General features: G+C 57.1%; 53 protein-coding genes (2 of these 53 cut by a window edge). 32 read left to right on the top strand and 21 right to left on the bottom strand.

Going from position 1 to position 57,671, the window contains the following annotated elements:
• On the bottom strand, positions 1-572 hold the 5' portion of the coding sequence (locus EO133_RS19295) for an SDR family oxidoreductase (RefSeq protein ID WP_127074281.1). The gene continues 205 nt to the left of window position 1, outside the view; 572 of the gene's 777 nt are visible here — the first part of the coding sequence; its start codon is at positions 570-572; the stop codon falls past the left edge of the window.
• A 193-nt stretch (positions 573-765) separates the two neighbouring features.
• On the opposite strand from EO133_RS19295, the gene EO133_RS19290 reads away from it, so the two are divergent.
• From EO133_RS19290 to EO133_RS19280, 3 genes are all read left to right on the top strand, one after another.
• Complete coding sequence (locus EO133_RS19290; protein ID WP_127074280.1) at positions 766-1,998, top strand: extracellular solute-binding protein; 1,233 nt, start codon at positions 766-768, stop codon at positions 1,996-1,998.
• A gap of 84 nt (positions 1,999-2,082) precedes the next feature.
• Positions 2,083-2,958 (top strand): carbohydrate ABC transporter permease, encoded by an 876-nt coding sequence (locus tag EO133_RS19285; RefSeq protein WP_127074279.1) that lies wholly within the window; start codon positions 2,083-2,085, stop codon positions 2,956-2,958.
• Positions 2,955-3,791, top strand: a complete 837-nt coding sequence (locus EO133_RS19280) for a carbohydrate ABC transporter permease (RefSeq protein WP_127074278.1) — start codon at positions 2,955-2,957, stop codon at positions 3,789-3,791. The genes EO133_RS19285 and EO133_RS19280 overlap by 4 nt, the downstream gene beginning before the upstream one ends.
• Before the next feature lie 48 nt (positions 3,792-3,839).
• Here the strand turns inward: EO133_RS19280 and EO133_RS19275 are convergent, their stop codons facing one another.
• From EO133_RS19275 to EO133_RS19265, 3 genes are read right to left on the bottom strand one after another with little or no spacing between them, the layout of a single operon-like run.
• The gene (locus EO133_RS19275; RefSeq protein WP_127074277.1) at positions 3,840-5,027 is read right to left on the bottom strand and encodes a hypothetical protein; all 1,188 of its coding nucleotides are present in this window, start codon (positions 5,025-5,027) and stop codon (positions 3,840-3,842) included.
• Positions 5,028-5,045: 18 nt separating this feature from the next.
• On the bottom strand, positions 5,046-6,542 hold the full coding sequence (locus EO133_RS19270) for a M81 family metallopeptidase (RefSeq protein WP_127074276.1): 1,497 nt from the start codon (positions 6,540-6,542) through the stop codon (positions 5,046-5,048).
• 18 nt (positions 6,543-6,560) lie between these two features.
• The gene (locus EO133_RS19265; RefSeq protein ID WP_127074275.1) at positions 6,561-6,929 is read right to left on the bottom strand and encodes a RidA family protein; all 369 of its coding nucleotides are present in this window, start codon (positions 6,927-6,929) and stop codon (positions 6,561-6,563) included.
• Positions 6,930-7,140: 211 nt separating this feature from the next.
• Between EO133_RS19265 and EO133_RS19260 the strand changes: the two genes are divergently transcribed.
• Positions 7,141-8,199, top strand: a complete 1,059-nt coding sequence (locus EO133_RS19260; RefSeq protein WP_127074274.1) for a D-TA family PLP-dependent enzyme — start codon at positions 7,141-7,143, stop codon at positions 8,197-8,199.
• A gap of 353 nt (positions 8,200-8,552) precedes the next feature.
• Here the strand turns inward: EO133_RS19260 and ctaD are convergent, their stop codons facing one another.
• Together ctaD and coxB are read right to left on the bottom strand one after the other, a co-directional pair.
• Positions 8,553-11,078: a cytochrome c oxidase subunit I gene (ctaD, locus tag EO133_RS19255; protein ID WP_127074273.1), complete on the bottom strand. Its 2,526-nt coding sequence runs from the start codon at positions 11,076-11,078 to the stop codon at positions 8,553-8,555.
• Positions 11,075-11,737, bottom strand: coding sequence for a cytochrome c oxidase subunit II (gene coxB, locus EO133_RS19250; RefSeq protein ID WP_244640744.1), 663 nt, complete (start codon positions 11,735-11,737; stop codon positions 11,075-11,077). The genes ctaD and coxB overlap by 4 nt, the downstream gene beginning before the upstream one ends.
• A 54-nt stretch (positions 11,738-11,791) precedes the next feature.
• Here coxB and EO133_RS19245 point away from each other — a divergent pair, with 54 nt between their 5' ends.
• Entirely contained in the window at positions 11,792-12,292 is a 501-nt protein-coding gene (locus tag EO133_RS19245; RefSeq protein ID WP_127074271.1) for a DUF2231 domain-containing protein, read from the top strand.
• Here EO133_RS19245 and EO133_RS19240 read toward each other — a convergent pair.
• The 3 genes from EO133_RS19240 to EO133_RS19230 all read right to left on the bottom strand — a co-directional run bounded on the left by EO133_RS19240 (position 12,270) and on the right by EO133_RS19230 (position 14,126).
• Positions 12,270-12,788, bottom strand: coding sequence for a CopD family protein (locus EO133_RS19240; RefSeq protein WP_127074270.1), 519 nt, complete (start codon positions 12,786-12,788; stop codon positions 12,270-12,272). The two genes, EO133_RS19245 and EO133_RS19240, sit on opposite strands and share 23 nt — an antisense overlap.
• A complete protein-coding gene (locus EO133_RS19235) occupies positions 12,785-13,528 on the bottom strand; it encodes a cytochrome c oxidase assembly protein (RefSeq protein ID WP_127074269.1) in 744 nt (247 codons plus the stop codon). Before EO133_RS19235 ends, EO133_RS19240 begins: the two co-directional genes overlap by 4 nt.
• Positions 13,529-13,778: 250 nt before the next feature.
• Entirely contained in the window at positions 13,779-14,126 is a 348-nt protein-coding gene (locus tag EO133_RS19230) for a winged helix-turn-helix transcriptional regulator (protein WP_127074268.1), read from the bottom strand.
• Positions 14,127-14,207: 81 nt separating this feature from the next.
• On the opposite strand from EO133_RS19230, the gene EO133_RS19225 reads away from it, so the two are divergent.
• Positions 14,208-14,804 (top strand): NAD(P)-dependent oxidoreductase, encoded by a 597-nt coding sequence (locus EO133_RS19225; RefSeq protein ID WP_164735106.1) that lies wholly within the window; start codon positions 14,208-14,210, stop codon positions 14,802-14,804.
• A gap of 109 nt (positions 14,805-14,913) precedes the next feature.
• Here the strand turns inward: EO133_RS19225 and EO133_RS19220 are convergent, their stop codons facing one another.
• Positions 14,914-16,050 (bottom strand): CaiB/BaiF CoA transferase family protein, encoded by a 1,137-nt coding sequence (locus EO133_RS19220; RefSeq protein ID WP_127074266.1) that lies wholly within the window; start codon positions 16,048-16,050, stop codon positions 14,914-14,916.
• Positions 16,050-17,228 carry an acyl-CoA dehydrogenase gene (locus EO133_RS19215; RefSeq protein WP_206513556.1) on the bottom strand — a complete coding sequence of 393 codons (1,179 nt, stop codon included), beginning with the start codon at positions 17,226-17,228 and terminating at the stop codon, positions 16,050-16,052. Before EO133_RS19215 ends, EO133_RS19220 begins: the two co-directional genes overlap by 1 nt.
• A gap of 134 nt (positions 17,229-17,362) precedes the next feature.
• Between EO133_RS19215 and EO133_RS19210 the strand changes: the two genes are divergently transcribed.
• The gene (locus EO133_RS19210) at positions 17,363-18,265 is read left to right on the top strand and encodes a LysR substrate-binding domain-containing protein (protein ID WP_127074264.1); all 903 of its coding nucleotides are present in this window, start codon (positions 17,363-17,365) and stop codon (positions 18,263-18,265) included.
• Positions 18,266-18,362: 97 nt separating this feature from the next.
• On the top strand, positions 18,363-20,096 hold the full coding sequence (gene ggt, locus EO133_RS19205; RefSeq protein WP_127074263.1) for a gamma-glutamyltransferase: 1,734 nt from the start codon (positions 18,363-18,365) through the stop codon (positions 20,094-20,096).
• Between the two features lie 77 nt (positions 20,097-20,173).
• On the opposite strand, the gene EO133_RS19200 is transcribed toward ggt, so the two are convergent.
• The 4 genes from EO133_RS19200 to EO133_RS19185 form a co-directional block, all read right to left on the bottom strand.
• Positions 20,174-21,463 (bottom strand): saccharopine dehydrogenase family protein, encoded by a 1,290-nt coding sequence (locus tag EO133_RS19200; protein WP_127074262.1) that lies wholly within the window; start codon positions 21,461-21,463, stop codon positions 20,174-20,176.
• A gap of 52 nt (positions 21,464-21,515) precedes the next feature.
• Positions 21,516-22,622 (bottom strand): carboxynorspermidine decarboxylase, encoded by a 1,107-nt coding sequence (gene nspC / locus EO133_RS19195; RefSeq protein ID WP_127074261.1) that lies wholly within the window; start codon positions 22,620-22,622, stop codon positions 21,516-21,518.
• Between the two features lie 166 nt (positions 22,623-22,788).
• The gene (locus tag EO133_RS19190; protein WP_127074260.1) at positions 22,789-23,286 is read right to left on the bottom strand and encodes a copper chaperone PCu(A)C; all 498 of its coding nucleotides are present in this window, start codon (positions 23,284-23,286) and stop codon (positions 22,789-22,791) included.
• A 45-nt stretch (positions 23,287-23,331) separates the two neighbouring features.
• Positions 23,332-23,715 (bottom strand): hypothetical protein, encoded by a 384-nt coding sequence (locus tag EO133_RS19185; protein ID WP_127074259.1) that lies wholly within the window; start codon positions 23,713-23,715, stop codon positions 23,332-23,334.
• Positions 23,716-23,795: 80 nt separating this feature from the next.
• Here EO133_RS19185 and cobF point away from each other — a divergent pair, with 80 nt between their 5' ends.
• The 8 genes from cobF to EO133_RS19145 all read left to right on the top strand — a co-directional run bounded on the left by cobF (position 23,796) and on the right by EO133_RS19145 (position 30,612).
• A complete protein-coding gene (gene cobF / locus EO133_RS19180; protein ID WP_127074258.1) occupies positions 23,796-24,551 on the top strand; it encodes a precorrin-6A synthase (deacetylating) in 756 nt (251 codons plus the stop codon).
• 40 nt (positions 24,552-24,591) lie between these two features.
• Positions 24,592-25,869, top strand: coding sequence for a hypothetical protein (locus EO133_RS19175; protein ID WP_164735105.1), 1,278 nt, complete (start codon positions 24,592-24,594; stop codon positions 25,867-25,869).
• Positions 25,866-26,498, top strand: a complete 633-nt coding sequence (locus EO133_RS19170; protein WP_127074256.1) for a precorrin-8X methylmutase — start codon at positions 25,866-25,868, stop codon at positions 26,496-26,498. Before EO133_RS19175 ends, EO133_RS19170 begins: the two co-directional genes overlap by 4 nt.
• Positions 26,495-27,232: a precorrin-2 C(20)-methyltransferase gene (locus EO133_RS19165; RefSeq protein ID WP_127074255.1), complete on the top strand. Its 738-nt coding sequence runs from the start codon at positions 26,495-26,497 to the stop codon at positions 27,230-27,232. Before EO133_RS19170 ends, EO133_RS19165 begins: the two co-directional genes overlap by 4 nt.
• A complete protein-coding gene (locus EO133_RS19160; RefSeq protein ID WP_127074254.1) occupies positions 27,229-27,996 on the top strand; it encodes a precorrin-3B C(17)-methyltransferase in 768 nt (255 codons plus the stop codon). Before EO133_RS19165 ends, EO133_RS19160 begins: the two co-directional genes overlap by 4 nt.
• Positions 27,989-29,215, top strand: coding sequence for a precorrin-6y C5,15-methyltransferase (decarboxylating) subunit CbiE (gene cbiE / locus EO133_RS19155; protein ID WP_127074253.1), 1,227 nt, complete (start codon positions 27,989-27,991; stop codon positions 29,213-29,215). Before EO133_RS19160 ends, cbiE begins: the two co-directional genes overlap by 8 nt.
• Complete coding sequence (gene cobM, locus EO133_RS19150; RefSeq protein ID WP_127074252.1) at positions 29,212-29,970, top strand: precorrin-4 C(11)-methyltransferase; 759 nt, start codon at positions 29,212-29,214, stop codon at positions 29,968-29,970. The genes cbiE and cobM overlap by 4 nt, the downstream gene beginning before the upstream one ends.
• 87 nt (positions 29,971-30,057) lie before the next feature.
• Positions 30,058-30,612 (top strand): thioredoxin family protein, encoded by a 555-nt coding sequence (locus EO133_RS19145; protein WP_127074251.1) that lies wholly within the window; start codon positions 30,058-30,060, stop codon positions 30,610-30,612.
• Between the two features lie 17 nt (positions 30,613-30,629).
• On the opposite strand, the gene phnE (EO133_RS19140) is transcribed toward EO133_RS19145, so the two are convergent.
• The 4 genes from phnE (EO133_RS19140) to phnD all read right to left on the bottom strand — a co-directional run bounded on the left by phnE (EO133_RS19140) (position 30,630) and on the right by phnD (position 34,129).
• Positions 30,630-31,445 (bottom strand): phosphonate ABC transporter, permease protein PhnE, encoded by an 816-nt coding sequence (gene phnE, locus EO133_RS19140; protein ID WP_127074250.1) that lies wholly within the window; start codon positions 31,443-31,445, stop codon positions 30,630-30,632.
• Positions 31,445-32,257, bottom strand: coding sequence for a phosphonate ABC transporter, permease protein PhnE (gene phnE, locus EO133_RS19135; RefSeq protein ID WP_127074249.1), 813 nt, complete (start codon positions 32,255-32,257; stop codon positions 31,445-31,447). The genes phnE (EO133_RS19140) and phnE (EO133_RS19135) overlap by 1 nt, the downstream gene beginning before the upstream one ends.
• A complete protein-coding gene (gene phnC, locus EO133_RS19130; protein ID WP_127074248.1) occupies positions 32,254-33,096 on the bottom strand; it encodes a phosphonate ABC transporter ATP-binding protein in 843 nt (280 codons plus the stop codon). The genes phnE (EO133_RS19135) and phnC overlap by 4 nt, the downstream gene beginning before the upstream one ends.
• A 73-nt stretch (positions 33,097-33,169) precedes the next feature.
• Positions 33,170-34,129, bottom strand: coding sequence for a phosphate/phosphite/phosphonate ABC transporter substrate-binding protein (gene phnD, locus EO133_RS19125; protein ID WP_127074247.1), 960 nt, complete (start codon positions 34,127-34,129; stop codon positions 33,170-33,172).
• 264 nt (positions 34,130-34,393) lie between these two features.
• Here phnD and EO133_RS19120 point away from each other — a divergent pair, with 264 nt between their 5' ends.
• The 3 genes from EO133_RS19120 to EO133_RS19110 all read left to right on the top strand — a co-directional run bounded on the left by EO133_RS19120 (position 34,394) and on the right by EO133_RS19110 (position 37,562).
• A complete protein-coding gene (locus EO133_RS19120; protein WP_127074246.1) occupies positions 34,394-34,951 on the top strand; it encodes a TRAP transporter small permease subunit in 558 nt (185 codons plus the stop codon).
• Between the two features lie 6 nt (positions 34,952-34,957).
• Positions 34,958-36,349: a TRAP transporter large permease gene (locus EO133_RS19115; protein WP_127074245.1), complete on the top strand. Its 1,392-nt coding sequence runs from the start codon at positions 34,958-34,960 to the stop codon at positions 36,347-36,349.
• Positions 36,350-36,419: 70 nt separating this feature from the next.
• A complete protein-coding gene (locus EO133_RS19110; RefSeq protein WP_127074244.1) occupies positions 36,420-37,562 on the top strand; it encodes a GGDEF domain-containing protein in 1,143 nt (380 codons plus the stop codon).
• 57 nt (positions 37,563-37,619) lie between these two features.
• Here EO133_RS19110 and EO133_RS19105 read toward each other — a convergent pair whose 3' ends face one another.
• Positions 37,620-38,720 carry a TRAP transporter substrate-binding protein gene (locus EO133_RS19105; protein ID WP_127074243.1) on the bottom strand — a complete coding sequence of 367 codons (1,101 nt, stop codon included), beginning with the start codon at positions 38,718-38,720 and terminating at the stop codon, positions 37,620-37,622.
• Between the two features lie 249 nt (positions 38,721-38,969).
• Here EO133_RS19105 and mctS point away from each other — a divergent pair, with 249 nt between their 5' ends.
• The 7 genes from mctS (at position 38,970) to EO133_RS19070 (ending at position 48,316) form a co-directional block, all read left to right on the top strand.
• Positions 38,970-40,361: a two-component system sensor histidine kinase MctS gene (gene mctS / locus EO133_RS19100; RefSeq protein WP_127074242.1), complete on the top strand. Its 1,392-nt coding sequence runs from the start codon at positions 38,970-38,972 to the stop codon at positions 40,359-40,361.
• Positions 40,358-41,005, top strand: a complete 648-nt coding sequence (gene mctR, locus EO133_RS19095) for a two-component system response regulator MctR (protein WP_127074241.1) — start codon at positions 40,358-40,360, stop codon at positions 41,003-41,005. Before mctS ends, mctR begins: the two co-directional genes overlap by 4 nt.
• Positions 41,006-41,122: 117 nt before the next feature.
• Entirely contained in the window at positions 41,123-42,235 is a 1,113-nt protein-coding gene (locus EO133_RS19090; RefSeq protein ID WP_127074240.1) for a microcin C ABC transporter permease YejB, read from the top strand.
• A gap of 4 nt (positions 42,236-42,239) precedes the next feature.
• Positions 42,240-43,334 carry an ABC transporter permease gene (locus EO133_RS19085; protein ID WP_188681883.1) on the top strand — a complete coding sequence of 365 codons (1,095 nt, stop codon included), beginning with the start codon at positions 42,240-42,242 and terminating at the stop codon, positions 43,332-43,334.
• A gap of 5 nt (positions 43,335-43,339) precedes the next feature.
• Positions 43,340-44,944 (top strand): ABC transporter ATP-binding protein, encoded by a 1,605-nt coding sequence (locus EO133_RS19080; protein WP_127074238.1) that lies wholly within the window; start codon positions 43,340-43,342, stop codon positions 44,942-44,944.
• Positions 44,945-45,023: 79 nt separating this feature from the next.
• Positions 45,024-46,883: an extracellular solute-binding protein gene (locus tag EO133_RS19075; RefSeq protein WP_127074237.1), complete on the top strand. Its 1,860-nt coding sequence runs from the start codon at positions 45,024-45,026 to the stop codon at positions 46,881-46,883.
• A gap of 170 nt (positions 46,884-47,053) precedes the next feature.
• Positions 47,054-48,316, top strand: a complete 1,263-nt coding sequence (locus EO133_RS19070; RefSeq protein ID WP_127074236.1) for an NAD(P)/FAD-dependent oxidoreductase — start codon at positions 47,054-47,056, stop codon at positions 48,314-48,316.
• Here the strand turns inward: EO133_RS19070 and EO133_RS19065 are convergent.
• The gene (locus EO133_RS19065) at positions 48,313-50,457 is read right to left on the bottom strand and encodes an EAL domain-containing protein (RefSeq protein WP_127074235.1); all 2,145 of its coding nucleotides are present in this window, start codon (positions 50,455-50,457) and stop codon (positions 48,313-48,315) included. The two genes, EO133_RS19070 and EO133_RS19065, sit on opposite strands and share 4 nt — an antisense overlap.
• Before the next feature lie 185 nt (positions 50,458-50,642).
• On the opposite strand from EO133_RS19065, the gene EO133_RS20365 reads away from it, so the two are divergent.
• The 6 genes from EO133_RS20365 to EO133_RS19040 form a co-directional block, all read left to right on the top strand.
• Positions 50,643-50,789, top strand: a complete 147-nt coding sequence (locus EO133_RS20365) for a hypothetical protein (protein WP_164735103.1) — start codon at positions 50,643-50,645, stop codon at positions 50,787-50,789.
• 93 nt (positions 50,790-50,882) lie between these two features.
• Complete coding sequence (locus EO133_RS19060) at positions 50,883-52,034, top strand: alpha-hydroxy acid oxidase (protein ID WP_127074234.1); 1,152 nt, start codon at positions 50,883-50,885, stop codon at positions 52,032-52,034.
• An 11-nt stretch (positions 52,035-52,045) separates the two neighbouring features.
• A complete protein-coding gene (nadC, locus tag EO133_RS19055; RefSeq protein WP_164735115.1) occupies positions 52,046-52,909 on the top strand; it encodes a carboxylating nicotinate-nucleotide diphosphorylase in 864 nt (287 codons plus the stop codon).
• Between the two features lie 209 nt (positions 52,910-53,118).
• A complete protein-coding gene (locus EO133_RS19050) occupies positions 53,119-53,685 on the top strand; it encodes a PadR family transcriptional regulator (protein ID WP_127074232.1) in 567 nt (188 codons plus the stop codon).
• Positions 53,686-53,810: 125 nt separating this feature from the next.
• Positions 53,811-54,998 (top strand): efflux RND transporter periplasmic adaptor subunit, encoded by a 1,188-nt coding sequence (locus tag EO133_RS19045; RefSeq protein ID WP_127074231.1) that lies wholly within the window; start codon positions 53,811-53,813, stop codon positions 54,996-54,998.
• A 2-nt stretch (positions 54,999-55,000) separates the two neighbouring features.
• Positions 55,001-57,671: the 5' portion of an efflux RND transporter permease subunit gene (locus EO133_RS19040; protein ID WP_127074230.1), read on the top strand. 695 nt of this gene lie beyond the right edge of the window; 2,671 of the gene's 3,366 nt are visible here — the first part of the coding sequence; it begins with the start codon at positions 55,001-55,003; its stop codon lies off the right edge, out of view.

Here is a 57,671-nt window from a genome sequence, read left to right as displayed (position 1 = left end):
TCAAACCGATGATCCCAGGCCTTTGTGCGGATTGAGGCCGGGGCTATCGCATTGGCACGGATGCCATACCTTCCCTCTTCCGTCGCAATGGCGCGCATCCACGCCTCCAGCCCGCCTTTTGCAGCGCTATAGGCAGGATTGCCGAAATGAGCATGGGCATTGACCGACGAGATAAAGACAAAGGACGCCCCGTTTCTTCCGGCCCGCTCTCGCATTGCCGGAAGTAGGGCGCGTGAGAGCAAAGCCGAACTCGTGAGATTGAGATGCAGTTCATGAGCAAAATTTTCGTCGTCGACGTCGGCAAGTGTTTCTGCCCGCGTCCAGCCCAGATTGCTGATCACAGCCTGCGGCACGCCGCCCGCAAGCGTATCGTTCACCGCATGGCGCAACGCTTCCTTGTCGGTCAAATCGACAACGACAGCTTCATGCGCGCCCAGTTGAGCGAGCGCGTCGCCATCGATATCGTAGGCAATCACAGTTGCGCCCAGTGCCGAAAACACCTTTATCAACGCGCGCCCGACGCCGCCCGCAGCACCTGTCACAAGCACCCTCTTGCCAGAGTAATCCAACATCTATGCGCGTCTCACACCAAGTCTGTTTCCTTGTCTTGAAGTGTGTCAGCCTCAATGTAAAAAATCAACATGGTTCAGTGAAATCACTTGCAAATTACGCTATTATGAAAAAAACTAACATTCTCCATGAGGGGCGTTTGCGCGCTTTGGAAACGCCCGAACGCAATGGAAATGAACAAAGAGAGGATGCATCATGTCATTGAATTGGATAAAGAGCGCCGCGCTAGCAGGTGCCGCTGTCGCGGTGCTGGCCAGTGCCGCGCAAGCCCAGAACATTCGTGTAACCGTGGCGGAATACAGCTCGCTCACCGGCCCATACTTCCAGGACGCCGCAGCAGCCTTTGAAGAAGCAAATCCGGGCACTTCGGTCGATATCGAAGTTGTGCCGTGGGACGTTCTCCTGCAAAAGCTGACCACCGACATTTCCGGTGGCGTCAATGCCGACCTTTCGATCATCGGCACGCGCTGGCTTATCGATTTTGTCTCCGAGGGCATCGCAGCGCCGCTCGACGAATTCATGGATGACGAGTTGACCAGCCGGTTCATCCCCGCCTTCCTTGAGCCCTCGATCATGGACGGGCAAACCTATGGCCTGCCCATCGCCGCTTCGGCGCGCGCAATGTACTACAATACCGAACTGTTCGAGCAGGCCGGAATCACCGAAGTCCCCGATACATGGGAAGAGTTGAAGGCGGCGGCTGAAGCTATCGGCGCATTGGGCGACGACATTTACGGCTTTGGCATGCAAGGCAATGAGATCGAAACGGACGTCTATTTCTATTATGCATTCTGGTCGCAGGGGGGCGAGCTCCTCAATGAGGACGGCACATCGGGCCTCGATTCCGAAGCGGGTTATGCAGCGGCAGCGCTATATAAATCGCTGATCGATGAAGGCCTGACCCAGCCGGGTGTAACGTCTTATTCGCGCGAAGATGTGCAGAATCTCTTCAAGCAGGGCCGCGTGGGCATGATGATTACCGCGCCGTTCCTGTCCAACCAGATTCGCGATGAAGTGCCCGATCTGGGCTATGGCGTTGCCGCAATTCCGGCCGGCCCCAATGGCGACCGTGGCACTTATGGCGTCACGGACTCCATCATCATGTTCGAGAATTCACAGAACAAGGAAACGGCTGCGGAATTCCTCGATTTTATCTTCACCCACGACTGGCGCGTACGCTTCACTGACGGCGAAGGCTTCCTGCCGGTGCTTGCATCGGTTGCCGAAGACTCGGCCTTTGCGGACGATCCGGACCTGAGCGCCTTTACAGCGCTCCTGCCCGATGCCCGTTTTGCTCCCGTCATTCCGGGCTGGGAAGAAATTGCCTCGATCACTTCCGATGCGCTGCAGAACATTTATCTCGGCGAAGTGGAAATCGAACCGGCCCTCAATCAGGCTGCCGAACGGATCAACGCGATCCTCGACTAATCAGCCTAGGTCTCTCCGGGGCATGTCCTCCTGCCCCGGAGAGCATTCCGCAATCTTGTTGCTCATCATGTGGTATAGGGTCGTATGAACCGGTCAGTGCTCACCAATCCATATGTTCTGATTGCGCCAGGCTTCTTCCTCGCTGCGTTCATTATCCTCTGGCCACTTTACGAGCTTGGCACAATCGCAATGAGCGATGTCAATCGCTTCGGCCAGATTCGCGGCTATGCCGGGTTCGACAACTTCTTGTCAGTCTTCCGCGATCCTGAGTTTCTGGGCGCGCTGGCGCGAACGGGAGTATGGACTCTCGGCATTGTCTTCGGCGCCATACTTATTGGACTGCCGGTCGCAATGATCCTCAATGAAGATTTCTATGGCCGCTCTGTTGCGCGCGTGATTGTCATGCTGCCGTGGGCAATATCGCTGACCATGACGGCGATCGTCTGGCGCTGGGCACTCAACGGCGAAAGCGGATTGCTCAATTCCGGCTTGCGCACAATCGGTGTGATCGACACCAATGTTCAATGGCTGGCGCAAGCTGCGACGGCCTTCCCCATGCAGATCATGATCGGGATACTCGTCACGATCCCCTTCACGATCACCATTTTCCTTGGCGGCCTGTCCTCGATTCCCGACGACCTATATGAAGCGGCTAAGTTGGAAGGCGCAAATGGATGGCAGATTTTCCGCGAGATCACGCTGCCGCTCCTAAAGCCGTTTATCAATATCGCTGTGGTGATGAATACGATTTACGTGTTCAACTCGTTCCCGATCATATGGGCGACCACCCAGGGCGGACCGGCAAATAGTACCGATATTCTCGTTACTTATCTCTATAAGCTCGGATTTAGATTCGGGCGACTGGGCGATGCTTCGGCGCTGTCGATAATGATGTTCGCCCTGCTGCTCGTTTTCACAATCATCTATGTCCGGCTTGCGATGCGGGGAGATGACAAATGAGTTTCAAACTGTCGCGCAAATGGCGCCGCACCATCATCTCATGGTTGCTTTTATCGCCGCTCATCATCCTCGTCCTGTTTCCTTTCGCGGTGATGCTAATAACTGCGCTCAAGCCGCCGGGAGAAGTGCTGCGGCCTAACTGGTGGCCCAGTGAGTTCCGATGGTCGAACTTCATTACCATGTGGGATGCGACCAATTTCGGTCGCGCATTGTGGAATTCGATCTATGTAGCATTTCTTTCGACCGCGATTGCTTTGGTCGTTTCGATCCCTGCTGCCTATGCGATGAGCCGCTTCCGCTTTGCCGCCAAGGGCTTTTTCAGGCAGTTCCTTCTGATTTCCCAGATGCTCAGCCCCATCGTTCTGGTGATTGGGTTGTTCCGGCTGGTTGTGTGGCTCGGATTGCTCGACAACGTCAATTCCGTGGTATTTGTGTATGCTGCCTTTGCCATCGCTTTCACCGTCTGGATGCTGCAGAGCTATTTCGCAACCATTCCGAAAGACCTTGAAGAAGCCGCGTGGATCGAAGGCGCCTCGCCCTGGCAGGCCCTAATTACGGTCTTTTTGCCACTCGCGCTGCCAGCTATTACCGTTACCGCAATCTTTGCCTTCATCAATGCGTGGAACGAGTTCGTCATTGCGCTGACGATGCTGCGCAGCCAAGACAGCTATACGCTGCCCATTCAGGTCTTCTCGCTGGTCGCTGGACGCTACACGATCGAGTGGCATCACGTCATGGCTGCAGCCTTTGTCGCGACCCTGCCGGTGGCTATCGTCTTTGCATGGTTGCAGCGCTATCTCGTGCGTGGACTGGCTCTCGGCGCAGTAAAATAAAAAGGAGGGGCACTGCCCCTCCTCCACGATCCTTAATTTTCCGGCTGGTCAGTTGCGGACTGCTGCGGTCGCGGCGCCGATCCAATCCAGCCGTGGCGCCGGAATAAGCCCGTAATTGTAGAAGTTAAGTCCGTCGCATCCCGCTGCCTTAGCTACAATGGCCCTGCTGGCGAGATCGTCGCTTGAAACGATCTCTGGATAAAAGACACGCAATCCGCCAATGAGCCACTTGTCCGGCCCAATAAGTGCGCGCACTTCGCTCACCATAGCCGTAATGGCCGAAGGTTTCTGATCATAAAGGGAAAGCAGCAGACCGTCACAGGCCTTAGCGATTTCGGCGTTATCCATGCCCTCCCGCCAGTCCTCCACGCCGGTGATTGCGACGATTTCGCTGTCGGGATGTGCATTTGCCTTGATTTCAGCCACAAGGCTGGTCACGGGCGTCGTGCGCCAGATCAGATAGGCGCGAAGCGCCGGATAGCGTGCGAAAGCCTCTATCCCCTTGGTGGGAAAATCCGGGAATTGCACCTGCGGGACTGCCCGATTACAGGCCGCCGCGATCAGCGTCTTGACGGTCTCACGCGCTGCTTTCGCATCAATACCAGCAGCGCTGGCCGCTGCCATGCAATGATCGCAAAAGCAGATCGAAAGCAGGAACTCGTCCTCGGGATTGAGCCCCAGCCCGTCTTTTTCGTGATGATAGCCATGGTCGAACCCCATGAACCCCGGCGTTTCCAGTTCTACGACCTTTGGTCGGTAACGCTTTGTCATGTCGGCCACCAGCGTCACCGCATAGTCGCGGACCGCCGGGCTTGAGGGGCACAGGCTGAAATAATTGGGATCGCCAAAGGCACTGCGCGTCACGTGACCGGGATGCTTCATCCCAAGCCGGGTGTTGTGCAGGCACACAGTCCAGGCGGAAGGCGCCACGCCGCTATTCTCGCGCTGACCATCGAGCCTGGCCAGCATATCCTCTTCTTCGTTCACATGGTCGGCAACGAGAGGAACGATCTCCTTGCCTTCCCACAGGCTGTCATCGGATTGGAAATAGATGGTGCCGTCCTGCGGAAAATAGGACTTGCGCCTGGGGCTACGCGGCTGGAGGAAATGTCCGGCATGATAGGATGCAGAAAGGCTGACCGAGTTAACGCCTGTGCGTTCTTTCGCCTCAGCCAAAAAATTCTCGAACCCGACATCGGCAATATCCCATGGATAGGTCCAGAGCGAGAGATGCACAGTGTCCTCCTTGGTATGCTATTGCGCAGCCTTTGGCGCCCCTAATCCCAACGGGTCGGAAACACGCGGCCAGATATTGCGCTGCATTTTTTTGTAATCGGTCTTGGTCGGGTCGACCGGATAGGTCGACGGCGCTTCGATATAGATAATTTCGCTCGAAACAGGATCGAACCCGGCAAAGAAATGGTTTGTGGATTTGATCAGCAGAATGTCTTTTTCTGCGAAATTCACGCCCATGTTGGTGAAAATATCGGGCTCATAGGTCTGCGTTCTCGTCGAAATCAGAACAATATCGATGTCCGTTCCGACGATGCGAACCGTCGCCGCGCGGCCCAGCGTCACCCGCGAGGCGCGGAAACTTTGCCAGCCGGGATCGGCCAGGTGCAGTACTTCGATTTCAACGTCAACCGGCTCTCCAGCCTCTTTGCTAACCTTGCCGCCAAGCCGCATTTTCAGCCGCGCGCCCTGCCCTGCTGCATGGCAGAACATCACCGCGACGGGGTCCCAAATGGTGCCGACGCCAACCTTGTTTGCCCCGCGCTCGATGAGCGCCTTGAGGATATGCGTACCATCGCCTGCACAACCGCCGCCCGGATTGTCCCATATATCGGAGATCGTTACGGGTTTTCCTGGGGTTGAACCGATCTTGGAAAGAACAAGGTCGAGGCCGTCGTCGAGATTGTGCAACGGCATGGAGGTTGAGCCGCGCATGCGATAGAGCGCCTCGCCAAGTTCACGCGCAAGCGCATCGCCCTTTTCCTTGTCATTATCGGTGACAACGAGAATCCGTGTTCCCATTTCCGGCACGTCACCGGCCATAAAGCCGTGGATGACCGAAACCGACAGCACGCCATCCTTGCCTTCGAGTTCGTGTATCTGGTCGACAAATCCGCGCATCGGCTGCTGGCTTGTGGGATAAATGCCGATCATCTCGCAGTCATAAACCGACATCACCGGCTCGATTTCCCCGCGCATGGCACGCAGCGAAAGCTCAACCACATGCTCACCGCGTTCGTAAAAATCGGTATGGGGAAATTCGAGAAAGGCCGCTGCAAGATCCAGCGCATCGACACGCTTGGCCGTCAAATGGCTATGTGGGTCGAACTCGGCGCCCACGAATATATCAGGGCCGACGATTTCGCGCACCCGTGCCAGCAGATCGCCTTCGCAATCGTCATAGCCTTGCGCCACCATTGCTCCATGCAAGCCAAGCACAACGCCATCGACCGGCAAGGCTGCACGAAGCTGCGCCAGTATCTCATCGCGCAGGGACTCATAGGCGTCTTTCTTGATCAACCCGGCCGGTTCCGCCCAACTTGAAGAGCCTTCAATGACCACCAACCCTTCCCTCTCGGCCAGTCGGCGCAGAATAAGCACCGGAGAGGAACAAAGAGTCGGTGTATCGGGGTGTTTGCCCGGCCCGGCATAAAAGGCGGCCTCAAAGGCCGCACGATCTGTCGGCACCGGTGAAAACGTGTTGGTCTCGGTTGCCAGTGAGGCCGTGAATATACGCATGGGTCAAAATGCCCCTGTTCAGCCAAGTGGCTTATAGGCAACGGCTTCAATTTCAACCTTGATGTCGACCATCAGCCGACCTTCCGCCGTCGTCCGCGCGGGTGGCTCCTTGGAGAAGTATTCGGCGTAAACCTTGTTGAAGCCGCCAAAATCGCGCGCATCCTCTAGCCAAGCAGTCGTCTTGACCACATCGGATATTTCGGCCCCGGCCATTGCGAGCACGGCCTTGATGTTTTCGAGAACCTGGCGTGTCTGATTCTCGATCGTGCCGCCAACCATATTGCCGTCCTTGCCAACCGGTACCTGCCCGGAAACAAAGATGAAGTCGCCAGCCCGAACCGCTGGTGAAAGCGGTACATGCGAGGTTCCAAAGGTTTGCTTGGTCATGGATTTTCTCCTTGGGGCTGGTCAAATTTCTTGCTTACCCCATGTAATATATCTACATGACGCACCCTACAAGGCCAGAAACTCGCGCAATGTGTATATTTTTTACATTTGATGACGGGCATATTACAGCCATTGCATTATGGTGACCGCTATCGCATCAAACGCGGAGCGCTCCACCAGACGTACATTTTCTCAGACCACGGGACTGACCATGCTACGAATTGAAGATATCCAAACCCCGGCCGTGCTGATCGATCTCGACAAGGTAGAAGCCAATCTCAAGCGCGCCCAGGATTATGCCGATAGCCACAGCCTGCCGCTCAGGCCGCATATCAAGACACACAAGCTGCCGCGCTTTGCCAAACGGCAGATTGAATTGGGTGCCCAAGGCATCACCTGCCAGAAGATTTCAGAAGCCGAAGTGATGGCCGATCACGGCATCACTGACATTTTCCTGCCGTACAACATTCTCGGGCAAGCCAAACTCGAACGCCTTGTCGCGCTGGCGCGACGCACACAATTGCGGGTTACAGCGGACAGCGTGCAAACGATCGACGGCCTGAGCGAGGCCTTTGAGAAGGCTGGTTTGGCGCTGGAGGTTCTTGTCGAATGCGATACGGGCATGGGCCGCTGCGGGGTGCCTGACCACGAAACGCTCGTCACGCTGGCCAGGCATATCGATGCCTCACCTGCCCTCACCTTTTCAGGCATCATGACCTACCCTGCAGCGGGACAACTCGACAAATGTGCGCAATGGCTGGAGCGCGCCGTAAATGTGCTGACTGAATCTGGCCTGCCGCCGAAAATCGTTTCCAATGGCGGCACCCCCGATTTCTGGTCGGCCCATGTGGTCGAGGCAGCAACGGAGCATCGGCCCGGCACTTATATCTATCTTGACCGCTATCAGGTCGCCGCGGGTGTGGGTACACTCGAAGATTGCGCGCTTACAGTGCTTGCAACGGTGGTCTCGCATCCGACACCCGATCGCGCGGTTATCGATGCGGGCTCAAAGGCGCTTACCAGCGACACACTCGGAATGGACGGTTTCGGTCATGTCGTTGGCATCGAAGGTGCAGCAGTCAAAAGCCTTTCGGAAGAGCATGGCGTGCTCACCCTATCCGGTTCCGCCGCACTTGAGATCGGCCAGCGCATCGAAATTATCCCCAATCATGCCTGCGTCGTCTCGAACCTGTTCGATAGTGTCTACCTGGTCTCAAACGGCGAAATCGTTGCCAAAGAGCCTGTGGCAGCGCGCGGCAAGGTCGAATAGGAAGCGCTCTTAAACGCACATGGTTATGAAAAAGGTCGGGGCAAGGACAAATAACGTGGAAGCCAAAGCTGCAACTGTCAGCCCATAACCGACATATTCGATCATTGGAACTGGCTCGTTGGCTGCGGCCATTCGTTTCCAGCGCTTTCGGCACCAAAACGTCAACCAGATCAATGCTGCGCTATGCATAGCGAAGAGGAATAGCAATATCCCTCTTTGCAAAAGTTCGGGCCAGCCGAACGCGCATCCAATGGCGTTAAGCCCATAGAGCACCACAAAAGCGATACTCCAGATTACAAAACCTGCAACCAGGAGTAACAGCCGGTGTGGCGGAACCGATGTCGTTGTCCGGTTCATGGGGTGCGCTCCAGAAGTCCGATCAGGTAGGGCATCAAAAGCACCATTGCGACCGCGACGATGCCCGTAACAGCGGTATAGACGTGCCAGAGTTGAGCAATGCGCAATTCAAGCAGAGCGCCATGCACGATATAGCCACGCGCAATCTTAATTGCTGCGTTGAGTAGGAACACAAGCCCGATGAAGCAATGCAAGGCCCCGTAGCCCAGCAGCATCAATGTCGTTGCCAGATGGGCGTGGCCGCGCGGGTCTGGCATGGCGGCAAGGGCAATGCCCAAAAGCGCAAGCGTGACAAGATAGACGATTGCCAACACCGCCATAGGCACGATGAAAGGCCCTCCGTTTCTGTTCACTCTCACGATCAGCGGACCGATTGCGCCAGCCAGCACGAACCCTGCTGTGGCACCCAATTCCAGCCATCCAGGCGTATAAATTTCCTGCGGGGGCCAGTTCGGCGCCACAAGCCAATTGTAGATCGTGCCAAACAGTAATGACGCGAAAAGCGTGCCATTGGCCAGAAGGGCAAACACATTCGCCCACCAGGAAACCGGGCCATCGACTTCGGTATGCGGTGGCAGTTTCTCGCCCCGCCCCACGTCCAGCAGTCCGATATTTGGCTTTATGACATTGGTTTGCGACCAGACAACAAAGCTCCCAACGACGCAGAACGCCAATATCAGCGCGAGCCAATATAAGCTGAAAAGCATAGAGAGCACCGCGCCCCCGGTCAGGATCGCAGAGATCAGCGGCAAATACGAGGAATTGGGCAGCAGCGCTACATGCTCGAGTTTTCCGGTTGTCATGTCCACGCCAATCGTCTCCATGCGCCCTTCGCGCACGAAGCCGAGATAGCCTTTGCCTGCAGCCAGTTCCGGCGCGATCCGGCCCACATCGAGATTGTCCGCACGCCGGTCGATTTCTGGCAAGGACGCGAAGTTGTATGAGGTGGGCTTTGTGGGCATCGCCCATTCCAGCGAACCCGCTTTCCAGGGATTGCGACCGAACTGACGGCCGAAATTGAACTGCAGGATCATGTCGGTTGCAACAAGTGCGAAGCCCATTGTGAGCAGGAAGCCGCCGACGCTCGACAGAAGGTTGAGCCAATCCCAACCGAAGGCCGAAGGATAGGTATAGATGCGCCTTGGCATCCCCATCAGCCCGGTCAGGTGCATCAAAAAGAACGTAAGGTTGAAGCCGATAAAAATCAGCCAGAATGCCGGTACAGAAATTCGATGCACGCATTGGCGCCCGGTGACATGTGGCATCCAGTAGTAGATTGCCGCCAGCATGGGAAACACAAAGCCACCAACCAGAACGTAATGGAGATGGGCCACGACGAAATAGCTATCATGGGCCTGCCAGTTGAACGGCACCATGGCCAGCATGACCCCGGTCAGCCCGCCCAGCACAAAGACGATGAAGAACCCCACGATATAGAGCATAGGTACATCGAACCGCGGTTTGCCGTGAGCCAATGTCGCCAGCCAGGCAAATATCTGTACCGCCGTCGGAATGGCGACAATCGCGCTCGCCGCCGAGAAAAAGGCCAATGCCAGATGGGGAATGCCCACTGTGAACATGTGGTGTACCCATAAGCCAAACGATAGGAATGCCAGCGCCACGATTGCTATGATAATCGCCCGATATCCGATCAACGGTCTTTGGGCAAAAACCGGAATGATCGTTGAGAGCGCACCGGCGGCAGGCAGGAAGATGATATAGACCTCCGGGTGCCCGAACAGCCAGAACAGATGCTGCCAAAGCAGCGGATCACCGCCACGCGTGGGATCGAAAAATGGCAGATCGAAAGCACGTTCAACCTCCAGAAGAATCGACCCGAGGATCAGTGGCGGAAAGCCCACGATCATCATCAAGGCCGTAACCAGCATATACCAGCCGAAAATCGGCATACGGTTGAGTGACATGCCTGGTGCCCGGAACTTCAGGATCGATACCGTGATTTCGACGGCTGCCGTTATTGCTGAAATCTCGACAAAGGTTACGCCAAGCAGCCAGACGTCGGCATTAATGCCAGGAGTGTAAACGTTGGATGAGAGCGGCGTGTACATGAACCAGCCGCTATCGGGCGCAACACCAAACACCATGGACAGCACGATGATCGTTCCGCCGAAAAGATAGCACCAATATCCAAACGCCGTTATGCGGGGAAAGGCCAGGTCGCGCGCGCCGAGCATCTTGGGCAGTAGATAGATGCCCAGTCCTTCCAGCATGGGAATGGCAAAGAGGAACATCATCACCGTGCCGTGCATGGTGAAAATCTGGTTGTAGATTTCAGGGCCCACAAAGGCGGTGCCAGATGTCGCCAATTGTGCGCGGATCAGCATGGCAAGCACGCCGCCGATGGCAAAGAAAATCAGCGCTGTGACCATGAAGCGCTTGCCGATAACCGTATGGTTTACGGCTGAAAATCGCTGCCAACCCTTTCCGCTCCCCCAAACCTTATCAAGGGCTTTGTGCAGTGCGATGGGCGATTTGGGCAGTGATGTTTCCGGCAAACTCATTGGGCCGCCTCCAGCAACGCTGCAGGGTAATCTTCAGGTTCATGGGCAACCACGGCAAAGCGCATTTCGGTATGGCCCGCGCCACAGAATTCGGCACAGACACCGTTATAAACCCCTACCCTGTCTGCCTCGATCCGCACGACATTTTCGTGCCCTGGTATCGCATCTATCTTTCCGGCCAGTCTTGGCACCCAGAAGGAATGAATCACGTCCTCGGCTGTGACGATGACATCGATGGGCTGGCCAACAGGAATGTGCAGCACGTCCGTTTCACCGATCTCCGGATAATCGGGATACGTGAAGGTCCAGTGCCACATCTGACCGTGCGCGCCGACGCGCGTTTCAGCCGTGCCTGGATGGGCAAGTATCCGCTCACCCACCACCAGCGCATATCCAACCAGCGCGGTCAGCACGATAACCGGCATCACCAGCCCGCCATAGAGAACCCATTTCATTGCCGGTACGTTCGAGCCAAAGCCGGGCCGTAGATAGGCCATGGTCAGCAGCGCCATGACGAGAAGAAACAGAACAGCCGAGCCAGCCAGCATGACCCACCATAAGGTGGCAATCAGGCTCGCCGAGGGTCCGGCGGGCTCAAGCGTCGAAAGCGGCCCTGTGCATGCTGTAAGCGCAAGCAAGACAAAGGGCGTAAGGAACAATCTCAACCTTTTCAGCGTTGCAGTCGCAACGCTGGCACACCCACGAGAGGCGAAATGAGCGAAACCAAAGACAATACCAGTCCGGTCATTCAGGAAGTCACCAAGCACGACATCACGTCGGCAGTCGCCGTTGCCGGTCATCCGATTCACGCCATGAGCGTTCATTTCCCCATTGCGCTGGTCATCGGCACACTGGGCCTCGACCTGCTCTACTGGTTTTCCGGCGATCCATTTTTCCTGCGCGCGAGCGTCTGGAGCGCCGGGTCTGCCTTTATTCTCGGCGTAGCGGCGGCAATCGTTGGAACCGCCGAGCTTCTGCTGGTGCGGGGCATTCGCTCCCGTGTCGGCAGTTGGACCCATGCCGTTGCAGCCATGACGCTTCTGGCTATCGCCGGAACCAACTGGGGTGTTCGCTTGGTTGCTCCCGATGAAGTTTTGCCGCACGGGTTGGCCCTGTCTGTTCTTGCTTCGATTTTCACTGGCATTGCCGGATGGCATGGTGGAAAGCTTGTATTCGATCATGGGGTTGGCCTCATGGTCTCGCCCAAAAAATAAATGGTTCCAGATGCGGCTGGAGCAGCTCACCCAGCCGCCCCGGCGTAAAGAGGTCCGCCCAGAAGGCGTGCGGATCGATCTCGGGCTTTCCAGATACAACCACGAGAATTGCCGTTACTATCAGTGTCGTAATCACGGTAACGGCAACGTAGCGCCAACCGGGATAGCGGCCGGAAACCTCGAAAACCTTGAGGATGACCAGTCCAGAAATGACGTGGATCACGACCATGGCGCCGACAAAAGCCAGCTTGACCGAAAACCACGCGTCAAATGTCTGCTGGACGAAGATCAGCGCTGTGCCGCTGCCGATGGCTATGAAGGCGGCGGGCGAGACGATGACAACATAAAAAAAGCGCACCATCGCGTGCATGCGGTGCAGGTCGTTCTCTGTCTTGATATCGCCCCGCTGCTGATAAACGAAAGGCAGACAGATCAGCCCTGCCGACCAGATCGCAATTGCAGCGATGTGGATGAATTTCAGGCCTGTCGCGATCATGCAGGCGACCGGGCTTCTTCAGCTTTGATCATAGCGGCAAGCAGATATAGTCCAACGCCGATATAGGGCAGCACCGCCGGCACCCACATCAAAAGCCCTGCCAATTGCTGATCCTCCAGCGCTGTCAGGCCGAATGCCACCGTCGTCGTAAAGTGCGGAGCAAACACAGCCTGCGGCGCAAAGACGAGCAAGGCGCCAAGAAAACCCATTTGCATGATGGTTGCCAGCAACGCCATCACGCTATTGCCCTTGCGGGTGAATGGCGAGAAGACCTCGCGCCACAAGAGATACGCCGAGCCGCCAAGCGTAAGCTGCATAAGCCAATAAATTGCGTGGAAATCCAATGCCATAGCGTATGGATCGGGAGCGTGCCATATCCATACGAACGCTGCGTGCAGGATCGTTAGCGCCGACAGCGGCAATATCGGCCCGCGACGCCAGGGTAGCGCGATCGCCAGAAGCGGCGCGATGCCGCCAATAAGGATCAAGTGGTGTGCGACGCGGGCAGAGAAAAGCGCCGAGGACAGCGCGCAAAGCGGAGAAATAAACGCAATAAAAATAAGAATATAGCTGCCAGAGAATGCAATTTTTCCCGTTTGGTCGCGGCGCCCATATGCCATCCACAGCAGCGCGCCCAATGCCAGCGCTGCCAAGAGAAACGGATCAAAGTTCCAGCGCCCGATCAGTTCTGCGGGTACAGGGGCGGGTCCACAATATGGGTCGTAAACGGAAAATTCCATCAAAAATAACCCTCGCGAAGCCGCCCAATCCCATGCTTAACGCGGCCATTTCCGAGGGTGTAATGCACCGAACCCGAATTTCGATCCAAGCCGATGGCAATTTTTTGCCTTATTTCGGACGTTTGCAATCCAGCGCCAGTTCATGTCTCAGCATCGGAACGAGCGCAGCCATGTTTTCCACCTGCCCTTCCGGCACAGTCGCCAAGCCTCCCCCCATGCAGCCATCGGCGTCCGTGATGAATACCATCATTTACCGCTGAACCTTGCGGGTGTGTTTGCGGGATCGATCCGCCTCACCCATCCGCCACCGCCCCAGCGCATCGAGCACCGGCTCGAGTGCTGCTCCGTGTTCGGTCAGACCGTAAGTGACTTCTGGTGGGATGGTGTTGGCGCTCTTGCGCCAGATCAACCCATCGGCTTCGAGCTTTCGCAGGGTGATCGTTAACACCTTCTGCGTCACCGGAGACAGGGAGCGTTGCAGGGCATTGAAGCGTTGCGGTCCCTTGCACAGCCGAAACAGTACCAGAAGCCGCCACTTGCCCGTCAGGATGCGCAACGCATCCTCGACAGGGCAATCCTGATACGCGGGTGTCGTCATATGGCAGTATCCTTTTAGTGCGTACTTGTGAAAATGATCCCTTGCCTGCACATTCCTGTCAATGCTGAATGGAGGTTCCACATGAAGGTTCTGGTTTTTGGCGGCACGGGTCGCACGGGTCGGCTGATTGCGCAATGGCTGGTCAAGAACGGGCATACCGTGATCGCCGCCGGGCGGCGCGATCCACAGATCGAGGGCGTGGCGTACCGTGCTGTCAACCTTTCCGACGCGAGCGCGGTGCGCACCGCGGCCGAGGGGATGGACGCCGCGATCTCGGCACTTGCGTCGGGCAAGGACAACCCGGTCTGCTCTGAAGTCGCACAGGCACTGTCCGAGATGGAAGGGCTGCGCTTTATCACAATCGCGGGCAGTGGGCTCGATGCACCTGGCGATGCCAAGGGAGCGTTGGACCGGTTCATCGGCTGGTTGCTGCGTCGGCTGATGCCGCATATGATTGCCGATCGAGAGAGGGAACTGGGCATTCTCCAGGCGAGCCGGCTACGCTGGACAATGCTGCGGCCTCCACTTCTCAACAACAAGCCCTCCACCGGCAGGTATCAAACCACATTCGATCGTCCGGCATCCAGAGGGATTTCGCGCGCCGATCTCGCGCGGGCTGTGGTCGATGCCCTGGAAGACGGCGCCCTGATAGGCCGCGCACCCTTCGTGGCCGGGTGACTTCGGAAGGATGTGAATTCGGGCCTGAGCCACTCACCGCAATGAACCGCGCCAACATTGGACAGTTAATGCGCCGGCCCCGGATTTCGATCCGACCGCTTAGCGATTTTTATTGCCTCATTTGGGCACGCACCTCCTGAGTGTGTTCACCCAATTTCGGCGACGGTCTCGAAAGGCTCAACTGCCCTTCCGAAAACGCCAGTGGTGAGCGTATGCCGGGAAGCCCGTCAATATCGATCGCCATGGCCCTGTGCATGATCTGGGGGTCGGCAAAGACTTCCGCCACCGAATTGATCGGGCCGGCTGGTACACCTGCGTTCTCAAGCCTTGGCAGCAAATCTTCTCGCTTCCATTTTGCCAGTTCCGTTTCCAGCATTGGAACCAGCGCGGCGCGATTGGCCACCCGCCCGGGATTTGTAACAAAGCGCCCGTCTGAAACGAGTTCCGGCCTGCCGATGACGGAACAGAATTTGGCAAACTGGCTGTCATTACCCACGGCAAGGACGATGTGCCCGTCGGCGGTTGCGAAGGTCTGGTAAGGAACAATGTTGGGATGCGCATTGCCCATGCGTTTGGGACTTGTTCCGGTTGTCAGATAGTTCAGTGCCTGATTGGCCAAGACCCCGGCCATAGTATCGAGCAGCGCCATATCGACCATCTGCCCCCTACCCGTGACCGTCCGTTGCGCCAGCGCGGCCTGAATGCCGATCACGGCGTAAAGCCCAGTAAAAATATCGGCGAAAGCCACACCGACTTTTTGCGGCTCACCGGCAGGATCGCCGGTCAGGTCCATGATGCCGCCCATGCCCTGGATCAGAAAATCATATCCCGCACGGTTCCGATAAGGGCCGGTTTGCCCAAAGCCTGTGATCGAGCAGTAAACGAGTTTGGGATTGAGAGCGCTGAGCGTTTCGTAATCCAGCCCATATTTGGCAAGGCCGCCAAATTTGAAATTCTCAATCACGACATCGGCTTGGGCAACCAGATCGCGGACAAATTCCAGATCGTCCGCATTGCCGAAATCGGCGACAACGGAACGCTTTCCGCGATTGCAGGCATGAAAGTAGGCGGCAGAGCGATCACCATCGCGCTCGACGAATGGTGGTCCCCATTGCCGCGTATCATCGCCATTAGGACTTTCGACCTTGATGACATCGGCGCCAAGATCGGCAAGCACCTGCCCCGCCCAGGGCCCCGCCAGTATCCGGGCCAGTTCGACAACCTTCAGCCCTTCCAGCGGATACATCAGAAAAACGCCTGAATGCCCGTTTGCGCGCGGCCAAGGATCAGCGCATGAACATCATGGGTGCCTTCGTAAGTGTTGACCGTTTCAAGGTTCTGCGCGTGGCGCATGACGTGATATTCGATCTGGATGCCGTTGCCGCCGTGCATATCGCGCGCTGCGCGGGCAATATCGAGCGCCTTGCCGCAATTGTTGCGCTTGATGAGCGAAACCATTTCAGGCGCTGCCTGTCCTTCATCGAACAAGCGCCCGACCCGTAACGCTGCCTGCAAACCGAGCGCGATTTCGGTCTGCATATCGGCGAGTTTTTTCTGATAAAGCTGGGTTCCGGCAATGGGCTTGTTGAACTGCTTGCGATCCAGTCCATATTGCCGCGCGCGCAGCCAGCAATCTTCTGCCGCGCCCATCGAACCCCAGGCGATACCGTAGCGCGCACGGTTGAGGCAGCCGAACGGCCCCTTGAGACCCTTTACGTTCGGCAGCAGTGCATCCTCGCCCACTTCTACATCTTCCAGCACGATCTCGCCGGTTATCGAGGCCCGGAGCGAGAGCTTGCCACCGATCTTGGGGGCGGAAAGCCCCTTCGTCCCCTTCTCCAGCACAAACCCCTTGATAGCGCCGTCATGGGCATCGGATTTCGCCCAGACAACAAAGACATCGGCAATTGGCGAGTTGGATATCCAGCTTTTGGCTCCATTGAGCCGATAGCCGCCGTCAATTTTTTGCGCCCGCGTTTTCATGCCGGCGGGGTCCGATCCGGCATCAGGCTCGGTCAGTCCAAAGCATCCGATCCATTCCCCGCTCGCCAGTTTGGGCAGATATTTCTCCCGTTGGGCGTCGGTGCCATAGGCATAAATCGGGTACATGACGAGCGAGGACTGCACGCTCATCATTGAGCGGAAACCGCTGTCGACCCGCTCAACTTCACGCGCCACGAGCCCATAGGAGACATAGGACGCACCTAGTCCGCCGTAACTTTCCGGGATCGTTACACCCAAAAGCCCGGCCGCACCCATCTCGCGGAAAATTTCCGGATCGGTTTCCTCGTTCATATAGGCATGTTCAATACGGCTCAGTAGCCGGTCTTGGGCGAAACCATGCGCGGCTTCTGCGATCATTCGCTCTTCGCTCGAAAGCTGATCGGCAAGGCGAAACGGGTCTTGCCAGTCAAAGCCAGACATTTCCGGACGATCCTTGGCGGCGGATTGGGTCATTTCAATATCTCACAGGTTCTTGCGCTCGCGTTCTAAGCTAGCGGGCAGACAGGCCATGTGCTAACGAGGATTTTCAGCCAGTTTATGAGTATTGGTCATAGATGATCGCGCGCAACTCCTACACACCGACCATAAACGAGCTTCTGGCCTTTGCTGCCTGCGCCCGATTGGGCACGACGACACGCGCGGCGGAAGAGTTGAATCTCACCCAAAGCGCAATCAGCCGATCCATCAATGCGCTTGAGGACCGGCTGGGCGTGCGGCTGTTCCATCGCGTCAAGCAACGGCTGCTGCTTTCCGATGCCGGACGCGCCCTCTATCGGGAGGCGGAAAGCGTGTTGGCCGATATCGACCGCGCCGCTGTGACCGTTATGGCCTTTGGCGGACATTCGGCCGTACTGCGCATGGCGGTACTGCCCACCTTTGCCAATATCTGGCTGATACCACGGCTTTCCGATTTTCAAGCGCGGGAGCCGGCGCTGACCTTCGATATCGTCTCCCGTCTTACGCCGGTCGATTTCGAGACGGCGCCTTATGATGCAGCAATCCAGCGCGCGCATCAGCGGCCAGCCGGAGCACATGCCGACCCGCTGATGGACGAAACGCTCGTGGTTGTCGCCGCCCCGTCGTTGCTCAAGGCCTATCCAGTGCGGGACGAAGCCGATATTGCCAAGCTGCCCTTGCTTCAGCAGGCAACCCGCCCGAGCCTGTGGCTTGACTGGTTTCGGGATGCAGGGCTTGATTCCAGGACCATTCTGCGCGGCGCTCGGTTTGAGCATTTCGGCATGGTCATCAATGCTGCGGCAGCAGGAATGGGCGCGGCCATCGTGCCCGAAATGCTGGTGCGGCAGGAGCTCGAGGCCGAGCGACTGGTACTCGCCTCGGAGCGACGGCTGGAAAGCGAAGCGCCCTATTGCCTGATTTATCCCGAGCGCAGCCTTGAAATTCCCGGTTTTGAAAGGTTTCGCGACTGGCTCATTGGTCGCGCGCATAAGCGTTCGTGACGCCCGCCACGATTAAGGGTTGCTTCCAACCCAATATAGGCTTTCACTTATGATGCCGGCAATGACCGGCGAGAACATCATAAGAAGGATGAGGATCATGCAATCGATACGCAGCGGCGGGCTGTTGATCTCAACCGCGTTACTGCTTGCGCCACAGGTCTTGGCGCAGGACGCTACCCCCCAACCGGAAGAAACAACCGCGATTGCCGAAAGGACTTCAGTAACCGCACAGAATTACATGGTTGCAAGCGCGCATCCGCTTGCGACCGAGGCCGGCTATGCCGTGCTTGCGGCAGGTGGCTCGGCGGCCGATGCCGCCGTTGCCGTTCAGGTGATGCTCGGGCTGGTCGAGCCTCAGAGTTCGGGTCTGGGCGGCGGTGCGTTCCTGCTCTATTGGGATGCTGAAAACGGCGCTCTGACCAGCTATGATGCACGCGAAACGGCACCTTTGGCCGCAGATGGCGACTATTGGCTCGATGAGAATGGCGAGCCGCAGGCCTTTATGGATGCAGTGATCGGCGGTCGCTCCGCTGGCGTTCCGGGCACTCCGATGTTGCTCGAAGTGCTGCATCAGGATCATGGCACCATGGATTGGGCCGAGTTGCTGCAACCGGCCATCGATACCGCGGAAAACGGATTTGCCGTAACCCAAAGGCTGGCCGATTCCGTGGCCGGCGCCACCGGGCTGGATACTTTCGTTGGCACAGCAGAATATTTCTTCCCCGGTGGCGAACCTATCGCCGAGGGATCGATGCTCACCAATCCGGCCTATGCGGAAACTGTCCGGCTCTATGCCGCTGAAGGTGCCGCGCCGTTCTATAGCGGTGAGATTGCGCAAGATATCCTTGCGGCGCTACAGACCAATATCAATCCATCCATTTTGACCGAAGAAGACTTTGCCACCTACCAGGTGATAACGCGTGATCCGGTCTGTTTCGATTATCGTGCCTACGAGGTTTGCGGTATGGGGCCACCAAGTTCCGGCGCGCTGACAGTCGGGCAGATCCTCGGCATTCTCGAGCAATTCGACCTTACATCAATGGAAGACGGTGTTGAATTCCGTCACCTGTTTGCAGAAGCGTCGCGTCTCGCCTTTGCAGATCGCGCCCTTTACATGGCCGATAGCGATTTCGTGGAAATTCCCGAAGGTCTGCTCGATCCCAATTACCTGGCCGAGCGCGCCAACCTTATCGACACCGAAAGCTCGATGGGTATCGCCGCACCGGGAATACCTCCGGGGTGGAACATTGCCCTGCTGGCCCCCGACATGGAACGTCCGCGTGCCGGGACATCGCATTTTGTCATCGTCGATGGTGACGGCAATATGGTTTCGGCAACGACCACAATTGAAAGCGGATTCGGCAACCGGGTGATGACACGCGGCTTTCTGCTCAATAACGAGTTGACCGATTTCTCATTCCGACCAGAAGCGGACGGGGTGGAAATCGCCAATCGCGTCGAACCCGGCAAGCGCCCGCGCTCGTCGATGTCACCGACCATCGCGTTCCAAGGCGGCGAGCCCGTATTGCTGACCGGGAGCCCCGGCGGCGCGGCTATCATCCACTACACTGCCCTTTCGCTGATCGCCCTTCTGGATTGGGATATGGATCCACAGGAAGCCATCGATCTGCGCCATGTCACCAATCTTAATGGACGCACCAATATCGAAGAGGGCGAAGGTGCCGAGGAGCTGGCCGCCGCGCTCGAAGCGATGGGACATGAAGTGAATATCGCCAACCTCAATTCAGGCCTGCATGTCATCAGGATCACCGAAGACGGTCTGATCGGTGCCGCAGACAAGCGTCGTGAAGGCGTTGTGATGGGCGATTAAGGTCCAATCAACGCCACAAAAAGGCGCCCGCACAATCGCTTGTGCGGGCGTTGTCTTGTTCGAGCGGGGCAGCAGCTTCAGCGCTTGCCAGCCAGCTTGCCTGACGCTTTGGCCGGTGCTTCCCAATCGTCGAACGAAAGGTCACGGTCGCCATTTTCATCGCGGATCGAGGTCTGCAGGCCCATCTTGTTGAGGAGCCCAAGGAAGGGCTGCGGCGGCAATTCTTCCACGTTGACCATCTTGTGCGCGTCCCACGTGCCTTTGGCGACAAGGATCGCCGCTGCAACGGGCGGAACGCCGGCGGTATAGGAAATGCCCTGGCTGCCCACCTCGTTATAGGCGTCCTTGTGGTCGGCAACGTTGTAGATGAAGACCTCACGGTCCTTGCCGTCTTTCTTGCCTTTGACCAGATCGCCAATGCACGTCTTGCCCTCATATTCAGGCGCAAGCGAAGAGGGATCTGGCAGTACTGCCTTCACCACCTTGAGCGGCACGACTTCGAGCCCTTCGGCAGTCGTTACTGGCTGCTCTGACAAAAGCCCGATATTTTTCAGGACGGTAAAGACGTTGATGTAATGCTCGCCGAACCCCATCCAGAAGCGGATGTCGGGCACATCGAGATTGCGAGAAAGCGAATGCAATTCGTCGTGCCCCGAAAGGTAGGACGTGCGTTCGCCCACGACCGGCAGGTCGTCGGTGCGCGAAACTTCAAACATCTTGTTGGTCTGCCACTGGCTGTTCTGCCAGGAGTAGACAACGCCGGTAAACTCCCGGAAGTTGATTTCCGGGTCGAAGTTGGTTGCGAAATACTTGCCGTGCGAACCGGCATTGATATCGATGATGTCGATGCTATCGACAGTGTCGAAGTACTCGTCCACCGCCAGCGCCGCATAGGCATTGACCACGCCGGGATCGAAACCTGCGCCGAGAATGGCGGTGATGCCGTTCTTCTCGCACCGCTCACGCCGCTTCCATTCGTAATTGGCGTACCAGGGCGGTGTTTCGCAGATCTTGTTGGGCTCTTCGTGGATGGCTGTATCGATATAGGCAGCACCGGTCTGTATGCAGGCCTCAAGGACCGACATATTGATGAATGCAGAACCTACATTGATGACGATTTGTGACCGCGTTTTCGCGATCAAAGCCTTGGTCGCTTCAATATCGAGGGCATCGAGCTGATGGGCCTCGATAATACCGGGTTTTTTCAGCGATTTCTTGTCGAGTACGCTTGCAACAATGTCGCGGCATTTTTCGACAGTGCGCGAGGCGATATGAATATCCCCCAGCACGTCGTTTGCCATTGCAGCTTTATGGGCGACGACCTGCGCCACACCTCCGGCACCGATTATCAGAACGTTCTTTTTCACTTCTCACGTAACACCTTTTCAGAGGTTGAACCAATCTACGCACCCTGCCGATTTACGACAGGCTCTGCGCGTAGTCCTCAAACGTGAACTCTTTTACGAGTTCCACTTGCCCGTCCAGGTGACGTACCGCAATAGACGGCATCTGGACCCCGTTGAACCAGTTCTTCTTGACCATCGTGTAAGCGGCCGCATCGAGGATTGATATGCGATCCCCGACCTTTAGCTCGGTCTCAAACTGGAACTCTCCAAAAATGTCTCCGGCAAGGCAAGTTTTGCCGCAGATCATATAGGTGTGTTGCCCCTTGTTGGGACTAACATTGGCTGGCTCATTGTAAATCAGCAGGTCCAGCATATGGGCTTCGGTGGAGCTGTCAACAATGGCGACATGTTTGCCGTTATAGATTACGTCCAGCACGCTGACTTCCAGCGTCGTCGATCCGGTGACGGCCGCATCGCCCGGTTCGAGATAGAGCTGGACACCATAGCGCTCGGAGAAGGCCTTCAGACGGGCGGCGAGCTGATCGAGCGGATAGCCTTCATGTGTGAAACGGATTCCGCCGCCCAGGCTAACCCATTCCAGCTTATGCAGAATCTCTGAATAGCGCTCCTCGATCTGGCCGATGAGCATATCGAGATTGTCAAAGGAGTCGTTCTCACAGTTGAAGTGGAACATAACGCCCGAAATCCGGTCCAGCACAGGCTTGACCTGCTCCATGTCCCATTCACCAAGACGTGAAAAGGGACGCGCCGGATCGGCAAGAATGAAATGGGAGTGGGAGATACCCGGATTGAGCCGTAGCCCTATGGTCTTGCCTGCCGCTTCAGCCTTACCGGCATAGCGCTGCAATTGCCCGACGGAATTGAAGATGATCTTGTCGCAGACCGAAATGGCTTCGTCGATCTCGTGATCAGCCCATGCGACAGAATAAGCGTGGGTCTCACCGCCAAACTTTTCGCGGCCGAGCTTGACTTCATAAAGCGAGGACGAGGTTGTTCCGTCCAGATGCTCAGCCATGATGTCAAACACGGACCAGGTGGCGAAGGCCTTGAGCGCAAGGACGCATTTGACGCCCGATGCCTGACGCAAATACGATATTTTTTCCAGATTGCGGAGAAGTACCGACTTGTCGAGCAGATAATAGGGTGTCTGTAGCGTCAATCTTTACGTTCGAACCTCCTGAGCACCCTTGTGGATGGGCACGCCAGCTTTTGAGAACAAGAATTCAAATTGCGAAGCGCCCCATCTAATGACTGCGGCGCGCGAGCACAAGAGTTTTATTGTGACAAAACAATCGTGCTCGCGGTTTCGTTAATGCACGGGCCGGTCAGTGGCCGTGTGCATTATGGCCCGATGCGCTGCGCGCACCTGCCGATTCCACGCTGAGTGTGACAGGCACCTCCCCTGCCTCCTCGAACACGAGTACCACATCGACGGTTTCACCCTCCACAAGACTTGTCGTCAGGTTCATAAACATCAGGTGATAGCCGCCTGGCGCCAGATTTACCGTTTCGCCCGCAGGAACAGGCAGGCCGTCGGGCAACTCGCGCATGTTCATCACGTCATTGACCATAGTCATTTCGTGAATTTCCACGCGCTCTGAGATATTCGCTTCGACGGCGACGAGGCGGTCATCGGTGTCACCGTTATTGGTAACGGAAAAGTAGCCGCCCGCGACAGGCGCGCCGGGATTGGTCGCACGGGTAAAGGCACCCGAAATTTCGAGGCTGCCGGCTGCAACTGTATCGTGGGCTGCATGGTCATGCGCAAAAACGGGAGTGGCAAGCAGCATCGCGGCGATGCCGAAAGAAAGAATGCGGTTCATGTCTTGAATCCGGTTTTGATGAATTTCTGAATCTTTTGAATCGGTTCAGAGCAAGACCGGAGGCGCTCGTGGAGGATGCGCGCCGGTATCCCGCGCGTCCAAAGACACGCGCCCTTCAAGAGAATAGGAGATGCTGGTGAAGCGAACAACCGGACCAAAATCGGCATCGGCAGCCCCCACCGGGGCAAGAGTGAGTTTTCCGAGCCCGGCAAGGGAGCAAATCTTTGGCAGTTTTTCGGGCTCAACAGGCTCATAATCACCGCCGATGCATAATGACCAGCCCGAAAGATTTTCATAGCCGAGCGTCTCGAAATGGTCCTGCAGAGCCTGCGTCTGATGTATCGGCACCAGAAGGGTCAGCAAATAGATGGCGAGCACAGCGGCGGCGGCCGCGGCATCCCTTCCCAATCTCCTTGCGTGAATGTGCATGACTTGCCCTTTTCTCATGCACAAGTAACGTGCTCTAAAGCGCTGCTCAAGAACATCATTGTCGCAATTGGCGGGAGACGATGCGCAAACTCTTTATTATCGGCATTGGCACGGGCAATCGCGAGCATGTCACGATGCAGGCGATTTCCGCGCTCAATCAAATCGATGTGGTCTTCATTCCCACCAAGGGTGATGAAAAAGCCGCTCTCGCGGCCATTCGCCATGAAATCTGTGACCGCTATATCTCACGCCCTGTCGAAATCCGCGAATTCCCGATCCTGCAGCGCAATCGCGAAACGCCAGATTATCGCCAGCGCGTAATCGACTGGCACGATATGATCGCGCAGTCCTATGGCAAGTTGTTTGCCGATATGCCGGACGATGCCAATGGCGCCCTGCTGGTCTGGGGCGACCCGGGGCTTTACGACAGCACGTTGAGGATCGTAGAATCAGTAAAGGAGCAGACCGGGCTGGCATTCGACATTGAAGTCATCCCTGGAATTACTGCCATTCAGGCCCTCACAGCCGCTTTTGCAATTCCGCTCAACACGATTGGAAACCCTGTAACGATCACGACAGGACGCAAGCTCGTCAGCGGCTGGCCGGATGGCGCCGACAGCGTGGTTGTCATGCTCGATGGGCAAAAAACCTACGCTCAAATTGCACCCGGCAATATAGATATCTATTGGGCGGCGTATGTCGGTATGGAACAGGAAATCCTGATTTCCGGCCCGCTTGCCAAGGTACGAGATAAAATCTCCGCAGCGCGGGAAGCTGCGCGCGCCGAGCATGGCTGGATCATGGACATATATCTTTTGCGCCGGACATCGGCCTAATTTCTTTCGTCATTGCGTCCCTCTTGCTAAGAGAACGGCCATGACATCGAAGCAATCAAGTTCACCCCATGCCCGCGGCGCCTGTCCGACCTTGGCAAAGCCCATGGCGGTTGCCGATGGCCTGCTGGTGAGATTTCGACCCGTGGCGGAAGGCTTTACGCCAGACCAGCTTGAAGCTCTTGCCAGCAGTGCCAGAGACTACGGCAATGGCCTTATCGAAGTAACGGCGCGAGGCAACGTGCAGGTACGCGGCCTCACGGCTGAAACCGAGCAGAATTTTCGTATGGCGCTGGACGCTGCTGGGATCGAGGCCCAGACCGGGGTGTCGATTGAGATCTCGCCCATAGCGGGCCTTGACCCCAAAGCCGTTCGCGATCCCAGACCGCTTGCGCGGGCAATTCGCCAGGTTTGCGATGCCACATTGGAAAAGGGACCGCTCTCTCCCAAACTGTCTATCGTTATTGTCAGCGGCGGACAGTTGCTGCTCGACGGGCTCAAGGCCGATATACGCCTGATCGCCCGGCATGATTGCTGGATACTCGAAGTGGGCGGCGAAACCATTGGCGCTCTGGCCGAAGCGCAAGCAGCCGAAGCCGTCGGTCTCATATTGGCGATGTTGCAGGATGAAGGCCCAAGCAGTCGCGGCATGGATTTGCAGCTTGGCCGCATTCGCGCACAACTTCCGTTCGTGGATGCACGACCGCTGACGCTGACCCGCCCAGCCAGCTATGTCCTGGGTCCGATCAGCCTAACGGATGGTGGCGTTGCCTTGCGGATCGGACTACCATTCGGTCAGGTCAAGTCCGCCCAATTGTTCGCATTGGCTCGATCCATGCGGCAATATGGCGTGGTCGATGCCCGCCCCGCCCCGGATCGCACGCTCGCGCTGACCGGCTTTGATTCCAGCGCCATGCAGGCCCTATCTCCAGCGCTTGCAGCACACGGTTTCTGGACCCGGCAGGATGTTGGCGCCTCCCGTCTGACGCTCTGTTCCGGCGCGGAGAAAAGCGAAATAGGTATTATTCAAGCCGCCGAACTGGCAATGGCCCTGTTTGCGGTGGCGCCGGATTTGATAGATGGTTCGTTTCATATCCATGTTTCCACCTGTGCCAAGGGATGCCCACATGCTGGCCGTCCGGGCATTATGCTGTGCGGTAACGCGTTGACCCACTATCGCGGCGCGACACAAAAGCCATTTGCAAGCCTTGATCCTGGGGCTATGGAAGCCTCTATCGTTGATCTGGCAGCCCGAATCCGAGAAACACGGCGGCCCGAAGACAGCACGCTGGAGAGCCTTGACCGGCTGGGGCATGAATGAACACATATGACTATATCCGTGACGGCGCGGAAATTTATCGGCAGTCCTTTGCCACCATCCGCGCCGAAGCCGATCTCTCCCGCTTCAGTGCAGAGGAAGCGGATGTGGCTGTGCGGATGATTCATGCCTGTGGCATGGTAGATGCCGCGCAGTATTTCCGTTTCTCGCCCGATTTCGTGCAAGCGGCCCGCGCCGCTCTTGCTGCCGGAGCGCCGATTTTCACCGATGCCGAAATGGTGGCGCGCGGCGTCACCCGCTCTCGCCTGCCAGCCAATAACGAAGTGATTTGCGAGTTGCGCAATCCTGAGACCCCGCATCTGGCGGCAGATTACGGCAATACCCGCTCTGCGGCTGCGATTCACATCTGGCTGCCGCGTCTGGCCGGTTCGGTGGTGGCCATCGGCAATGCACCGACCGCACTTTTCCATCTTCTCGAACTCCTGCGTGACGGCGCACCAAAGCCTGCCGCGATCATAGGAATGCCTGTCGGTTTCGTGGGCGCTGCTGAGTCAAAACAGGCACTTGGCGAGAATTCTTATGGCATTCCTTTCGCCATTGTCGAAGGTCGACTTGGCGGTAGCGCGATGACCGCCGCTGCGCTCAACGCCCTTGCAAGGCCGGGCATATGAGCACGCCATCAAAGGGACGGCTGATTGGCGTTGGTACCGGCCCCGGTGACCCCGAACTTCTGACACTGAAAGCTGTCCGTGCTCTGCTCGATGCGGATGTGATTGCGCATTTTCTCAAGCGGGGCCGCAATGGCAACGCGCGCACTATCGTTACGCCGCATTGGCAGGAGACGGCAATCGAACTGCCTTTGGCCTATCCGGTGACAACCGAAATTCATCGCCATGATGGTGCCTATAAGGCTCAGATCGCCGCGTTTTTCGAACAGTCGGCAAGCCAGATTGCGGCCCATCTCGATCAGGGCCGTACGGTTGCCGTGCTGTCGGAAGGCGACCCCTTCTTTTATGGCTCCTACATGCACATTCATGTGCGGCTTGCGCCATTCTATAAAACGGAAGTCATTCCCGGTATCACCAGCCTTTCGGGGTGCTGGTCGCAGGCCGGTGTGCCACTAATGCAGGGCGATGATGTCTTTACCGTGCTGCCCGGTACGCTATCGCGGGAGGATCTTGCCCAGCGTCTTGCGACGGCAGACAGCGCCGTTATCATGAAGGTTGGTGGCAACCTGCCCAAGATACGGCAAGCGCTAAGCGATGCAGGCAAGCTCGACACGGCGATCTATGTCGAGCGCGGCACGATGGAAAACGCGCTTGTCCTGCGCCTTTCGGAGCGCGATGACAGCCCTGCCCCTTACTTCAGCCAGGTGTTGGTGCCCGGCTGGACGGGGCGGCCATGAGCGGGCGGCTTTATGTCGTGGGACTGGGACCGGGCAACCCGGACCAGATGACGCCCGAAGCGCGCGCTGCCGTGGACGATGCGACGCATTTTTTCGGCTATAAGCCCTATCTCGACCGGCTCGCTTTGCGAGAGGATCAGATTACCGTTCCCTCGGACAATCGCGAGGAGCTTGCCCGTGCTGCCGCCGCGCTTGACCATGCCGCCGAAGGCAAAAGCGTTTGCATGATTTCCGGTGGCGATCCGGGCGTTTTTGCCATGGCGGCTGCTGTATGCGAGGCCATCGATAACGGCCCGGATACATGGAAGTCGGTCGATCTCACAATCGTGCCGGGCCTCACGGCCATGCTGGCGGTTGCTGCACGGGTTGGTGCGCCGCTCGGCAACGACTTTTGCGCTATTTCACTCTCGGACAATCTCAAGCCCTGGTTTTTGATCGAGCATCGCATTCGCGCTGCCGCCGAGGCCGGGTTCGTCATGGCGTTTTACAACCCTATCAGCAAGGCGCGCCCTTGGCAGTTGGGCAAGACGTTTGAGATTTTGCGCACGCAATTGCCTGGGGAAACCCTCGTGATTTTTGGTCGTGCGGCGGGACGCGAGGATGAAAAGATTGCAGTCGTGCCCTTGGGAAAGGCCGAGCCAGAAATGGCAGACATGGCAACGTGCGTGATCGTCGGCACGCCGGAAACCCGCGCCATTGACCGGGACGACCGCCCTGCCCTTATCTACACGCCTCGATATGTGCGCGAGGATGGCAATGACTGAACCCTGGCTCACGATTGTCGGTATCGGCGAAGATGGTCTGGACGGCATCACAGGAACGGCCAAGACCCATATCGGCAAGGCCGAGATCGTTTTCGGTGGCGAGCGGCATTTACGGCTGGCCAAAGGGCTTGGCATGGCCGAACAGCGGCGCTGGCAAAGTCCGCTTTCAACGTCGATCGAGGAGTTGATGCGGCTGCGGGGCCGCAAGCAGGTCTGCATTCTGGCAAGCGGCGATCCGTTCTTTTATGGAATCGGCTCGACGCTTGCCGAAAAGATTCCGGCTACCGAGATGCGAATTTATCCCGCGCCATCCGCTTTCTCGCTTGCCGGAGCCAAGATCGGTTGGCCGTTGCAGGACGTGACAATGATTTCACTGCACGGCCGACCGGTAGAGCTTGTACGTCCGCATCTCCATCCGGGGCGCAAAATCCTCGCGCTGACATCGGACGAGAACGGCCCTGCGGAAATCGCTTCCTATTTGACCGAACACGGTTTCGGCCCGAGCCGGTTGACGGTCTTGGAGGCCCTGGGTGGGCCCGATGAACGTGTCCGTCAGACGGAGGCCGCGCGTCTCGATTGCGAAAACGTGAGTCGGATCAATATTCTGGGAATCGAACCTCGCGCGATGCCTGATGCGCTTGTGATCTCTTATGCACCGGGCCTGCCCGATAGTGCATTCGAGCATGACGGACAGATCACCAAGCGCGAAATTCGCGCGCTGACGATCTCGGCGCTCGCACCGGCCTCGGGGCAATTGCTCTGGGACATTGGTGCTGGCTCCGGTTCGGTCGGTATCGAGTGGATGTTGATGCACCCCTCGCTTTCGGCAATCGCAATTGAACCGGAAGCAAAGCGCCTTAACCGCATTGCCGAAAATGCCGCCGCGCTCGGCGTGCCCGGTCTGCAATTGTGCGCCGGTGCTGCACCTGCGGCACTGGATGGATTGGCTACGCCCGACGCGGTCTTTATCGGCGGCGGCGGCACTGATGATGGCGTTGTGGATACCGCCATCAAGGCGCTTAAGCCCGGCGGGCGGCTGGTCGCCAATGCTGTCACGACCGAAATGGAAACGCTGCTTTCGGTGCTTTATGGCGAATTAGGCGGGCGGTTGACCCGCGTCCAAATCGCGCGCGCCGAACCCTTGGGCCAGATGCACGGTTGGCGCCCGGCCATGCCCATCACCCAATGGGTGTGGATTAAGCCTAGAGATGCGACATGACAGTGCATTTTATCGGCGCAGGCCCCGGCGCCGCCGATCTCATCACTGTACGCGGTCGCGACCTTCTGGCGCGCTGCCCCGTCTGCCTTTACGCGGGCTCGATCGTGCCCCGAGAAATGCTTGACTGGTGCATGGACGGCGCGAGGCTCATTGATACAGCACCGCTTTCACTCGATGAAATCGAGGCCGAATATGCTGAGGCTCACAAGGCCGGGCATGATGTGGCGCGACTTCATTCGGGCGATCTTTCGGTCTGGAGCGCCGTTGCCGAACAGATCAGACGGCTGGAAAAGCACAATATCCCCTATACGCTGACGCCTGGTGTCCCAGCCTTCGCTGCTGCTGCTGCCGCGCTCGGGCAGGAGTTGACCAAACCGGCACTGGCGCAAAGCCTCGTTCTGACTCGCGTTTCGGGCCGCGCTTCGCCCATGCCGGACGGTGAAACACTGGCGCAGTTCGGCGCAAGCGGCGCGACGCTCGCCATCCATCTTGCGATCCATGCACTCGACCAGATCGTTGCCGAACTGACCCCGCTTTATGGCGCGGACTGCCCGGTGGCGATCGTCGCCTGGGCCAGTTGGGACAAGGAGCGTATCGTTCGCGGCACGCTGGCCGATATTTTTGCAAAGATCTCTAACGAGCCGATTGAACGCACTGCAATCATTTTTGTCGGGCGTACGCTCGATGCTGAAAACTTCCGCGAAAGCGCGCTATACGATCCCGATTATCAGCGACGGTTTCGCGGTCGCGATTGAACAAAACTGACCGCCAAATCTTGATCTTGCAGCATTGGTCGTCCCATCATCGGCCAATGGTCCGCTAACAGATCAGGAGAAAGCACAATGGCCGTTACCCCCGAACAACCCAAGCTAGGCATCAAGGCGCCCGACTTCGCGCTGCCTGCCACCGACGGCGAGACCTACGCACTGGCCGACGTCATGGGCGAAAAAGGTGGCGTCGTGGTCTTCATCTGCAACCATTGCCCTTATGTCAAAGCGATCACGGACCGGCTCGTTGCCGCTGCCGACACCTTGCGCGCCGAAGGGATCGGTTTTGCTGCGATCTGCTCCAACGATGCCTCCACCCATCCGCAGGATTCGTTTGAGAACATGAAGCATTTCGCCCGCGAGCGCGGCTTCACATTCCCTTACCTGCATGATGAAAGCCAGGATGTAGCCAGGGCCTATGAAGCGGTCTGCACACCCGACTTCTATGGGCTCAACGCACAAGGCGAAATCCAGTATCGCGGACGGCTCGATGAGGGCCGCAAGGATCCACCGCCCGCCGGTGCCAGAAACGAGCTTGTCGAAGCCATGCTTGAGATCGCCGCTACGGGACACGGCCCGGACGAGCAACTTGCCTCGATGGGCTGCGGCATCAAGTGGAAGGCCGCCTGATCGTATTGGTCACGCCATCAGATTATGGCGTGACGCACCTTTGCCGAGACCCATTCCGAAACCACGACCGTTACCAGGATGAGCGCAAAGATCACGGTGATTTGGCTCCAGGCCAGCGTGTTGAGCGAGCTTTGCAATTGAGCGCCGATTCCGCCAGCACCGACCAACCCCAGAATAGTGGATTCCCGGATATTGATATCCCAGCGGAACACGGAAATCCCGGCAAAAGCCGGAAGGACCTGCGGAACAATGGCATAATCCATAACCTGCATCGATCCTGCACCCGTGGCGCGTACCGCCTCGACCTGCGTTTCATCGATTTCTTCAATCGCCTCGTAAAGCAACTTGCCGATAAACCCGATTGAACGCAGGGCAATAGCCAGAATACCGGCCAGCAAACCCGGTCCCAATATGGTAACGAGCAGCAGAGCCCAGATCAGGGAGTTGATCGAGCGCGATGCAACGATGACAAAAAGGGCAATCGGGCGCACGATAACAGCGCTCGGGGTTGTGTTGCGCGCAGCAAGGAAGGCCACTGGCACGGCAACGATGATGCCTAGCAAGGTGCCAAGAGTTGCAATGTTGATGGTGTCCCAGAGCGGAATCCATAGCCGTTCCATATAGGACCAGCGCGGCGGCCATGATCGATTAAGCAGATCGGCGGCCTGACGCGGAGCATCGGACACAAAGGACCACATGGTCCCCCTGTTCATCACGTCCCAGCAATACATGAACAAGGCGACGAGGACGATCCAGCCAAGCCAGCCGAGCCATTGCTCGCGCGTTGTGCGGCGCTGCCAGATTTTTCCGGTTTCGGTTTGCGTCACTGGCATTACTGCACCCACTTGCGGATATGGCTGGAGCTGTACTCGGCCGCCATTACCAGAAGGATGATAATGAGCAGAATGGCGCCGGCAGTGTCATAGTCGTAGCGGCTCATCGACGTGTTGAGCGTCGCGCCGATGCCCCCGGCCCCCACGATGCCGATCACAGCCGATTCACGGAAATTGATGTCGAGACGATAGACTGAAAGCCCGATCAGGCGCGGCATGACCTGCGGCTGGATTGCATAGTTGATCAACTGAAACCAGCTTGCACCTGTCGCACGTATTGCCTCTGACTGGCTTTCATCGATGTCCTCGATATCCTCGGCCAGCAGTTTTGAGAGAAACCCGATGGTCGCGAACGAGAGTGTGAGGAAGCCTGCAAATGGCCCAAAGCCGAACATCGCAACAAAGAGAATCGCAATGACGATTTCCTGAAATGCACGGGAAATCGCGATAATCGATCGGCAGACCATATAGACAAATGGCGGAGCGATATTGCGTGCCGCACCGATGCCGATAGGCACCGAGATCAGAACGCCGACCACGGTGGCCGTAAAGGTCATCGTCAGGCTTTCGATCAACCCGTTCCAGATATCGCGACCGCGGGTGGTGAAATCGGGTTGAATGAAACCGGAGATGAACCGACCGGCGCGCTCGGTACCTTCCGCAACGCGCACCCAATTGATGTTGAGCGTTCCAAGCGCAAGAACGAGATAGACAAGGGCCGCCCCATAGATGAAATAGCGCAGGGCTTTTGATTGGAAAAAGAGCGGAGGCCGCTTCCATTTGCGCCCCGCAACGGGTGCCGTGGCGCTCATGCGGGCACCTCCGCCATGCGCTGTTCGCGCGCCGCCTCGAACGCAGCAACATTGGCCGCGTCGGCCGCGTCTTCATCTGCAGTTTTACGCATTGCGTTCCAGTCCTCATCGCCATAAATGCGAGTGAGCACATCATTGGTCAGAGCATCCGGCTTGCCGTCGAATACAACCTCGCCAGCACGCAGGCCGATGATCCGGTCAACAAACATCTGCGCGAGATTGACGTCGTGAATATTGATAATTGCCGGTAGATTGCGTTCCGCACAAATTTCGCAGATCAGGCGCATGATCTGACGAGAAGTCTTGGGGTCAAGCGAGGCCGTAGGCTCATCGATCAGAAGCAGTTCGGGGTCCTGCTCAAGCGCGCGCGCAATGCCAACCCGCTGACGCTGGCCGCCTGAAAGCGCATCGGCGCGCTTGTCCACATGATCGGAAAGGCCGACGCGATCCAGCAGTGCAAAGGCCTTGTCGACGTCAGCCTGAGGGAAGCGGCGGGTGAACGAGCGCCAGAACGGCACATAGCCGAGACGACCGGACAGCACATTTTCCATAACGGTCAGGCGTTCAACAAGAGCATATTCCTGGAAGATCATGCCGATGCGGCGGCGCACCTGACGCAACTCTCCGCGGTTCATGCTAGCGATGTCTATTTCGCCCAGCAGTATTTTACCGCCGGTGGGTTCGACCAGCCTGTTGATGCAGCGGATGAGCGAAGATTTCCCGGCGCCCGAAGGACCGATCAGCCCCACGACCTGGCCCGGCTCAATTGCAAAACTCACGCCCTTGAGCGCATGATCGCCGGTCTTGTAACGCTTCTCGAGAGCTTCAATCCGCAGCATGATAATGTCCCTCCTGTAGGACAGGAACGCTGCAAAACGCAGCGCCCCTGCTAGAAGTTAGCCGTGGCACCAATTACTGGCACTCGTAGGTCACGCCCATTGCTTCGTCGATCTGGCGGATAACCGACCAGTTTTCCTGAAACGTGATGGGAATAAACTGCTCTTCGCCGGATCTGCCGAATTCCTCAGCCATCGAAGTGCCTTCCCATTCGAAGGTGAAGAACGCTTCCTGAACCTTTTCCTGCAATTCGGGATGCAGGTTGTAAACAGTACCGTAACCTGTCGTGGGGAACGTGTCGGACTGATAGATTGTGACGATATCGTCCGGAAAAACCACGTTACGCTCTACCATGCGCGTCATGACCGAGTTGGCAATTGCGGCCGCGTCATAATCGCGATTGGCAACGCCAAGGATCGAATTGTCGTGCGCGCCCGAAAAAGCCGGAGTGTAGTCGACATCAACAAACAGGCCGTATTCGGCTTCGAGCAGGGCCTGCGGAGCCTTAAAGCCCGAGTTCGACGTCTCCGCGGTAAAGGCCATTGTGCGACCGGCGATGTCTTCCACGGTCTCGATACCCGAACCGGGATAGGTGATGAATTCCATTTCATAGCCGAAGGATCCGTCAAGGCTGGCCATCATAGCGAAGGGACGGAAACCGGCACAGGCTACGGCAATCGGGTTGGAACCCGTGTTGAAACCGGCCACATGCAAACGCCCGGCGCGCATGGCTTCGAGCTGAGCGGCGTTGGACTGGACGGGGAAGAACTGAACGTTCTTGCCGGTCACTTCCGCCATGTGGTCGAGGAATGGCTGCCAGACTTCGGCATAGACGGCAGGATCTTCGACCGGCGTATAAGCGAATATAAGTGTATCGGGATCGACCCATTCAGACTCGTCGGTCGGTATATCGGCTACAAGGTCGCCATCGTTGTCGACGAAGCGAGGGTCGAGTTCAAATGCGGCCAGGGGCGCCGCGACAGAAACGGCAAATGCCGCGACAGTGCTCAACAACAGATTTGTGGTCCTAGTCATGGGTTGCGATCCTTTGTAGAGGGGTGGACTCAAAGACCGAACTGCAAGACCATTCCGATATTACAGTTGGATGTCGTGTGTGCGACGGTTCCATGAAATTGTCTGATCAATTGGCAACCATGGAAAGTTGGAGGAAACGCTACCCAGTTTTACGGGCAAATTCGCTCGGAGGGCCTATGCCGATGCGCTAATCGAGTTGCGATTTCCCAAGTGCCGCACTACCGGTAAGCTACAAAAAAGCATCCTGCCCAAGGAGGAGGAGAAATGCGTTCGCTTGCATTCACGGTTCAGGCCATCGGGGGGCTGAACCGGCTTATCGGTAATATATTCTCCTGGCTGAGTGTCGGGGTCGTCGTTGTCTGCTTTTCCGTGGTCGTCATGCGGTATGGCTTTGGGCGAACCGCGCTCTGGATGCAGGATCTCTATGTATGGATGAGCGGGGCGATGTTCACGGCGGTCGCGGGCTTTGCCCTGTTCCGCAACGATCATGTGCGCGTCGACATCTTTTACCGGCCCGCGTCGCTGCGCTGGAAAGCGATTGCTGACATTATCGGCGTCCTCTTTTTCCTGTTCCCATTCATGTCTGTGGTCATCGTCTGGGGTATTCCCTATGTCCAGCGCTCGTGGCGCTTCATGGAGGCATCGCCCAATCCCGGCGGGATGCCCGGCTACTTCATTCTCAAAAGTTTCATTCTGCTGTTTGCGGTACTGATTACCCTTCAGGGCATTGCCTGGCTTTGCCGCGCCATCCTCGTACTTCGGGACAAGCAGGACCTGCTGCCGGAGCTCTACCGGTATCCCTCAACCGAAGCCGAGGAGTAAGCGTCGATGTCATCGGTTCTTATCGGAGAGATCCTCTCCGGCCTTATGTTTGTCGGCGTGATCGGGTTTTTGCTGCTGGGCTTTCCAGTAGCCTTCACGCTGGCGGGTGTCTCGCTCATCTTCGGGCTGGTCGGTTTCTGGCTCGGGGTGTTCGATCCGTCCAATCTCGGTGCTCTGGCTTCGCGCTATATCGGGTTCATGACCAATGAAGTGCTGGTGGCCGTGCCGCTATTCATCTTCATGGGGGTGATGCTGGAACGCTCGAAGATCGCCGAGCAATTGCTCATGACCATGGGCAAGCTGTTCGGCAACTTGCGTGGCGGCTTGGGCATATCGGTCATTCTCGTTGGTGCCTTATTGGCCGCTTCGACCGGCGTTGTCGGTGCAACCGTGGTCACGATGGGCCTGATCTCGCTGCCCGCCATGCTGCGCGCCAGATACGACCCCAAGCTCGCGAGCGGCGTTATATGCGCCTCTGGAACGCTGGGTCAGATCATTCCACCCTCGACCGTGTTGATCTTCATGGGCGACATGCTCTCCTCGATCAACGCGCAAGTGCAGATGCAGCAGGGCAATTTCGCGCCCACGCCAGTGACGGTGGGCGATTTGTTCGCCGGTGCCTTCATGCCCGGACTGATGCTGGTCGGGCTCTATTTGTGCTGGATGATCTTCAAGGCGATTACCGATCCGGAATCCTGTCCGGCCACCCCGATCCCGCCGGAAGAGCGTAAAGATCTGATGCGCGAAGTGGCCGTGGCATTGGTCCCACCATTGATGCTGATCTTTGCCGTTCTAGGTTCGATCCTGCTGGGCATTGCAACACCTACAGAGGCTGGGTCCGTGGGTGCGGTTGGCGCTACCTTGCTGGCCGCATTGCGCTGGCGGTTAAGCTTCAAGGTGATCCGCCAGGCGGCCATCGCGACGGCCACCATCACATCGATGATCTTCATCATCCTGTTCGGCGCATCGGTCTTCTCGATTGTTTTCCGGCTGATGGGCGGTGACGACCTGGTTCACGAGTTCCTCACCGGACTGCCCGGCGGAGCCGTGGGGGCGATGATTGTTGTGATGTTGCTGATGTTCGTTCTGGGCTTCATCCTCGACACTTTCGAGATCATCTTCATCGTGATCCCGATCACTGCGCCGATCCTTTTGATGCTTGGGGTCGACCCCATCTGGCTGGGGGTCATAATCGGGGTCAATCTGCAGACCAGCTTCCTCACCCCGCCATTCGGCTTCTCGCTGTTCTATCTGCGCGGGGTTGCGCCTAACCGGGTGTCCACGGGCATGATCTATAAGGGCGCGCTGCCGTTTGTCGTGCTACAGATCGTGGCAATCACGTTATTGTTCGTGTTCCCGGACATCGTTACCTGGCTGCCCAGCATTCTCAACCGATAACGTAAAAGCATTTGGGAAAACGCAAGGATTAGCCCCGTAGTCTCTACGGGGCTTTTCTTTGGGGACTGAAATGGAACTGGATAGCAATACGCTCTTTGTGGCCAATACCATTATACTTGTGGTGATGGCACTCGCGTTTCTGTCTGCTCATCTCAGTCGCGAACGCGAGCAATACTGGTTGTCCTGGACCCTCGCCAATATCTCGCTGGCCGCGGCGCTTCTCATCATTATTTTCGAGGCCTCCCTACCACCGTTTGCGGTCGGGACGGGCGCGCATGCGCTCTTGCTCCTGGGATTCGGATTGTGCCTCAAAGCGGCACGGGAGTTTTCGAGGCGTTCGCCGTTGCCCATCCCCACCTATGGGCCCACGCTCTTCTTTGCCGTGTTTTCACTGCTGCCGTTCATCGCTACCCAGCCCGGCTTGGCCTTCACCGTCGTCAATATCCTGCTTGCTGCCGTTACCGCGCTGGTCGCCTACGAGTTCTGGCGCGACCGGGCCGACCGCCTGCCCTCGCGATATGGCATCTGCGCGGCTTATCTGATCATGGCTGGATCATTCGGCATGCGTGCCACACAGGGACTGATCGCAGGCTGGGATTTCGTCGAATATCTGCCACGCGACCAAATCTTGACCCTGCATCTGACCATCGCGCTGGTCCACACCGTCGGCAGTGGCGCCTTCGCCATCTCCATTGCCTATGAGCGCGGCGCCGTTCAGTTGCGTCGTGACGCGCGCAGCGATTCGCTGACAGGATTGCTCAATCGCCGCGCTTTCGAGGAACAGATGCAAGCCGTTTTGGACAAGCCGGAGCAAGATTCCTTTTGCCTGATCCTGCTCGACATCGATCATTTCAAGCACGTGAACGACCAATATGGACATGCTGTGGGAGACGAGGCCTTGCGCGCCTGCGCATGTGTCTTCCGCAAGACATTACGCGCCAACGATGTTGTCGCGCGTATCGGAGGCGAAGAGTTTGCCGCCATGCTGGAAAACATTCGCAGAGAAGAAGCGCTTGTGATTGCAGAGCGTATTCGCAAGGCACTGGGTGATCTTGAAGTTATGACCACCAAAGGGCCAATCAGGATTACCCTTTCAGCTGGCCTCCATTTTTCGAGCAACCGATCCAACTTCGACGCCATTCTTCAGGCCGCCGACGCCGCGCTTTACAGAGCCAAGCGCAATGGACGCAACCGGATCGAAATGGCGACCTAATTGCAAAAAAAAGGCCCGGTGAACCGGGCCTTCTGTGCTCTTGAGATGATCTATCGATCAACTGATCTGGAAGTAGCGCTCGCGGGCCTGAAGGAACGTCAGGTCGTTATCGTCGGTACGTGTCCGCAGGAGGTTGAGCGACTCGATGAAGCTCTCTGCCGTCTTTCTGGTCAGCGCATCGTTGCTTTCGCGCAGTTCGGTCAGAATATCGATTGCGGCATTGGCACCGGCTTCAAGAATTTCCTCGGGGAACTGGCGGATGTTCACGCCGTGATCATTGACCAGCGTCTGGAGTGCGCGCGGATCGTTGGCATAGAAATCCGAGGCTACCTGATCGTATTCCGCCTGACAGACATACTCGACGATTTCCTGAAGGTCCTGAGGCAGATCCATGAACTTGGCCTTGTCAACGACCAGTTCGGTAGCAAGGCCCGGCTCGATAAAGCTGGGGAAGTAATATTCCTTGCAGATCTGATAGAAGCCCAGCGCCAGGTCGTTATAGGGGCCGACAAACTCGGCGGCGTCGAGCGTACCGCTCTGGAGCGCTGCAAAGATTTCGCCCCCGGCAAGGTTGGTTACCGAAGCGCCCATGCGCTCCCAAACCTGCCCGCCAAGACCCGGCGTGCGGAAGCGCAGGCCCTGAATATCGGCAAGACCGGTCAGTTCGTTGCGGAACCAGCCACCAGCCTGAGTGCCTGTATCCCCCGAAAGGAAGCCCTTCAAGCCGAACTGATCGTAGATTTCGTCCCAGATTTCCTGGCCGCCCATATAGCGTACCCAGGCCGCCATTTCGCGGCTGGTCATGCCATAGGGAACCCCGGTGAAAAAGGACAGGCCAGCATTCTTGTTCTGCCAATAATAGGCCGCGCCGTGGCTCATTTCCGCCGAACCGTCAATGACAGCATCAATGGACTGAAGCGCAGGCACCAGTTCGCCAGCGGAAAAGACCTGTACGTTGAGACGACCGCCCGAGGCAGCGGTGATGCGCTGAGCCAGACGGGAGGCGCCGACACCGAGGCCGGGGAAGTTTGCCGGCCATGTCGTGACCATGCGCCAATTATAGGTGTTCTGGGCAATCGCCGGCGCAGCAAGCGCCGTCGTTGCGGCAGCGCCTGCAGTCAGCGTGCCAGCCTTCTTGAAAAAATCGCGTCTCTTCATTCTCAAAGTTCCTCCCCTTGGCGTCTGTTGCGACGCCGGAAACGGTTGATTGCCGCGCTTCGAGAGCAGTCACCGCTTTGATGCGCGTTCAGGAAGCGCCATCCTAGCAAAAAGCCCAGTTTGCCTCTCTTGTCGAGAGGCCGGCCGGAATGCGCTTAATCTTTATATCGAAATTCTACCCATAACTACGCAGATGCGTGTATGTGAAGTTTTGCTAAGTTTGCACTGCTTTGGAGGAGGCAGATTTACATGCAATTGCGCCATCAGATTCTGATCCTGGCAATCGTGCCTCTTATGCTGGCCATTTTGTCGATTACCGCGCTTGTCACCTGGCAATCGACCAATCTTGCACGCGCCAGCATCGCTACCTTTGAGCGTAACATGCTGCAGGCCAAGCAGGACGAATTGCTCAATCTGACAAATCTCGCGCTTTCGGCAATTAACGAGATCTATGTCAATGCGGGGCCCGACGACGAGCAGGCCAAGGAACAGGTGCGTGCCATCCTGACTGCGCTCGATTACGGAGAAGACGGCTATTTCTTTGCCTATGACTATGACGGGTACAATATCGTTCATCCCCGGCAGACATTCCGGCCAGGATTGAACTGGATGGATCTGACAGATCCGGACGGCGACAAGGTCATCTACAATCTGATCGAGAAGGCGAAGCAAGGTGGCGGCCTGCACTATTACAAATGGGACAAGCCGTCCGAGGGGGTGACTGCCGACAAGCTCTCGTTCGCGGTTGGGCTGGATAAATGGCGATGGATGCTTGGCACAGGGGTTTATCTCGATGACGTCTATGCCCAGACCGCTGCGGCGCATGAAGACCTGCGCAATACGATCAATTCGACCTTCTTGACCGTTGTGCTTATTGCAGTGCCTGCCATCCTCATCGTTTTCGCAAGCTGGATGTTCTTGAACCTGCACGAACGCCGCCTGGCGGATCACAAGCTCAAGGAACTCACTCAGCGCATTATCGATACTCAGGAAGAGGAGCGCAGCCGTATCGCCCGCGAACTGCATGACGGCATTTCCCAGATCCTGATCGGGGTGCGCTATGCCATCGATCTGGCCCGCCGCAAAGTCCACAGCGGCGGCGATGAAGCCTATGACGCCATAGACAAGGGTGCCAATGCGCTTAACGGCGCGATCAAGGAAGTCCGGCGGCTTTCGCACGACCTGCGCCCCGGCGCGCTGGACGATCTTGGCCTGTCAGCGGCCATTGAGGCACTGACTAACAATTTCTCCGAACGCACCGGCATCGAAGTCTCCCTTGAAACCGTTGCCTTCAAGAATGTGCTGCTGCCGGAGGCCAAGACGGCGCTCTACCGCGTCGCGCAGGAGGCGCTCAACAATATCGAGCGCCATGCGAATGCCACCGCGGTGTCGATCCGGCTTCTTGCGCCCAAGGGCCGGGTTCAGATGATCGTTTCGGACAATGGGCAGGGGTTTAACCGTCGACCTGGCAAGAAGGGCGAAGGCCTGCATGGCGGCATGGGGCTGCGTAACATGCAGGAACGCATGGCCCATTTCGGCGGCCAGATGCTGGTGGAAACATCCGGCCAAGGCACGACCCTGCGCGCCACCATGCCCAAATCCGTCCTTATCAAGCAGCAGAGTGTCGCGGACGCAGCATGACAGACAAACCGATTGTCAAAGTTCTTCTGGTGGACAACCATCCGCTGGTTCTCGATGGTCTCCGGGCCATTCTTGAAACCTACGAGCATATCAAGGTCGTCGGTGCCGCTTCCCTTGCGCGCCCTGCATTGGAAATCGCCAAGGCCGAACGCCCCGATGTCGTTCTGATGGACATCAACATGCCCGAAATGAACGGGCTCGATGCCATCGAATTGTTCAAGGAACAGACCCCATCGACCAGACTTCTGATGCTCTCGATGCATGACAGCCGGGAATACATCTCCACATCCGTCATGTATGGCGCTTCGGGCTATGTGCTAAAGGATGTCTCCACCGACGAAATTGTGGAAGCGATCGATACGGTTGCCGCGGGTGGCACATATTTCTCCTCGGGCGTATCCGAAGTCCTGCTCGAAAGCCGTGACAAGGGCCAGAAGGGCCGGACATTGACGACCCGCGAGCAGGCCATCCTGCTTCTCATTGCCGCCGGCAAGAGCAACAAGGATGTCGCCGCAACCCTCGACATTTCTGCCCGTACCGTCGAAACGCATCGCAAGAACATCAAGAAGAAGCTCGGTATTGCAACTACAGCGGGCCTGACCCGCTATGCCATTGAGAACGGGTTGATCGGCAACGACCCTTGAACGCGCTGCTCACGCCCCGTCAATTCTGCGTGCCTATGCCTCAAACCCCTTGGCCCCGCGTCACAAAACCGACAATGTGCTGGGCACGGTGAGTCGCAACCGCTGACGGAGATTCGATTGGGTTCATACATTCTGCGCCGCCTGCTGCTGATGATTCCGACGCTGTTCGGGATCATGGCCATATCGTTCGTGGTGGTTCAGTTTGCGCCCGGTGGCCCTGTCGAGCGGATGATTGCACAGATCAGCGGCACGGAAGTCAGTTCCATGGCCCGGATCACCGGTTCCGCTGAAGGCGACTTTGCAGGGCAAGCCCAACCGAGCGCCGCCAGCGGCGACCAGCCGCAAAACGCCTATCGCGGGGCGCGAGGGCTGTCACCCCATCTCGTCGCCCAGATCGAGCGCCAATTCGGCTTCGACCGCCCACCGCTTGAGCGCTTTTTCACAATGCTCTGGAATTATATACGCTTCGATTTCGGGCGCTCTTACTATCGGGATATTTCGGTGGTCGATCTCATCGTCGAAAAAATGCCGGTCTCGATATCGCTCGGGCTCTGGATGACGTTGATTTCCTATGGGATATCAATCCCACTCGGCATCGCGAAAGCCGTGCGCGACGGTTCGCGCTTCGATGTCTGGACTTCGGGCGTGATCATCATCGGCTATGCCATACCGGGTTTTTTGTTCGCCATCTTGCTGATCGTTCTGTTTGCCGGGGGCAGTTTCTGGTCGATCTTCCCCTTGCGAGGGTTAACCTCGGACAATTTCGCCTCGCTGCCACTGCACATGCAGATCGTCGATTATTTCTGGCATCTGGCGCTGCCGATTACTGCAATGGCCATCGGCGCTTTTGCCACGACAACGCTTTTGACCAAAAACTCCTTCCTCGATGAGATCCGAAAGCAATATGTCACAACAGCCCGCGCCAAGGGCCTGACCGAAAACCGCATTCTCTATCGGCACGTTTTCCGCAATGCGATGCTGATTATCGTCGCCGGTTTCCCTGGCGCTTTCATCGGCGCCTTTTTTGGCGGTTCGTTGTTGATCGAAACCATCTTTTCGCTTGATGGCCTAGGCCTGCTTGGCTTTGAATCCGTTCTCAACCGGGATTATCCGGTGGTCTTTGCCACCCTTTATGTGTTCTCGCTGCTGGGACTGGTCATCAGCCTGATTTCCGATCTTACCTATATGTGGATCGACCCGCGTATCGACTTTGAAAATCGCGAGGTTTGACAGCGTGGCTCTTTCCGCCCTCAACCAGCGCCGCCTTGAAAACTTCCGCCGCAACCGGCGCGGGCATATTGCCTTCTGGGCATTTCTGGTTCTGGTCGTTATCAGCCTTTTCGCCGAGTTCATCACCAATGACCGGCCAATCATTGCCTATTACAAGGGCGAACTGCTGTTTCCCATTGTTGTCGATTACCCCGAAACCAAGTTCGGCGGCTTTCTGGCCATCACGCAATACCGCTCGAATGTGATCCAACGGGAAATCAGCGAAAACGGCTGGATGATCTGGCCGATCTTCCGGTTCTCGCATCGCACGGTGAACAGTGCCCTGCCCGTACCAGCGCCCGCACCCCCGTCCTGGACAATGGATTGGGAAGAGATCTGCTCGCGGTATCCTGCCGGCGTGGACGATCCCCATTGTGTTTTCGGCAATACCCATATTCTGGGCACCGACGATCAGGGGCGCGATGTTCTGGCGCGGTTGATCTACGGGTTCCGTATTTCAGTGCTTTTCGGATTTGCGCTGACGATCATTTCCTCGGTAATCGGCGTCGCGGCCGGAGCTGTTCAAGGCTATTTCGGGGGTTGGACGGATTTGCTGTTCCAACGCTTCATCGAAATCTGGACCGCAATCCCCTCGCTTTATCTGCTGCTCATCATTTCAAGCGTGATCGCGCCGAGTTTCTGGATACTGCTTGGCATATTGCTTTTGTTCTCCTGGGTTGCGCTTGTGGGGGTGGTGCGCGCAGAGTTCCTACGCGGTCGAAACTTTGAATATGTCAACGCCGCCCGCGCGCTGGGGGTCAGCAACCGCACCATCATGTTCCGCCATCTTTTGCCCAACGCCATGGTGGCGACCGTGACCTTCATGCCATTCATTCTCGGCGGGTCAATCACTACGCTCACAGCGCTCGATTTCCTGGGCTTTGGCCTGCCGCCCGGTTCTCCGTCGCTGGGGGAAATGCTGGCACAGGGTAAGAATAATCTGCAGGCGCCATGGCTGGGGCTTACCGGCTTTACGGTGATTTCGGTCATGCTGAGCCTTCTGGTTTTTGCCGGTGAGGCGGTGCGCGATGCGTTCGATCCGCGCAAGACATTCGCGTGACGACCATGACCGAGCCCCTCCTCTCCATCCGCAATCTCGATGTCGATTTCCGTCTCAACGACCGCGTTATCCATGCGGTGCGCGACGTGAGTTTCGATATCGCACCGGGCGAGACGCTTGCTCTGGTTGGAGAATCGGGTTCGGGCAAATCGGTATCGGCCCTTTCGGTGCTGAAACTGCTTCCCTATCCTGCTGCCCATCACCCCAAGGGCGAGATTATCTTCAGGGGCATCGACCTGCTAACTGCCAGCGATTCCGCCTTGCGTAGGGTGCGCGGCAACGACATCTCCATGATCTTTCAGGAGCCAATGTCGTCACTCAACCCGCTGCACACGATCGAGCGGCAGGTGAGCGAAGTGCTCTTTACCCATCTGGGGCTTTCCAAATCCGCTGCCCGCGCGCGGGTGCTTGAATTGCTCGAAGCTGTCGGCATTCCCGATCCGGCGTCGCGGCTCAATGCGTTCCCGCATCAGCTTTCGGGTGGTCAGCGCCAGCGTGTGATGATCGCCATGGCACTTGCCAATGAGCCGGACCTGCTCATCGCCGACGAACCGACCACCGCGCTGGACGTAACCGTACAGGCGCAGGTCCTGGACCTTCTCAAATCGATCCAGAAGAAAATGGGGCTGGCCATGCTGTTCATCACCCATGATCTGGGGATTGTCCGGCGCATGGCCGATAATGTCTGCGTTATGCAGAACGGGCAGATTGTCGAGCGCGCACCCACCGCGCAGTTATTTTCCGCCCCACAGCACGCCTACACAAAGCACCTGCTCAATGCCGAGCTTGCCGAGCCTGCACCTGAGAAAGAGGCTGGCCCCACCATTCTCCAGGCCGATAATCTGCGCGTCTGGTTTCCGATCAAGACTGGCCTGCTGCGCCGGACCACCGGGCACTTCAAGGCCGTCGACGGTATCGACCTCGCAGTGCGCGAGGGTGAGACCCTTGGGATCGTGGGGGAATCCGGTTCAGGCAAGACGACGCTCGGATTGGCCATATTGCGTCTGCTGTCTTCTGACGGACGCATCGTCTTTATGGGCCAGGATATTCAAAATCGCTCATGGCGGCATATGCGTCCCCTGCGGCGCGATATGCAAATCGTCTTTCAGGACCCGTTCGGCTCTCTTTCCCCCCGCATGATGGTGGGCGACATTATTGCCGAGGGCCTCTCCGTTCATGCCCGGAAAATGTCCGCCACAGAGCGCGAGCAAGCGGTTATCCGCGTCCTTGAGGAAGTCGGTCTCGATCCCGATAGCCGTTCCCGCTACCCGCATGAATTTTCCGGCGGGCAGCGCCAGCGCATCTCGATTGCCCGCGCGCTCATTCTCGAACCAAAATTCATCGTGCTCGATGAACCTACATCGGCGCTCGATATGAGCGTGCAGGCCCAGGTCGTGAAGCTGCTGCGCGATCTGCAGGAAAAACGTGGCCTGACCTATGTGTTCATTTCCCATAACCTCAAGGTCGTACGCGCCATCGCAAACGATGTCATCGTCATGCATCTGGGCAAGGTGGTCGAGCGCGGCCCCTGCGCGGAAGTCTTTGCAAACCCGCAGCATGACTACACAAAAGCCCTTTTATCTGCTGCCCTTGAAGACACGGTGAGTTGACCGCCACCCTCTCCACATTTTCAAATGCTAGGATAAGATCGAAACAAACGGGAACGCCGTCCAAGAGAGGATGTTCATAATGCAGGCACTTCGACTCGCCATGGGTTTGGCCATCGCCAGCATGATCGCAATTTCACTGCCGGCGTCCGCGCAGGACGAGATGCAATGGCGACATGCCACCTCGCTGACCGACGAGGTGAAATACCCCGAAGGCTTTGCTCATTTCGACTACGTGAACCCCGATGCGCCCAAGGGCGGTACGGTGCGCTTGAATTCTCTGCAGACCACGTTCGACTCGTTCAATCCGGTTCTGCCGGAGGGGCAAGCAGCTTCCGGGCTTGGTCTTGTTTACGAAACGCTGATGACCAGTTCCCTCGATGAGCTTTACACCCAATACGGGTTGCTCGCTGAGGCGATGGCCTATCCTGATGACTATTCGTCCGTGACTTATCGCATGAACCCCAATGCGCGCTGGCATGATGGCGAACCCGTCACAGTAGATGATGTGCTCTGGTCATTTGAGATGCTGCTTGAAATCTCTCCATTCTATCAGAGCTATTATGCCAATGTGACCGATGTAGAGATCACCGGGGAACAGGAAATCACATTCTCTTTCGATGAGACCGGCAATCGCGAACTACCCCATATCATGGGGCAGATGCTGGTGTTGCCCAAGCACTGGTGGGAAGGCGAAAACGCCGAAGGGCAACAGCGCGACATCCGCCGCTCAACCCTTGAGCCACCCCTGGGATCCGGCCCTTATCGGCTCGACAGCTTTGTTGCCGGTCGCTCGGTGACTTATGCCCGTGTCGAGGACTATTGGGGCATCGATGAGCCGGTCAATATCGGCACCAATAACTTTGACACCTATCGCGTTGAGTATTTCCGTGATCTGACTGTCGCCTTCGAGGCCTTCAAAGCCGATACCTTCGACTGGTGGAGCGAGAATCAGGCGCGCCGCTGGGCAACAGCCTATGATTTCCCGGCCGTCAACGAGGGCCGCATTATCCGCGAAGAATTTGACGAGCCATATCGCAGCTCCGGCGTAATGGTCGGATTCGTGATGAATATGCGCGACGAGAAATTTCAACATCCGCGGGTTCGCGAAGCGCTCAATTATGCGTTCGATTTCGAGGAATTGAACCGCACCATATTTTTCGATCAGTACGAGCGTATAGACTCCTTCTTTTTTGGATCGGATTTGCGCCACGATGGTTTGCCGGAAGGACGCGAACTCGAAATTCTCGAAGACGTCCGCGACAGTGTTCCTGAAGAAGTCTTCACCCGGCGCTATACAAACCCCATAGGCGGCACTGAAGAGGCGCGCCGCGAGAATCTTCGCGAGGCGCTGCGCCTTTTTGCGGAAGCCGGTTACACACTGGACGGTACACGACTGGTCAACGAAAATGGGGAACAGTTCGGCTTTGAAATTCTACTCAATGGCCCGACAATCGAGCCGGTCGCTATGCATCTCGCCGAAAACCTCAATACGATCGGCGCCAACGTAACTGTGCGTAGCGTCGATTCTCCGCAATTCACAAATCGCGTGCGCAGCTTCGATTACGACGTTGTGTATACCGGTTGGGCGCAATCCATGTCGCCGGGCAATGAGCAACGCGACTACTGGGGAACCTCATCGGTCAATGCGGACGGTTCGCGCAATTATGCCGGGATTTCCAATCCGGGAGTGGATGCGCTTATCGATCGCATAATTTTTGCTGAAGACAGGGAAACGCTTGAGGCAGCCTCGATGGCTCTCGACCGCGTTCTGCTCGCCCAGCATTTCATCGTGCCAAGCTACGTCATCTCCTATGCACGCATTGCCCGCTGGGACCGCTTCAGCCATCCCGATCCGCTTCCCTATTACGCCATCGGTTTTCCCGACATTTGGTGGTGGGATGAAGAAAAGGCTGCTGCAACTGGCGGCGCTTCGCGCTAAGCTGTTCGGAGCCGCACATGCCCCCGGCATGTGCGGCCCTTTGCGTTTTTCTTGCTCGACAGCTCGGCTCCCTCCCGCTGTCTAGGAGAAAACATAGATGTTTCAATAGATTGGCCTTCGCATATCACAATATGATTCAAGGCAGCGCTTTATAGGTTTGCGGGCGTGTTATGACCCAAGATGTTCTCGTTCTCGGTGCCGGCATCGTTGGCGTATCGACGGCCATTCATCTCTTGCGGCGCGGCCGCTCTGTGGTTTTGGTGGACAGGGCCGACCCCGGTAAAGAGACGTCCTTTGGCAATGCCGGGATTATCCAGCGTGAAGGCGTGAGGCCGCATGCGTTCCCCCGCGATCTTGCGACGCTGGTTCAGGTCGGTATGCACTTGAGCACTGCCGCGCGCTACGATCCGCTGGCCCTGCCCAGATTCGCGCCAGCGCTGGCGCGTTATTGGTGGGAATCCGCGCCCAATCATTACAAGCGCATCGTCAAAAGCTATGCCCCGCTGATTGCCCGCTCCATCGATGAGCATGCCGACTTCATTGCCGCCGCAGGGGTTGAAGACCTGATTGTGAAGAAGGGTTGGCTCCTTGCCTATCGCACCGACAAGGCTCTGGGCGAAGCGCTGGAAAACGCGCGCATGGATTTCGAGCTTTACGGCATCAACCACCGCGTTGTGGAGCCGAGCCAGTTGGCAAGCCTGGAACCGCACCTGAAAATCAAGATGGCCGGTGCCGTACACTGGACAGATCCATGGACCGTCAAGAATCCCGGCGCACTGGTTGCGGCTTATGCCGAGCTTTTCAAATCCATGGGCGGCAAGATCGTCACAGGCGAGGCCCAGCGTCTGGACTCAGGGAAAGATGAATGGTCACTTGTCCTCAAGGATCAGACCGTCACGGCAAGAGAAGCTGTCGTGACACTTGGTCCGTGGGCACCGGAATTTCTGGAGCCTCTTGGCTACCGGCTGCCGCTTTTCGTCAAGCGTGGCTATCACATGCACTACAGCACACAAGGCAATGCAGTGCTCAACAACTGGCTGCTCGACGCGGAAGTGGGCTATCTGCTGGCGCCTATGCAGAAAGGTATCCGCCTGACCACCGGCGCGGAATTTGCGCTGCGCGATTCAGCGCCCACCCCTATCCAGCTTGGCAAGGCTGAGCGCAAGGCGCGCGATCTTTTCCCGCTCGACAAACAGCTCGACCCTAGCCCCTGGAAAGGGGCCCGCCCCTGTACGCCGGACATGATGCCGATCATCGGACCGGCAACGAAGCACAAGGGGCTGTGGGTGGCCATCGGACATGCCCATCATGGCTTTACCCTTGGGCCCGCAACCGGCCGGGTGCTGGCGGAAGCCATGACCGGCGAGCAGCCGGTCATAGACATCAAGCCCTTCTCGATGGAACGGTTTACCGGCAATTCGATCCGGAATTAACCGGCCTTCTGCCGTAGCGGAGCGTTAAGCAGCTTTGGGGCTGCCATGGCCTGTATCATTTCCAGGGCATCTTTCTCCACCAGAGGCCGGGAGAACAGGAAGCCCTGGATTTCGTTACAGCCATGAGCGCGCACAGCATCCAGTTGTGCCTCGGTTTCGACGCCCTCAGCCGTCGTTGCCATGCCCAGGCTGCGGCCCAACGCAATAACTGCCTTGATGATTTCCATATTGGCGTCCTGCGCCCCGACATCCTCGATAAACGAGCGATCGATCTTGATCTTGTCGAAGGGGAAAGAACGCAGATAGGAAAGCGAGGAATAACCGGTGCCGAAATCGTCCATCGAAATCCGCACACCCAGCGAACGCAGGGCATGAAGAACTTCCACGGTCTGTTCGGAATCGGAAATCATGACGGATTCAGTGATTTCCAGTTCCAGCCGGCTGGCTGGCAGTCCGGTTTCCCGCAGCACCCGCTGTACCGTTTCAAGCAACCTCTGACTCTTGAATTGAACTGGTGAGAGATTGACGGCAACGCTGATGTCTTCGGGCCAGCCTGCAGCGACGCGGCAGGCTTCGGTCAAAACCCACTCGCCCAGCGGCACGATAAAGCCGATTTCCTCGGCAATGGGAATGAACTCGCCAGGCGAAATCACGCCCATTTCGGAATGTTCCCAGCGCAGCAAGGCTTCCATGCAGGAAATGCGATTCTTGTCCAGATCCATGAGCGGCTGGAAGACCAGCGAAAACTCACCACGCGTCAACCCGAGCTTCAACCCGCTTTCGATCATGCGGCGATGCTGCATGATGTCGTCCATGCCCTTCTCGAAGAACCGGAAATTGCCGCGCCCGTCGCCCTTGGCACGATAGAGCGCCAGATCGGCGTTTTTCATCAGTTCGTTGCCGGTCTGGCCGTCATGGGGCGCAATGGCAATGCCGATGGAAGTGCCGATCATCACGCGATGCCCATCGATTTCCAGCGGTTCGCTGACGGCGCGAATGATGCGCTCGGCGAGCGCTGCGACATCGGTTGGACCTTTGATCGGCCCTGCCAGCAAGGCAAACTCGTCGCCCCCTAATCGTGCTGCGGTTTCGTGATCGCGCTTGGTCGTGTTAATGCGCTTGGCCACCTGTCGCAGCACTTCGTCTCCGACGCCGTGGCCGAGCGTATCGTTGATGATCTTGAAATGGTCAAGGTCAAAGCAGAGCACGGCCATCATTTCCCCGCGTTTGACGCGCGATTCCGCCATCGCCATTTCTTCATTGAAAAGCGTTCGGTTGGGCAGGTCCGTCAAAGCGTCATGCCGCGCAAGATGATGGATACGCGCTTCGGATCGACGCTGCTCGGTTATGTCCTGGTGCGTTTCCACCCAGCCCCCATCCGGCATAGGTTGATGGATCACCGAGATGATCTTGCCGTTTTCAAACTCGCAGATATCGATAGCACGCTTGCGGTCGGCAATCGTCTGTACGCGCCGCCGCAGGAAGGCCATCGGCCCGGCGTTGGGCCGCATACCGTTTTCAAATCGATAGTCGAGAATGTCGGACAAAAGCGTGCCGCGCTGTTGCAGATGCTCGGGCAGTTCGTAAAGTGCGGCATAATTTTCGTTGCAGATCACCAGCTTGTGGTCTGCATCGATCATGCACAGCCCGTGTGCCATGTTGTTGACTGCGGTTTCAAACCGCATGGCTTGCCTTTGCAGTTCCCTTTCACGTTTCTCGAGAGCGACAATATGATCCGTCGCGTCAGTAACATCTTCATGGGTTATGAGCCAGCCGAGCCCTGGCCGATACTCATAGCTTGAACGAATATTCCGGTCGCGCAGAACCTGCTCGTAGTACTTCGCGTTTCCTTTGGCGCTCGATGTTGTGCGATGCTTCAACTTGCGCAGCAGATCGGATGGCTTCAATCCGAAATAGTTGCCCGCTTCTATAATCAGCGTGCATAGATTTCTCACGCTCATGCCGACCGTCAGGTCCGAAACATCCAGACCGAAATTGGCAGCGTATTTCCGGTTGAAAATTTTCAACCGGAGATCGGAACTCCAGATTGCAAAGCCATACGGCATGGATTCCAAAGCTGCAGCTACAACGTCCTTGTCCGATAAATTGTCAGAAATCGTCGACGTCCCCACTCGACTCATTTTCCAGCGTCCTCCCTCATGCGCGCGGAGTTTCGGTGCGAACGCCTAAAGCAAGGGTGAATGAAATGGCGCAATTTCCCGATTTTCGGTGCCAGCACTAACGCAAGGTAAAAATGCAGACGGAACCAACAGCGTCTGAAGGCGTTTCTAGGAGCTGCTTTTTTATTTTTACTTTGGAGAGTTTAATGAGCCGCAATACATTGTATTTGCTTTTGGGTGCCTTGATTGTCGTGGTTATCGGGTTTGCAATTTACGCATACCAGCAGGAATCCCAGCCCAGTGGGATCCAGATCGAGATCAACGAGGAAGGTCTTTCGGTCGAAGGCAACTGATCCTTCTTGCAAGCTGCGGCATAAACGTACTTTTTTCTTCTCCCGCCTCCCGCTATTGAGTGCAGAGTAGATTCTGCAGGGGAGAGCGGGAGCATGCCAGGTCCAGCGCTGACAATCGATGATTTGAAGGAACGTGCGAGGCGCCGCGTGCCACGCATGTTCTTCGATTATGCCGATTCCGGTTCCTGGACCGAAGGCACCTACAACGCCAACGAAGCCGATTTTTCCAAAATCCTTTTCCGTCAGCGCGTGGCCGTGGACATGACCAACCGGTCACTTGCCACAAGGATGGTCGGCGAGGATGTTTCGATGCCGGTAGCCATTGCGCCGACGGGACTATCGGGCATGCAACATCCCGATGGGGAAATGCTTGGCGCGAAAGCCGCCATTGCAGCGGGCATCCCCTTTACGCTCTCAACCATGAGCATATGCTCGATCGAAGACGTTTCCGAGGCCATCGGTGGCAAGCCCTTCTGGTTTCAGCTCTACATGATGAAGGATCGCGATTTCATCGCCAACCTTATCGATCGCGCAAAGGCAGCCAATTGCTCGGCGCTTGTCGTCACACTTGATCTGCAGATTCTGGGCCAGCGGCACAAGGATCTGCGCAACGGTTTGTCCGCCCCGCCGAAAATCAATCTCAACACAATGTTCCAGCTTGCGACGCGCCCGCAATGGTGTCTGTCCATGCTGGGCACCAAGCGCCACACGTTCCGCAACATTGTTGGGCACGCCCAGAATGTTGGCGATCTGTCGTCCCTTTCCTCCTGGACAGCCGAGCAGTTCGACCCTCAACTCAATTGGGCCGATATCGCCTGGATCAAGGAGCGTTGGGGCGGGAAAATCATCCTCAAGGGCATTATGGATGCTGAGGACGCGCGCATGGCCCTCGCGACCGGCGCCGACGCGATCATCGTTTCCAATCACGGTGGCCGCCAGTTGGATGGCGCTCCCTCCTCGATTGCTGCGCTCCCCGCAATCGTCGATGCGGTTGGCGACCGGATAGAAGTGCATATGGATGGCGGCATCCGCTCGGGACAGGATGTCATGCGCGCCCTGTGCCTGGGTGCCAAGGGCGTTTATATCGGACGTCCGTGGCTTTATGGCCTGGGGGCCGGTGGGCAAAAGGGTGTTACGCGCGCGCTGGACATCATCCGCAAGGAACTCGACATCACCATGGCCCTGTGTGGCGAGCGCGACATCAACAATGTCGGCAAACACAATCTCGTCCCTGGAACATTCTGATCATGTCCGTAATCCGTGCCTATCCGCCCGCGCTCCCTCCGCATCTGGTGCAACAGGCCGTTGCTTCAGCTCTGTCGGAGGATCTCGGACAGGCCGGAGATCTAACGTCTCAGGCGACAATCAACCAGCAGGCGACAGCCCAAGCGATGATCAAATCAAGGCAGGCAGGCATCGTCTGCGGCTTCGATCTGGCGCGCGAGGCCTTTGCACAATCGGGCGCCGCACTCAACGTGGAAACGCTCGCTGCCGATGGCGACGCCATTGAGCCGGGCAAGGCACTGTTGCGCGTGTCGGGCAATGCAAGGGCGATTCTGTCGTCCGAGCGTGTTGCGCTTAACTTCATGACCCATTTGAGTGGCATCGCAACGCTTACCCGCGCCTTTGTCGATGCCGTTGCCGGTTCCGGCGCTCATATTTGCTGCACGCGCAAGACCACGCCCGGTCTGCGCGCACTGGAAAAGTATGCGGTGCGGTGCGGTGGCGGGCACAACCATCGTTTCGGGCTATCCGATGCCATTCTTATCAAAGACAACCACATTGCTGTCGCTGGCAGCGTTGCTGCCGCGATCAAGGCAGCGCAGGCCTTTGCAGGTCATCTGGTCGCGATAGAGGTTGAAGTGGATACGCTCGAGCAGTTGCGCGAGGCCCTTGACGCCGGCGCCGATGCCGTCCTGCTCGACAATATGGACAATCCCACGCTCGTTCAGGCAGTGGCCATTACCGAAGGACGGGCGAAACTCGAAGCGTCGGGCAATGTTACGCTGGAGCGCGTCGCTTCGATCGCGCGGACGGGGGTGGACTATATTTCCACCAGCCGCATTACCATGGCAGCCTCTCCGCTCGATCTCGGGCTTGACATCGACATATCGGGTTGATCGGTCTCTTTTCCGACTCTCTGCCGACAGAGTGTAACGTCCGGTTAAGCGCGATCTCAGGCGGCAGCCGCTTCGCCACCATTTCCGATGAATGTCTATAGTCAAACTTGATCTAGAACCCTATAAGCAACGTTACTATTGCGATGTGCCGGCCAATCATATATACGACCGGCATATGCTTGACCAACATATGATTGGCAGGAAGAGCAATGAACGTACGCACCCTTTGTCTTTCCATCCTGCATACGCGGGAGGCAAGCGGCTATGAGATTCGCAAAATGTGCACCGAGGGTGAGTGCTCATATTTTGTCGAGGCGAGCTTCGGCTCGATTTACCCTGCCCTTTCGCGACTGGAAGAAGACGGCCTGGTTGCAAGCCGCGTGGAGCATCAATCCGGTAAGCCGTCCAAAAAAATCTATACGATTACCGATGCTGGACGCGAAGCGTTTGTCGCTGCGCTTTGCGAGCCGTTCGGCCCCGATGTCTTTCGCAGCCCGTTTCTGATGTTTGCACGCTTTGCGCATTTGTTGCCGCGCGACCTCGTTCGCAAGCGTCTCGATGAGCGTTTGGCGGAACTGGACAAGGAAATTGCCGATCTCAAGCAGATGGAATCAGACGTCACCAAAGGCGATAGCCCCACCCATGCCAATGACGCATGGGTGGTGCGCTACGGAATCGATTGTCTTGAAGTTGCACGTCAGCAACTTAATGCCCATATGGGCGAGTTACTTGCACTTGCAAAGGACGATGAGCCTATGGCGGACGCGGCGCAATAACTCTCTTGTGATACACCGGCATTTGGTGTATTACATAAGTAGCACACTAGCAGGGCGCATGTCTGTGTGCATGGGATTTTTGGCAGCGAACAAGGGAGTTCTGCTGCATATTGGGGACGCTTTCCATGCGTTTTTTGAAGTCATACGGAATTGCATTTCTGATCGTTCTGGGCATTGCCACTTGGATGATTACGGGTACGCTGGTTGAAGGCGGGCGTGGACCGGGCCAAGGTGAACGCCCCATGATCGATGTCGTCGATGGTGACGGTGGACCACTGCGCGGCTTCCTTGAAGCGGTTGGCATCATTTCTTCAGACGAAGAAGAACAGACCTCTGAAGCCGTGGCATTGGCTCAGACCGAGCCGGAACCGGTTATGAACGTCCGAGTTGTCACATCAAATGCCGAAGACATGCCTCTGATTATATCTTTGCGCGGCCGGACGCAGGCTAATGCGGTTGTGGCGGCCCGCGCAGAAACAAGCGGTATCGTGCGGCAAGTTCATGTGACCAAAGGCGAGTTCGTGAATGAAGGCGATCTGCTGTGTACGCTCAATCAGGGTACGCGGCAGGCGCAACTTTCAACCGCTGAGGCCGCTCTTGAACAGGCTCGCGCCGATCTGGAAAACAATCGGGCCCTGCGTGAACGCGGTGTGGCTCCGGCCAATACGGCTCGCCAGTTCGAGGTTGCTCTGCTTTCAGCCCAGGCCAATTACGATGAAGCCCTCACTGAATTCGAGCGCACAGAGATTCATGCGGAAGTTTCCGGGATCATTGAGGACCCGCTGGTAACGGTTGGCTCCTTGCTCAGCGCCGGTTCTGAATGTGCAACTATTGTGCAACTCGATCCCATGGTCTTTATCGGCGAAGTGGCAGAAGCTCGCGTTGGCTTACTCGATGTCGGTGAAGACGCCATGATTACGACGGTGACAGGCCAAGAAGCTGTAGGGCGAGTACGGTTCGTTTCTGCGACCGCAAACCAGGCATCGCGCACCTTTGGCATCGAGATCGAAATTCCCAATGCTGACAGCGCCATCCGTGACGGCATCACCGCCGAGGCCTTTATCCAGGTCGGCAGCGAGCAGGCACATTTGCTGCCGCAATCGGCTCTCACCCTCGACAGTGACGGCGTGCTCGGGATCCGTACTGTCGAAGAGGGCAATATCGTCGCGTTCCATCCTATCGAAATTCTGCGCGACACACGGGACGGGGTCTGGCTCACCGGGCTGCCCGATACCGCCGAAGTTATCACGCTTGGACAGGAATATGTTCAGTCGGGGCAAACTGTCAGAGTCAGCCGTGGCGATGAGGCTTAGGAATGCTGAATTTTCTTGAATCCGTCTTAAGGCGTCCCCGTACTGTCCTTACGATCATGGTGGTGCTGCTCATCTCGGGCATCTCCGCTTACATCAATCTGCCCAAGGAAAGTCAGCCCAACGTTGACGTGCCTTATTACTATGTCTCGGTTTCGATGACAGGCGTATCGCCCACCGATGCCGAGCAACTTCTGGCACGTCCTCTCGAAACGGAGTTGCGCGACATTGACGGCCTGGTCAATATCAGCTCGACTTCCACGACCGGTCACGCATCGATCTTTCTTGAGTTCGACATCAATTTCGACCCGTCCGAAGCCTTGAGCGAGGTACGCGACGGGGTTGATAAGGCAAAACCGAAGCTGCCATCGGATGCGGACGAGCCGACGATCCACGAAATCGATATTTCGGGTTTCCCCACGATCTCAGTTTCCGTTTTCGGCGAGGTGCCCGAGCGCACGCTGCTCAGCTATGCCGAGCAGCTAAAGGACGAGCTTGAGGGCATTCGCACAGTACGCGAGGTAGAGCTTTCCGGTGGCCGCGATGAGATCTTGTCGGTCAATGTCGATCTGCTGCGGCTGGAATCGTATAACCTGACTACAAACGAGCTGTTCGACGCGCTGGCGCGCAACAACCTTGTCGTGCCCGCCGGAGCTCTGGACACCGGTCGCGGTCGCTTTAACCTTGAGGTTCCCGGCCTGATCCAAACGGCGCAGGATGTTTACACCCTGCCACTCAAAACCGTTAATGGCACGGTCATCACCTTTAGTGATGTGGCAACAATCACGCGCACTTATGAGGACGCGACAACCTTCACACGCGTTAACGGCGACCCTGCACTGATTTTGGGCGTCACCAAGCGCACCGGTACCAACATCATTGAGAATTCCCAGCTTGTTCGCGAAGTGACCGAGCGCGTGACTGCTGATTGGCCGGAGGCCATCCACACCAGCTTCATGATCGATCAGGCGGTTTCGGCTGAAGAAATGCTGACCGGTCTTGAAAACTCGGTGATGACCGCCATCGTTCTTGTGATGATCGTTGCTGTGGCGATGCTTGGTTTCCGCCCCGCTATTCTGATCGGCCTTTCGATTCCTGTGTCGTTCATGACCAGCTTCTTCATCCTTCAGATGCTTGGTTTGACGGTCAACATGATGATCATGTTCGGCCTGGTTCTTACCGTGGGTATGCTGGTCGATAGCGCCGTGGTGATGGTGGAATATGCCGACCGGAAGATTTCCGAAGGTATGGAACGAAAAGAAGCCTTCATCCGGGCAGCACGCTTGATGTTTGCGCCGATCATTGCCTCTATGGCCACGACCATTGCCGCGTTTCTGCCCTTGCTTCTATGGCCAGGCATTATCGGCAAGTTCATGAGCTACTTCCCGATCATGGTCATCGTCACCCTGTCGGCCTCACTTCTGACAGCCATGGTGTTCATCCCGGTCGTCGGGGGGTTGGTCGCACGGCGCAAAGTCAGCGAAGCGGAAAAGGCAAATGCCCAGGCGGTTGCCGGTAATGCTGCAGTCGACTTCGACCCGAAAAAGGTCCGCGGCTTCACGGGTGGCTATGTTCGCTTTCTTGCCACGTGCATAAGGCATCCTATCATTGTGCTCGTCGTCATCTTTGGCGGCGTCGCCGGGATTTTCATAACCTATGCCAACAATCCAACCGGTGTGGTCGCCTTTCCCGAGTCCGAAGCCGAATATGCAACCGTGGCCGTAACCGGGCGCGGCAATTATTCGCCAGTAGAAGTTCGCGACATCCTGATCGAGGTTGAGCAGGCAATTCTTCCTGTCGAAGGCATCGCCGAGATGATCATGAATTTCGGCTCGACCGGCGCCCTGGGCAGTGTGCCCAACGATACGATCGGCAATTTCCAGCTTGAGTTCGACCCTTGGAAGGATCGGCGTCCTGCTGGCGAGATCTTTGCCGACATCCGTGAGCGGGTTGCCGATATTTCCGGCGTTCATATCCAGCTTATCGAGTTGGAAGGTGGGCCACCGGCCGGCAAGGACATCAATATGCGGGTTGAAGCCCAGCAATATGCTGACCTTTTGCCCACCGTTATCCGCTTGCGCGACTATATCGAAAACGAGCTTGGCAACACCGTCGATGTCGAAGATGGCCGTCCCTTGCCCGGCATCGATTGGAAAGTCACCATCGACCGGGAACAGGCCGCCCGTTTCGGCGTCAGTGTTCGCGAGCTTTCGCCTTACGTCCAGCTTGTCACGTCGGGGGTCACTCTAGGCAATTATCGGCCCGATGACGTCAATGAAACCGTCGACATCGTCGTGCGTCTGCCTGAAGAACAGAGGACTTTCGATGCGTTGGATTCCATGCGCATTATTACGCAGAATGGGCTGGTCCCGGTCTCAAACTTCATCAAGCGCGAACCGGCTCCGAAAGTTGCGTCGATCACCCGCTATAACGGCATGTATGCGATGAATGTGCTTGCCAACGTGACTGGCGAGGACCCGGCTACCGGTCGCCCTGTCATGGCAGCAGACAAGGTTGCCGAACTGCGGGCATGGATTGATGGGCAGGAATGGGCGAATGGGGTTCAGTTCCACTTTGGTGGCGCCGACGAACAGACACAGGAAACCAATGCATTCATGGCGCAGGCCGGTATCGGCGTTTTGTTCCTGATGTTCCTGATCCTGCTGACGCAGTTCA

Source organism: Pelagibacterium lentulum, from assembly GCF_003992625.1.
GTDB lineage: Bacteria > Pseudomonadota > Alphaproteobacteria > Rhizobiales > Devosiaceae > Pelagibacterium > Pelagibacterium lentulum.
Note: the sequence above shows the minus strand (reverse complement) of the source record. Positions and strands in the feature narration are given on the sequence as shown.

Excerpts from the sequence above, each read along its gene's own strand:
- mctS (WP_127074242.1), top strand. The coding sequence starts at position 38,970 with ATGCAATTGCGCCATCAGATTCTGATCCTGGCAATCGTGCCTCTTATG.
- EO133_RS19045 (WP_127074231.1), top strand. The coding sequence starts at position 53,811 with ATGCGTTTTTTGAAGTCATACGGAATTGCATTTCTGATCGTTCTGGGC.
- EO133_RS19075 (WP_127074237.1), top strand. The coding sequence starts at position 45,024 with ATGCAGGCACTTCGACTCGCCATGGGTTTGGCCATCGCCAGCATGATC.
- phnC (WP_127074248.1), bottom strand. The coding sequence starts at position 33,096 with ATGCTGCGGATTGAAGCTCTCGAGAAGCGTTACAAGACCGGCGATCAT.
- phnE (WP_127074249.1), bottom strand. The coding sequence starts at position 32,257 with ATGAGCGCCACGGCACCCGTTGCGGGGCGCAAATGGAAGCGGCCTCCG.
- cbiE (WP_127074253.1), top strand. The coding sequence starts at position 27,989 with ATGACTGAACCCTGGCTCACGATTGTCGGTATCGGCGAAGATGGTCTG.
- EO133_RS19225 (WP_164735106.1), top strand. The coding sequence starts at position 14,208 with ATGAAGGTTCTGGTTTTTGGCGGCACGGGTCGCACGGGTCGGCTGATT.
- EO133_RS19065 (WP_127074235.1), bottom strand. The coding sequence starts at position 50,457 with ATGAGTCGAGTGGGGACGTCGACGATTTCTGACAATTTATCGGACAAG.
- EO133_RS19270 (WP_127074276.1), bottom strand. The coding sequence starts at position 6,542 with ATGCGTATATTCACGGCCTCACTGGCAACCGAGACCAACACGTTTTCA.
- EO133_RS19265 (WP_127074275.1), bottom strand. The coding sequence starts at position 6,929 with ATGACCAAGCAAACCTTTGGAACCTCGCATGTACCGCTTTCACCAGCG.
- ggt (WP_127074263.1), top strand. The coding sequence starts at position 18,363 with ATGCAATCGATACGCAGCGGCGGGCTGTTGATCTCAACCGCGTTACTG.
- EO133_RS19105 (WP_127074243.1), bottom strand. The coding sequence starts at position 38,720 with ATGAAGAGACGCGATTTTTTCAAGAAGGCTGGCACGCTGACTGCAGGC.
- EO133_RS19115 (WP_127074245.1), top strand. The coding sequence starts at position 34,958 with ATGTCATCGGTTCTTATCGGAGAGATCCTCTCCGGCCTTATGTTTGTC.
- EO133_RS19110 (WP_127074244.1), top strand. The coding sequence starts at position 36,420 with ATGGAACTGGATAGCAATACGCTCTTTGTGGCCAATACCATTATACTT.
- EO133_RS19190 (WP_127074260.1), bottom strand. The coding sequence starts at position 23,286 with ATGAACCGCATTCTTTCTTTCGGCATCGCCGCGATGCTGCTTGCCACT.
- EO133_RS19165 (WP_127074255.1), top strand. The coding sequence starts at position 26,495 with ATGAGCACGCCATCAAAGGGACGGCTGATTGGCGTTGGTACCGGCCCC.
- EO133_RS19120 (WP_127074246.1), top strand. The coding sequence starts at position 34,394 with ATGCGTTCGCTTGCATTCACGGTTCAGGCCATCGGGGGGCTGAACCGG.
- EO133_RS19290 (WP_127074280.1), top strand. The coding sequence starts at position 766 with ATGTCATTGAATTGGATAAAGAGCGCCGCGCTAGCAGGTGCCGCTGTC.
- phnE (WP_127074250.1), bottom strand. The coding sequence starts at position 31,445 with ATGCCAGTGACGCAAACCGAAACCGGAAAAATCTGGCAGCGCCGCACA.
- EO133_RS19210 (WP_127074264.1), top strand. The coding sequence starts at position 17,363 with ATGATCGCGCGCAACTCCTACACACCGACCATAAACGAGCTTCTGGCC.
- EO133_RS19175 (WP_164735105.1), top strand. The coding sequence starts at position 24,592 with ATGACATCGAAGCAATCAAGTTCACCCCATGCCCGCGGCGCCTGTCCG.
- EO133_RS19280 (WP_127074278.1), top strand. The coding sequence starts at position 2,955 with ATGAGTTTCAAACTGTCGCGCAAATGGCGCCGCACCATCATCTCATGG.
- EO133_RS19060 (WP_127074234.1), top strand. The coding sequence starts at position 50,883 with ATGCCAGGTCCAGCGCTGACAATCGATGATTTGAAGGAACGTGCGAGG.
- EO133_RS19170 (WP_127074256.1), top strand. The coding sequence starts at position 25,866 with ATGAACACATATGACTATATCCGTGACGGCGCGGAAATTTATCGGCAG.
- EO133_RS19050 (WP_127074232.1), top strand. The coding sequence starts at position 53,119 with ATGAACGTACGCACCCTTTGTCTTTCCATCCTGCATACGCGGGAGGCA.
- EO133_RS19080 (WP_127074238.1), top strand. The coding sequence starts at position 43,340 with ATGACCGAGCCCCTCCTCTCCATCCGCAATCTCGATGTCGATTTCCGT.
- EO133_RS19215 (WP_206513556.1), bottom strand. The coding sequence starts at position 17,228 with ATGTCTGGCTTTGACTGGCAAGACCCGTTTCGCCTTGCCGATCAGCTT.
- EO133_RS19285 (WP_127074279.1), top strand. The coding sequence starts at position 2,083 with ATGAACCGGTCAGTGCTCACCAATCCATATGTTCTGATTGCGCCAGGC.
- EO133_RS19240 (WP_127074270.1), bottom strand. The coding sequence starts at position 12,788 with ATGATCGCGACAGGCCTGAAATTCATCCACATCGCTGCAATTGCGATC.
- EO133_RS20365 (WP_164735103.1), top strand. The coding sequence starts at position 50,643 with ATGAGCCGCAATACATTGTATTTGCTTTTGGGTGCCTTGATTGTCGTG.
- cobF (WP_127074258.1), top strand. The coding sequence starts at position 23,796 with ATGCGCAAACTCTTTATTATCGGCATTGGCACGGGCAATCGCGAGCAT.
- EO133_RS19245 (WP_127074271.1), top strand. The coding sequence starts at position 11,792 with ATGAGCGAAACCAAAGACAATACCAGTCCGGTCATTCAGGAAGTCACC.
- EO133_RS19070 (WP_127074236.1), top strand. The coding sequence starts at position 47,054 with ATGACCCAAGATGTTCTCGTTCTCGGTGCCGGCATCGTTGGCGTATCG.
- EO133_RS19185 (WP_127074259.1), bottom strand. The coding sequence starts at position 23,715 with ATGCACATTCACGCAAGGAGATTGGGAAGGGATGCCGCGGCCGCCGCC.
- EO133_RS19260 (WP_127074274.1), top strand. The coding sequence starts at position 7,141 with ATGCTACGAATTGAAGATATCCAAACCCCGGCCGTGCTGATCGATCTC.
- EO133_RS19220 (WP_127074266.1), bottom strand. The coding sequence starts at position 16,050 with ATGTATCCGCTGGAAGGGCTGAAGGTTGTCGAACTGGCCCGGATACTG.
- EO133_RS19230 (WP_127074268.1), bottom strand. The coding sequence starts at position 14,126 with ATGACGACACCCGCGTATCAGGATTGCCCTGTCGAGGATGCGTTGCGC.
- EO133_RS19235 (WP_127074269.1), bottom strand. The coding sequence starts at position 13,528 with ATGGAATTTTCCGTTTACGACCCATATTGTGGACCCGCCCCTGTACCC.
- phnD (WP_127074247.1), bottom strand. The coding sequence starts at position 34,129 with ATGACTAGGACCACAAATCTGTTGTTGAGCACTGTCGCGGCATTTGCC.
- EO133_RS19160 (WP_127074254.1), top strand. The coding sequence starts at position 27,229 with ATGAGCGGGCGGCTTTATGTCGTGGGACTGGGACCGGGCAACCCGGAC.
- ctaD (WP_127074273.1), bottom strand. The coding sequence starts at position 11,078 with ATGAGTTTGCCGGAAACATCACTGCCCAAATCGCCCATCGCACTGCAC.
- mctR (WP_127074241.1), top strand. The coding sequence starts at position 40,358 with ATGACAGACAAACCGATTGTCAAAGTTCTTCTGGTGGACAACCATCCG.
- cobM (WP_127074252.1), top strand. The coding sequence starts at position 29,212 with ATGACAGTGCATTTTATCGGCGCAGGCCCCGGCGCCGCCGATCTCATC.
- EO133_RS19145 (WP_127074251.1), top strand. The coding sequence starts at position 30,058 with ATGGCCGTTACCCCCGAACAACCCAAGCTAGGCATCAAGGCGCCCGAC.